Source organism: Pseudomonas sp. NPDC090752 (genome assembly GCF_055584805.1).
The window spans coordinates 1-57,671 of the sequence record NZ_JBVJLI010000014.1; the positions used below are offsets into that span (position 1 = coordinate 1).

Consider the following 57,671-nt stretch of genomic DNA (forward strand, 5'->3'; position numbering starts at 1 on the left):
TGGATGGCACGGGCTTCGCCCGTGTTCGCGGGACAAGCCCGCTCCCACAGGGATCGCGCAGCTTTCTAAGTTTTGTGGAAGACAGTTGCTCCCACCCGCCTCCAGCGCTGTCTTCAACACCGCACTCAAATGCCGACGCTGACTCTTCTCATGCTCCAGCAGCACCACGCGCCGTTTCAGCTGCGGCTCGCCGAATGGCAAACAGGTAGCCGCCGGCAAGCGCTGCAGGTCCTCATCTGACATGGGAATGATCGCGACCCCCAGGCCCGTCACCGCCATGCTCGCTAGCGCTTCCTGGCTGTCCAGTTCCATCTGCTCGCTGACCTGCAGATGCTGGCGGCGCAGTTCCTGTTCGATCTGGCGGCCCGCCCAGGCGCGCTTGTCGAAACGCAGGAAGGGTTGGCTGGCGAGCAGTTGCGGCAGGCTCTTGCCGGCCAGCTCAGGGCTGGCGATAGCCCAGAAGCGGTCCTCGAACAACGGCGTGTAATCCAGGCTCTGCGGGTAGGGGCTGACCGGCTCGGTGGTGATCGCGGCATCCAGGTCGCCGTCTTCGATGCGTCGCGCCAGCTCCGCCGACATGCCGGAGGCCACGCTGATGTGCAGGTCCGGGTGGTGTGCCTTGATCCACACCAGCGCCCGGGGCAGGCGCCGGGCCAGCACCGTATGAATGGCCCCCAGGCGCAGTCGGCCGCGCAGGCTCGGGCCAGTGGACACGGCATCGGCCAGTTCGTCATAGGCAGCGAGGATGGTCCCGGCCCGTGCCACGGCCAGTTGCCCAGCCTCGGTCAGCACCACCTGGCGGCGGCTGCGGTCGAATAGCTCAACCTGAAGTTCGTCTTCCAGCGTCTTGATGTGCAGGCTCACTGCCGAAGGCGTGAGGCTGAGCAGGTCGGCAGCGCGGGCGAAGGTGCCGTGGCGAGCGATGGTGACGAGGGTGCGCAGGGCTTTGAGTGACACGCGGAAGGGCTCCGATGGGAAGTATTTCATTCTGTGGCTGGATGGAATGCCTGGCAACCTACGCAGTCCCACTTGTCATGTGGGTACGACACCCGCCCATCCCAAGCCCTGGAGACACGACATGAAAGCACTGGTACTCACCGCATTGCTGGCTTCGGCCGGCCTTGCACAAGCTGCTGAGACGGTGGAACTCAAACTGGCGGGGCCGGACGGCCCAGGCAAGGTGATCGGCACCGTCAGCATCGAGCAGAACAAGTACGGCACCGTGCTTACCCCAGACCTCAAGGACCTGCCGCCAGGTGTGCATGGCTTCCACCTGCATCAGAATCCCTCGTGCGCACCGGCTGAGGAAAACGGCAAGCCCGTACCGGCAGGTGCAGCGGGTGGCCACTGGGATCCGGACAAGACCAACGCGCACAAAGGCCCCTATGACGACGGTGGCCACCGCGGTGACCTGCCGGCGCTGTATGTCGGCGCGGACGGCAAGGCTACCTATCCGGTATTGGCGCCACGCCTGAAGGCGTCCGACTTCAAAGGGCATGCGCTGATGGTGCATGCCGGCGGCGACAACCACAGCGACCACCCCGAGAAGCTCGGTGGCGGCGGTGCGCGGTTTGCCTGTGGGGTCGTGCAGTAGCACTGGTTAAGGGGCTGGCAGCGCGTCCCGCAGCCAGTCCACCAACCCCAGCACCGTGGGCGTGATATCCCGCCCATGGGGCACCACCAGGTAATACGCTTCTCGCGGCCGTACCACCAAGTCGGTAATCCGCACCAACTCACCCGATGTCAATAGGTGATCGATCATCCGCCCCCAGCCAAGCGCCACACCATGCCCATGCAATGCGGCCTGGATGTTGTCACTGTACAGGTGGCAACGCAGGCTGTAGCGCAATTTCGGCGGGTTGCCGCCCAGCTCGCGGAACCAGGTTGGCCAAGTCATCCAGCCTTCGGTGGTGGCATCGGCGTCGAGCAGGTCGACTTCATAAAGCGCCTCCAGCGAGTCGGGTACGGAATTGTTTGCCAGCCACTTGGGCGAGCACACCGGAAAGATCTCCTCGTCGAACAAGTGCAGCGCGCTGCCATCCAGCCAACGACCGTTGCCATAGCGCACCAGCAGGTCGACATCGTGGTTGCGCAGGTCGCCGGTGAACATTTGCGTGGCCAGGCGCAAGCGCAACTGCGGCATGGCCGCACGCAATTTGCCCAGGCGCGGCATCACCCGCAGCTGGGAAAAGGTGGCGGTCGAGCTGAGTACCAACTCCTGCTCGCCGCTGCCTTCGCTGATGCGGTCGAACACCGCCGCGACTTTTTGCAGCGATTCGGACAGCACCGCGAACAACGCCTGGCCCTCGCTGGTCAGGCGAATGCCTCGGTGCAGGCGCTGGAACAACTGGTTACCCAGGCTCTCTTCGAGCTGGCGGACCTGCTTGCTCACCGCCGCCTGGGTTACCCCCAACTCGCGAGCGGCCAGGGTAAAGCTGCCGTGGCGGGCCACCGCCTCGAAATCGAGAAGCGCGGTCATCGAGGGGATGATGCGTCGGTAGCCCTTGTGCGTATTGCCGTTTTCTTGTGTTTTCATGCGACGTCCTGGCAAGGCACGGCGCGCTGGTCCGCGCCGCGCGCTGACAGTGGCAGAAAAATCGTCGCGGGGGTAGTACGGTGACTAAGCGGTCACCCGCCATACGCCCATAGCGTGTTCCCTGGCTCACGCACTTTCGCGGGCAATGAGCTCACACTCCAGCAAATTCAGGCGCTGAACATCACCATCAGGCCGCAGTGCCCCAAGGTGCTGCAATACCCGCAGCGCCGCCAGTTCGCCAATCTCCCGCGACGGCGGGCGCAGGGTAGTCAGGCTTGGCATCAGCATTTCGGCAAACGCATAGTCGCCAAACCCCACGATCGCCATGTCCTCGGGCAAACGCAGCCCCGCGCGCTGGCCGGCGAGCAGGGCGCCCGCAGCCAAGTTGTCATTGGCGAAGATGATCGCCTCCGGGGGCGGGTTACGGCGGATCAACGCCTCCATGGCCTGCTTGCCCGCTTCGAACGCTGTGCTGTCAGCCGATGGCACGAACACCCACGGCTCAAGCCCCGCTTCGTGCAGAGTTGCGCTATAGCCGTCGCGCCGCTCCAGCGCACTCAGGTCGCCGGCTGCGCTGTTCTGCACGAAGGCAATGCGCCGATGGCCTTTATCCAGCAGATAGCGGCACGCCTGCACGCCGACCTGATGATGCAGAAAGCCCACCTGCATCGGTGTGCGTTCGGGGCAGTAGTCCCAGATTTCGACCACCGGCACGTCGGCTTCGGCCAGCATCTTTTCGGTTGCCGGGCTGTGGAAACGGCTGGTGACCACCAATGCAGCAGGCGACCAGCCGAGGATGGCGCGTACGGCGCTTTCTTCCTGAGCCTCATCGAAGTAACTGGAAGCCAGAAGCAACTGATAGCCGTGCCGGCTGAGGGTGTCGCTGAAGGCCTGGATGGTCTGAGCGAAGATTGGCCCGGAGATGTTCGGGATCACCATGCCGACGATACGCCCGCGTGCCGAAGCAAGGCCACCCGCCACCAGATTTGGCACATAGCCTAAAGCCTGGACGGCGGCTTCGATACGTTCGCGCAATGGCGGCGAAACCTGATGGGGCTGGTTGAAATAACGGGACACGCTGATGGCCGAAACATCGGCTGCCCGCGCCACTTCTGCAAGGGTGACGCGGCCGGCACCACGGCGCTTGCGGGGTGGATCCTTGGCTTGGCTCACGGGTGACATCCTTGAGAAATGCCGTGATGTTAGCGCTAACGGCCACACCTCTGGCAAATAGCTTTATTGCATATAAATCTGCATTTTTAGTATTTGACCTGCTAAGCAACCGCCTCTGATACTTGCTCATGTTAGCGCTAACAAGCGCTGCTGTTGGCAAGCGCCTGCCACTCGCACGAGCGAGACCAGACAACCCCAGCAATACCCGTGTCGGCCCCGGATGGGGCCTGGTCTGGTCTCGATTGGCAGAGTGAGCATCATGCAGAAAAGCCGTAGCACGTTCCCTTTTACCCAGCGCCAACCCCTGGCCGCCGCTGTGTTGCTGGCCGCCGTTGGCCAATGCGCACAGGCTGCCGAGCCGGCCGAGTACCCCCCGCAGGCGACTTCGCTGGGCGCGGTGACGGTAACCGCCACCCGTCGCGAATCGACCTTGCAGGCGGTGCCGGTGGCCGTGTCGGTGGTCGACGGCGAACAGCTTGAACGCGACAACCGCAACAACGTCGCCAGCATCGTCCAGCAAGTACCGGCCCTCAACTACCGTGCCGGCGCCTCGAACAAGGACACCTCACTGTTCATCCGCGGCGTGGGCACCATCTCCACGTCACCTGGCGTCGAGCCGACCGTGGCCACCGTGGTCGACGGTGTGGTGTTCGGCCGCCCTGGCCAATCCACCCTCGATCTGCTCGACCTTGAACGCATCGAAGTGCTGCGCGGCCCGCAAGGCACGCTGTTCGGCAAGAACGCATCGGCCGGTGTGCTGAATGTGGTCAGCAAAGCCATCCCCGAGCAGACCCAGGGCTATGTGGACTACTCACACTTCGGCGGCGGTGACGAAAACCGCCTGCGCTTCGGCATTGGTGGCCGCCTGAACGAGCAGCTCAAGGGCTCGCTCAGCACGCTGTGGGGCGACTATGACGGCAACGTCGAGAACCTCGCCAATGGCCACGACGTCAACGGCTACGAGCGCAAGGGTGTGCGCGGCAAGCTGGAATTCGAGCCCAGCGAAGCCCTGCGCCTGACCCTGATCGCCGATTACATGAAGGGGGAGGACACTTTGCCCAGCGGCGTGATCACACAGGCCAGCAGCGCCTTCGCCAACTCGCTACGACCGGTCACACCCAGCGCCCACAACCGCGATATCAACAGCGACTTCAAGACCCACGTCGAAGACCAGAACCAGGGCCTGTCGGCTCAGCTCGACTGGCAGCTGGGCGACTACACCCTGACCTCGATCAGCGCCTGGCGCGGCTGGGACAATACCCAGTACCAGGACGGCGACCGCCGCGCATTGCTGCCGGTCACCGCATCGCACGACAAAGGCACGGTGGACTACGACCAGTACAGCCAGGAGTTTCGCCTGACCTCGCCCAAGGGCCAGTTCAACGAATACGTGCTGGGTGCCTTCTACATGCACGGCACATCCAACGAAACCTACCAGCGCCTGTCGATCAACACCGGGTTGGCCAATACAGGCCGGGCCGACTACTCGACGACCAACGACAGCGTTGCCCTGTTTGGTGAAAACACCTTCAACTTCACCGACGACTTCCGTGCCATCTTCGGCCTGCGCTGGACCCACGACGACCTCGAATACGACCACCGTCGCGTCTCCACCTCGTCCACCGCCGTCACCGGCATCCAGCCTTCCACCTCCAGCTCCGGCTCGGTGGACGAAGATGGCTGGAGCGGCCGCACGGGCCTGCAATACGACTTCAGCGACAACCTCACCGGTTATGTCACCTACTCGCGCGGCTACAAAGGCCCGGCCTACAACGTGTTCTTCAACATGCAGCCGCGCGACACCGACGCGCTCAAGCCGGAAACCTCCGACGCCTACGAAATCGGCCTCAAGGGCACGGCACTGGACAACCGCCTGATGGCCAACTTGGCGGTGTTCCACACCGACTACGACGACTACCAGGCCAACTTCTACGACACCGTCGCCAACCAGGTGGTGACCCGCCTGGTCAACGCCGGCAAGGTCAAGACCCAGGGCGTGGAACTGGACACCAGCTTCCAGGCCACTCGCCAGCTCAAGCTGTCGGCGGCGCTGGCCTACACCAAGGCGCGGGTCGACCACTTCAACTGCCCGGTGGGCGCTGCGGCCAACTGCAACATCGACGGCGGTCGCCTGCCGTTTACCCCGGATTGGAAAACCTATGTGCGGGCGGACTATTCGATCCCGCTGGACAACGGCCTGGATATCGAACTGTCCAGCGACTACAGCTGGCAGGACGACGTGCAGTTCAGCCTCGACCAGAACCCCGACACCGTGCAAGGCGCCTACGGCATCTGGAACGCCAGCATCGCCCTGGCCGACTACAACGACGGCTGGCGCGTGGCGCTGCTGGGCAAGAACCTCGGTGACAAGTCGTACGCGCAGATGCTGGCCAGCGGCGGGGACTACATCTACCGCTCGGTGCCGCGTGACGACGGGCGTTATTTCGGCGTGCAACTGCGCAAGGACTTTTAACCACGTTACGCAAACCCCGGTAGGAGCGGCTTTAGCCGCGAAACAAGCGACGCGGTGGATGGCACCGGCTGCGCCGGTGTTCGCGGCTCAAGCCGCTCCCACAAAAGCCGCTCCCATAGAAGCCCCCTAAGCGGCCTGAATCAAAGGAGATCGACATGAGTCGTCAAATGAGCCTCGGCGCCTTCCTCATGGCCACCGGGCACCACCTCGCGGCCTGGCGCCACCCGGACGTACCGGCTGATCCGCTGGACTTCGCCAGCTACCGCCGCACCGCGCAGATCGCCGAGGCCGCCTGCTTCGACGCGCTGTTCGTTGCCGACAGCGTCGCCGCACCGACGGACGCCCTGGCCAGCCACAGCGCCCGTTCGGTGTACTTCGAGCCACTGACCCTGTTGTCGGCGCTGAGCGCGGTGACCGAACGCATCGGCCTGATCGCCACGGCCACCACCAGCTACAACGAGCCATACCACGTAGCACGCAAGTACGCTTCGCTGGATCATCTCTCGGGTGGCCGTGCAGGCTGGAACCTGGTCACCTCCGACGCCGCCGCCGAGGCGGGCAATTTCGGTCGCGATGCGCATATCCCGCACGCCGAGCGCTATGCCCGGGCGCGCGAGTTTCAGCAGGTGGTCCAGGGGCTGTGGGACAGCTGGGCGGACGATGCATTCGTGCGTGACAAGGTAAGCGGCCAGTTCCATCGCTCAGACGCGGTACGCAGCCTCGATCATGCCGGGGAGCACTTTCGCGTTCGGGGCCCGTTGAACGTTGCCCGTTCACCCCAGGGCCGGCCGGTGCTGGTGCAGGCCGGTTCATCGGAGGCGGGGCGCGAACTGGCGGCCGAAAGTGCCGAGGTGGTGTTCACCGCTCAACCCAGCCTGGCCCGTGCCCAAGCCTTTTATGCCGACCTGAAGGGCCGCTTGGCGCGCCATGGGCGCAACGAGGACGCGTTGAAGATCATGCCCGGGGTGTTCGTCGTGGTCGGGCGCAGCGCCGCTGAGGCTCAAGAAAAGCACCAGCAATTCCAGGACCTGGTCGACCCTCGCGTTGGCGTCGCATTGCTCGGGCGTATGCTGGGCAACTTCGACCTGTCCGGCTACCCGCTGGACGGCCCGTTGCCAGACCTGCCGCCCACCCAGGACGGCCAGCGCAGCCGCCAGCAACTGCTCACCGAGCTGGCCGGCAATGAACAACTGACCCTGGCCGAACTGGGCCGACGCATTGCCGGCGGGCGAGGGCATTACAGCCTGGTCGGCACGTCAACCCAGATCGCCGACGCGCTGCAGGCGTGGTTCGAAGGCCGGGCCGCCGATGGCTTCAACGTGCTGGTGCCGCACCTGCCACAAGGGCTGGAGGACTTCGCCACCCAGGTGGTCCCCGAGCTGCAACGCCGCGGTTTGTTTCGCCGCCAGTACCAAGGCCGCACCTTGCGCGAGCACCTGGGGCTGGCGCGTCCCGTCAACCCATTCTTCGCCGAACGAGGTCAACCATGAGCTACACCGCACATCCCGAGCGCTATGCGCGCATGCCTTACCGGAAAGTCGGCCGCAGTGGTCTGGTGCTGCCGGCCCTGTCCCTGGGCCTGTGGCACAACTTTGGCGACGCCACGCCCATCGCTATCCAGCGCGCCTTGCTGCACACGGCGTTCGACGCCGGCATCAACCACTTCGACCTGGCCAACAACTACGGCCCGCCCTACGGCAGTGCCGAAACCAACTTCGGCCGCCTGCTGCGCGAAGACCTGCGCAGTTACCGCGATGAGCTGATCATCTCCAGCAAGGCCGGCTGGGACATGTGGCCGGGGCCGTACGGGCAGGGCGGCAGTTCGCGCAAATACCTGATTGCCAGCCTCGACCAGAGCTTGCAGCGTCTGGGCCTGGACTATGTCGATATCTTCTACTCGCACCGGTTCGACGCCGACACGCCGCTTGAAGAGACCGCCATCGCCCTGGCCGATATCGTCCGCCAGGGCAAAGCGCTGTACATCGGTATCTCGTCCTATTCGGCCGGAAAAACACGTGAAATCGCCGCGCTGTTGGCAGAGTTGAAGGTGCCGCTGCTGATCCACCAGCCTTCGTACAACCTGTTCAACCGCTGGATCGAACATGACTTGCTCGATGCCACAGCTGAACTGGGCACCGGCGTAATCGTGTTCACCGCCCTGGCCCAGGGGCTGCTCAGTGACAAGTACCTCGATGGCATCCCGGCCGATGCCCGGGTCAACCGTGCAGGCGGCGGCTCGTTGCTGCCGCAGCATTTGTCCGAAGCCAATGTCTCCCGTGCTCGGGCCTTGAATGAAATCGCCCAGCGCCGGGGCCAGAGCCTGGCGCAACTGGCACTGGCCTGGACCCTGCGCGATCCACGGGTCAGTTCGGCACTGATCGGCGCCAGCCGACCCGAGCAGATCATCGAAAACGTGGCAGCGCTCGATAACCTGGCATTCAGCTCCGAGGAGCTGGCCGAGATCGACCAGTACGCCGTGGAAGGCGGAATCAATCTCTGGGAAAAACCCTCGACCGACTGGAAGGAGTGACCGATGCGCTTAGCACGCTTCGCCTTGATTGCGCTGCTGGCCCTGGCCGGTACGGTGCAGGCGGCTGACCCTGCCACCTTGCGCATCGGTTACCAGAAGGGCTCCATCAGTTTGGTGCTGGCCAAGCAGCACCGCCTGCTGGAGCAGCGCTTTGCCAACACCCAGGTCGAGTGGATCGAGTTTCCCGCCGGCCCGCAGATGCTCGAAGCCCTGAACATCGGCAGCCTGGACATCGGTTCCACCGGCGACATTCCGCCGATCTTCGCCCAGGCAGCGGGTGCCGACCTGCTGTACATCGGCGCCGAGCCGCCCAAGCCGAAAGCCGAGGTGATCCTGGTGCCCAAGGGCAGTCCGATCCAGTCGGTTGCCGAGCTCAAAGGCAAGCGCGTTGCCCTGCAAAAGGGTTCCAGTGCGCACAATTTGCTGTTGCGCAGCTTGGCCAAGGCCGGCTTGAGCATCCGTGACGTGCAACCCGTGTACCTGGCGCCGGCAGATGCGCGCGCGGCCTTCGAACGCGGCAGCGTGGATGCCTGGGCGATCTGGGATCCGTTCTATTCGGCGATTGACCTGGAAGGCAAGGCGCGGTTGCTGGCCGACGGCGAAGGGCTGGGGTTGATCGGGCCGTTCATGCTGGGTGCGCGGGGCTATGTCGAGTCCAATGGTGATTTCGTCAAGCAACTGCTGGACGAAATCACGCGCGCCGAGGCGCTGACGCGCACGGATGAAGCGGGCAGCATCAGGCTGTTGGCGCAGTTCATGGGCTTGCCGGAGGCCGTGGTGCGGCGCAGCTTCAGTCATCGGCCGGCGTCGCCAGTGATTGCGGTGAGTGACGAGATCGTGGCGGCGCAGCAGCGTACGGCGGCGTTGTTTTTCGAGAATCGGGTGTTGCCCAAACGGGTGGATATTGCGAGAGCAGTTTGGCGGCCGAAATGATGTAACAGTTCCGGCCCATTCGCGGACAAGCCCGCTCCCACAGGTTTTGCGGCGACCCGATACTTGTGGGAGCGGACTTGCCCCGCGAAAGGGCCGGTTCAGACTGCCGATCAACCGCGGGCAAACGCTAGTAGCTTGTCCCCATCCAACCGATACCGCACCCACTCATCCTGCGGCTCGGCCCCCAGCGACTTGTAGAAACCGATCGCCGGTTCATTCCAGTCGAGCACACTCCACTCCAATCGCCCGCAACGTTTCTCCACCGCCTCCCGCGCGATATGCCGCAAAAGGTCGCGGCCGGCGCCACCGCCGCGTTGCTCCGGCGTGATATACAGGTCTTCCAGGTAAATCCCGTTACGCCCCAACCAGGTCGAATAACTGTAGAAGTACACGGCAAACCCGATCGCCTTGCCATCGCGCTCGCAAATCAGGCTGTGCACCGTACTGCCCGCGTCGAACAGGCTATGCTCGATATCGGCAACGCTGGCGATCACCTCATGGCGGGCACGTTCGTAATCGGCCAATTCGGTGATGAAGGCAAGGATTTGCGTAGCGTCGGTGCGGACGGCGGGGCGGATGGTCAAGCTCATGCAGGGCTCCCATGTTCTGAAGTGTCGGTAGCGATACAGTAATGTGTATCTGCGTAATTTAATACAACTGTACCGGTCGCAGGGCAGGGCGACTCCAGTAGTGTGACAGCACTTATAACGCTCCTGGAATGCCTGCCATGCTTGCCTCTTTCGACCTGCTCACCGCCTTCGTGCTGTTTGCCTTCGTTTCTTCGATCACCCCGGGACCCAACAACACCATGTTGCTGGCGTCGGGCGTTAACTTCGGTGTGCGCCGTTCGATCCCCCATGCGCTGGGCATCAGTATCGGCTTCATGATCATGGTGCTGGCCGTCGGCCTGGGCCTGGGCGAGGTGTTCAAGGCTTGGCCTGCGTTGTACACCATTCTGCGCTACGTGGGCGCCGCCTACTTACTGTACCTGGCTTGGAAGATCGCCACCTCTGGGCCGCTCAGCGCCGACTCGCCCAACGCTCGCAAGCCGCTGAGCTTTCTCGGCGCAGCGGCATTCCAGTGGGTCAACCCCAAGGCCTGGGTGATGGCAGTGGGGGCGATCACCACTTACACGCCAGCCCAGGGCTATGTGATGAACGTGATCCTCGTTGCAGCGGTGTTCGCCTTGGTCAACCTGCCAAGCGTGGGGGTGTGGGTGATGTGCGGCAGTGCCCTGCGCAACCTGTTGCAGAACCCGCGCTGGCTGATGCTGTTCAATGTCCTGATGGCCCTGTTGCTGGTGATATCGCTGTACCCGCTGCTGTTTGTAGAATCGTCGTTTTCGTAACGCGGCGAGTAGCACGAACCCATGCAGTTGATCCCCTGGTCCCATGAATGCTCCGAAGGTTTCACCCTGCGCGGCTGGCGCTCGCCCGCCAGCGGCAGGCCGTTGCTGCATTTCCTGCATGGCAACGGTTTTTGCTGCCTGGCTTACGAGCCGATGCTGATGCGCCTTGGCGAGCATTTCGACCTTTGGCTGTGTGATGTCCAGGGGCATGGCGACAGTGACCATGGTGGCGTATTCCGCGGTTGGAACCGTACTGCTGCCTTGGCGGTGGAGGCCTTCGAGGCGGGTCGTGGCGAATATGGTGAAGTTGCACGCTTTGCGCTGGGGCACAGCTTCGGCGGCGTGCTCACGGGGTTGATCCTCGCCAGCAAGCCGGGCCTATTTGAACGTGCCGTGCTGCTCGACCCGGTGCTCTTCAGCCGGCGCATGATCGGTGTGATGGGGGCGGCTGCGCTGGTCGGCCTGCACCGCCGGCATGCCCTTGCGCGCAAGGCCGCGAGCCGCCGCAGCCACTGGCCAGACCGCGAGGCGGCACTGGCCTCGCTGCAGGGACGGGGGATTTTCAAGGGTTGGCACGATGCGGCTTTACAGGCTTATATCGAGCACGCGCTTGGCGATTGCGGTGAGGGCGTAGTGCTCAAGTGCCGCCCCAGCCGCGAGGTGGAGATTTTCAGTTCGTTCCCGGCACGGATGTGGGCGCAGCTGGCCGCCATTCAGACCCCTGCACGGGTGTTGTACGGTGAGCAGACCTATCCCTTCGTGCCCCATTCGGTGCAGCGGTTGGCATCCCTCAATGCAAACGTCCAAGCTCGCCAGGTAGCCGGTGGGCACTGTTTCATGCAGGAGGCCCCAGCCATGGCAGCACAGCAGGTGTTGGATTTCCTGCAGGGTTAACGGATTGTTCCATTGATGGAACGATCAATGCCATTTGCACTGGCTACCGACTAATTAGTCTCATTGATAAGGTTAACCCAGCCTTAGAGAGGAGATTTCTCATGAAAAAGATCCTGGGTATTCACCGCAGCCCTCACGCCCACTGGGTAGGCGATGGCTTCCCGGTGCGCAGCCTGTTCACCTACGACAACCTGGCCAGCCAGGTCAGCCCATTCCTGCTGCTGGACTACGCAGGCCCACACGATTTCACTCCGACTACTGAGCGGCGGGGGGTCGGCCAGCATCCTCACCGGGGCTTCGAAACCGTCACCATCGTTTATCAGGGTGAGTTGGAACACCGCGATTCAACCGGTGCCGGTGGCCTGATCGGCCCAGGGGACGTGCAGTGGATGACCGCCGCCAATGGCATCATCCATGAAGAGTTCCATTCCCCGGCGTTCGCGCGCAGTGGCGGCCTGCTTGAAATGGTGCAGCTGTGGGTCAACCTGCCGGCGCGCGACAAGCGTGCGGCTGCCGGATATCAGACGCTGCTTGCGGCGGATATCCCGAACGTGGCGCTTGAGGGTGACGCTGGCAGCCTGCGGGTGATCGCTGGCCAATACCAAGGGAATCAGGGCCCGGCGCGGACATTTACCGCGATGGACGTCTGGGACATGCGCCTGAAGGGTGGTTCGACGCTGCGCTTGCCCATCGCTGCAGGCCGCAATGCCGCGCTGGTGGTACTGCGTGGAACGGTGCGGGTCGATGCCGAGCGTGAGGCTGGGCCAGCCAGCCTGGTGTTGCTTGAGCGCGATGGCGAAGACGTGATGGTCGAGGCGCTCGAAGGCGCCAGTGTGCTGTTACTCAGCGGCGAGCCGATCGATGAACCGATCGTGGGCTATGGCCCGTTTGTGATGAATAGCCAGGCGGAGATTGCCGAGTCGTTCGATGATTTCCATTCCGGGCGGTTTGGGCAGATGGAGGACGAAACTAACTGACAGCCTGCGCCGGCTTCTTCGCGGGCAAGCCCGCTCCCACAGGAAAGCCATTCCCTTTGAATACGGTGTTGTCCCTGTGGGAGCGGGCTTGCCCGCGAAGAGGCCGGCACAGCTGGCGAAAACCCTGGCATCATGACGCAATGACTCACCTGCACGCCGTACGTCGCATCCTCAATCCCAACGGCCACCATTCCCTGTGGCTGCGCTACCGTGCCCCCTATCATTGGCCCTCGACCCTGGCATTCCTGTCGGCCCGCTGCATTACCGGCATCGAAACCTTCAGCAACGGCAGCTACCGTCGTACCCTGGTCATCAACGGCCAACATGCCGTTCTCGAAGCCAGGCCCGCAGCGGGCAACCATCTCCACATCCGCATCAGCGCCATTGGCAGCGCCGCAATTCCCGCCTTGATCGCCCGCATCCGCCGGGTCTTCGACCTGGATGCCGACCCAGCACGCATCGCGACTGCCTTGTCGAGCGATCCACTGATGGCCAAGCTGGTTGCTGCCCGCCCAGGCCTGCGCGTGCCGCAAGGTTGGGACGCCTGCGAGCAAGCCATGCGCACCGTGCTCGGCCAGCAGATCAGCGTGGCCGGTGCCATGACCCTGGCCGCACGCCTGGTGGCGCGTCATGGGCAACCACTGAGCGTGCCGGCCACCGGCCTGACCCACCTGTTCCCGACCCTGCAAGCGCTCGCCGCTGCAGACTTGGCCAATCTCGGCATGCCCCGCTCTCGTGCGGCGACTCTCGCTACCATGGCCTGCGCGCTGCTCGATCAACCCGATTTGCTGAGGGCGGGGCAGGGGCTGCCAACGCTGCTCGGTAATCTTTGCCGCCTGAGGGGTATCGGCCCCTGGAGCGCTCACTACCTGGCGCTGCGCCAAGCAGGCGAGGGCGATGCTTTTCCGTTGTGTGATGTTGCCTTGGTCAAGGCGTTGCGGTTGCTGGAAGGGCCTGGCACTGATTTGGCCGAGCGGTCATTGGCCTGGCAACCTTGGCGCGCCTATGCCGCGCAGCATTTATGGGCGTCCTTGGGCGATTGACCGCCTGTCGTCAAGTGCCATCATTGGATCGAACGGTCATGGCCCTCGGCTGTTCTTCCACTAAGGTGCTAGATGATCTTCTGCATATTCATTGCCCCGGCGCATGGACGGCCGCTTGGGCATGCGCATTATCAATTGGCACCCCGCCTGCCAAGGGCGTACTCACTTAATTACAGGCCATCCATAACAAGAGAGGGTCGTGACATGTCGTTGATTGGAGTTTCGATACTGGAAATGCGCCAAATGATTGAACAGGCCTGCCTGCCTGACCGCTGTGAAGTCAGCTGCACCGATGGGTCCAGCTTGACCATACGCCTGGGCCAGGGGCAAAGCCTGGAGGAGGGCGTTACCCTCACCGGGGTGTCATTGCAGAACCTCAATAGTTGCCGAGATGTGGTCAACCTGGTGGGTCAACTGCACGCGCTACGCGCCAGTCACCCAACGTCGCTGAGGGCGATCGCCTGATTACCCTCGTGTGCCGGTCAGCCGAGGCTGGCCGGCCGCACGTATTCCGGCATCAGGCCGTTGGTCCAGAACAGGATCATCGACACCAGGATGGTTACCAGTAGCAATAATCCCACCCCCCATACACAGGTCGCGAACAGCATCGCCTGTTCCTTGCGCAGCCGCAGGAAGGTTTGCAGCCCGCCGTACAACAGCACGGTCGCATAGGCTGAAGCGGCTACCAGCACCAGCAGCACTAACCAGCGGATGGGTACCAGCCCGATAATCCCAGCGAAGAACCACGGCGAGGCGCAGTAGGCGGCAAAGCCGATGCACTGGCTGAGGCTCGGTTGCACGTCGAAGCCGCGTGACATCCAGCGGATCATTACCCCCATTAATATCACCCCGACTACCGTAGTGGCGTACAACAACCCGGCCAGTTGTGCAGCACTGGCCATGCTCAGGCGCACCCGCTCTTCAGCGGCCAGGCTCCAGCCGAAGGTGGTGGTGCCGACGAACAGGCACAGCGCGGGAATCAATGCCAGGACCAGCAGGCGGGGTAGGTATTGTTGCGGGTGGTCTTCTTCGGCGCGGCGGATTTCCATCCAGGCGTCTGAAGGGTGGGTAAATAGTTTGAGCAAAGGACTGTTCATGGCGTTCTCCTGAAGGCAGAGGCCCTTATTTATGGAGACGCGCGGTTCACAGCAGGTTCAGCTCGCTTCGCCGCCGTTGATCGGCTTATTGCAGTTCAACCAGCAGGTTCAGGCCACCATCGCCGCATTTACCCTGGTCCCGGACCACACCATGATAGCTACGCCCATCCCACACGAACGCCACGCTGTGGGCGCGTTCTACCTTATCTGGCAGCGGTGGGCAGATGTGCAGCCGCAGGGCGGGGCGGCCCTGGAGATTCAATGCGGCGAGCTGACACTGGCACTCCACACTCTGCGCTATCGGTCCGAACAGCGTATCGCGCACATAGTCGAGTTGCAGATTGGCGTTAGGCGAACGGCCGGGCATCTTCATCGCTGCGGGGCTCCAGCAAAGTGACCTGTTATCGGTTTTTTGAAAGCGGGTACGTGCGGTTGTTCAACTTTTTTTGGGGAGGCCAATTGTCGTAAATAGACCCCGATGTGGGGAAAGGCTATGGGGACACCCCCCAGTTTGCTCCGGCCACTCACATAAGTAATTGATTAATAGAGTATTTTACTTGTGGCATGCACCTTGCTGAACCTCTCGCAGAGTTCCTGTGTCCCGGAGGTGCAGCATGTCGACCCCGAATAAAGGCCCCGTCCTGACATCACTTGTTCTGGCCCTAATGGGCTGGGAAGCCACCAGCGAGGCGGCTGTGCAATGCCAGCGCACCCTGGTGGCCAACGTGGTGGCGCTGGATCAGCCGCTGATGTTCAATCGCCTTGGCGCGCAGAACGCCAACGGCATGATGTTCGCGCTGCGCCAGGATGTGGTGGACGAACACCAGGTTCCGCTGAGCCAGGGCGGGGCCGCTGTGCCCGGCAAAGTTACCCTGCGCCCGGACAAACGCCCACGCCCTATCGTGCTGCGGGTTGCCGCCGGTGATTGCCTCACGGTCAACCTGACCAACTTGCTGGCGTATCAAGCCAACCCCAACAAGCACGGCATCGACCACGAAGAGAACGAGGTTGAGGGGGAAGAAGGTGAAGAAGGGGAAGAAACCCCGGAAGTGGAAAATGAAGGCGGCGAAAACTTCGTCGCCGACGAGCAGGTGACCGACCGCCATGTCGGCTTCCAGGTCAACGGCCTGCAGGCCGTCAACGGCATCGGTGACATCGCCGCCAACACCGGCCGCAACGGCAACTTCCTGATCGCCCCAGGCGCGACCCGCAGCTACACCCTCTACGCTGAGCGCGAAGGTGCGTTCGCCGCCACCAGCCTCGGTGCGACCTTTGGTGGCCAGGGCAATGGCGGCAACGTGGCCAACGGCCTGTTTGGCCAAGTGGTGGTGGTCCCCAAAGGTGGGCGCACCTACCGCAACACCCTCACCGAAGAAGAGATGCGCCTGGCCAGCACCGGCCGCACTGCGACCGGCCAACCGGTGGTGAACTACGAAGCGCGCTACCCGCAGTTGCAACCGTGGATCGCTGAAGGCAAGGCCGGCAAGCCGATCATCGCAATGGTCGACGGCAGCGAAATCCTCAGCAGCGAAACCGACGCCATCGTCATGGGCCCCAACCCGGACGGTAGCTTCCCGCGCTCCACTTATCCGTTGGAAAGCATCAACAAGCGTAATCCGGCGTTGCCCAACCGGCTGGAAGCCTTCCGCGACTTCGCCTCACAGTTCGCCGATGAAGTGGCGGCCACCCAAGCCTTCCCCGGCTACTGGGCGGACCCGGTGATGGGGCATGTACTGGAGCCTACGCGTGATTCGTTCATGATCAACTACGGCTCGGGTGGTATGGGCGCCGAAGTGGTGGCCAATCGCCTAGGCGTCGGGCCGATGCACGATTGCCTGTCGTGTGCCTACGAGGAGTTCTTCCTCAGCGCGCACACCGTGGGCGACATCGGTACCCTGGTGGACGTGCCGGCCAACATCGGCCTGGAGCACATTCGCCCCGGCGAAACGCCACCGGCCAGCGCCATTGGCGTCAAGGCCAACATGGCGCTGTACCCGTCGGAACCTGCCAACGTGCACCACAGCTACATTGGCGATTTCACCAAGTTCCGCAACACCCACAACGGCCACGAGCAGCACATCTTCCACTTGCACGGCCACCAATGGCTGTTCAACCCCAATGACGACAATTCCGACTACATCGATGCCCAGGGCATAGGCCCCGGCGTGGGTTACACCTACGAGATCGCCAATGGCGGTTCGGGCAACCGCAACCGGGTAGCGGGCGACGCCATCTACCATTGTCACTTCTACCCGCACTTCGCCCAAGGCATGTGGGCCATGTGGCGGGTGCACGATGTGTTCGAGGAAGGTACCCGGCTGGAGGTCAGTGGCGAGGGTGCCAACGGCTTCCATGGCACGCCGTTCGCCTTGCGCAGCGGCAAGCCGGCGGCTGGCGCGCGGGCGTTGCCGGATGGCGAGATTGTCGCCGGCACCCCAATTCCGGCCATTGTGCCATTGCCAGGCAAGGCCATGGCGCCGATGCCGGGCAAGGTCGTGGTGGTGCCTAAACTTTCCGAGCAGTTGGTCGCCGAGCATGATGACGACGAAGGCGAGGAGGAGGGCGATGACGATCACGGCAACGCACCGATCGCCAAGGCTGTCGGCTCGCTGGCCCTGGTGGATCGCAGCGAGATCAACCGCAACGCCGACGGCAGCCTGAAAAACCCGGGCTATCCCTTCTGGATCGGCGGCATGGAAAGCAGCGTCGGCCAACGCCCACCGACCCCGCCACTGGACATGCTCGACCCGGCCCTGGCGCGCCAGCTCAAGGACAGCGGCAAGGCACTGTGGGCCAATCTCGACGGCAATCAGGTCGACGGCTGGGACGGCGGCCTTGGCCGTCACGCCCTGGACGGAGTGTCCGCTGGCGGCGAAGCTGAAGCCATCACCACCAAGCTGGACTTCTCGAAGGTGGTGCATAAAGCCAAGCCGATCTACCTGCCTGAAGAAGGCACCGACGTCGAACAGGCCGCGATGCAGTTCCACGCCAAGGCAGAGCACCCAAGCTTCGCCTTGATTCCCGGCAGCCAGCCGGTGGCCAAGGCGTTCCGCACCAACGGCGCGCTGCCCACTGCGGGCGCGCCGTTCTTCGAACCGTGCATGGACGACCGCGGCAAACGCCTGACCCAATCTTCGGGCACCGGCGAATTCTTCAGCGGCGAGAGCCTCACTGGCATCAACTTCCGTGGCGCGTCGACGTTCACCGCCGACCGCCCACGCATCTACAAGGGCGCCAACATCCAGTTCGACGCGGTGTACAACAAGGTCGGCTACCACTTCCCGCAGGCCCGTATCATCGCGCTGTGGGAAGACGCCTGGCCGGTGATCACCAAGCAGCGCCCACCGGAGCCGCTGGTGATGCGCATGAACACCTTCGACTGCACCATGTACCAGCACACCAACCTGATCCCGTCGTTCTATGAAATGGACGACTACCAGGTCCGCACCCCAACCGACGTGATCGGCCAGCATATCCACCTGCCCAAGTGGGACCTCACCGCGGCCGATGGTTCAGCCAACGGCTGGAACTACGAGGACGGCATTCTTTCGCCCGGCAGCGTGGTGGAGCGTGTGCATGCCATCCGTGCGTTCAATGAATGCAGCGAAGGCGACAGCCGCGATGGCACCGCCGCCTGCCCGAAAGCCAAGTTGCACCCATATTTCGGTCGCTTCGGCCGGGCTGACTGGGTAGGCGCACGCACGGCCATGCAGCGTTGGTTCGCCGACCCGCTGGTCAACGTGCACAACGTCGACCGTGGCCTGGGCACCATCTTCACCCATGACCACCTGGGCCCATCGACCCACCAGCAACTGGGCCTGTATGCCACCGTGCTGGCAGAACCGGCCGGCTCCACCTGGTACCACGCCGAAACCGGCGAGAAGCTGTACAACCCGGCGCTGCGCCAGGACGGCGGCCCGACCTCGTGGCAGGCGGTGATCCAAACCGGCGACCACGACGGCGATGGCAAGAACGACAGCTACCGCGAATTCTTCCTCGAGTACAGTGACTTCCAGCATGCCTATGAAGCCGGCGTGTATGTGGGCGCCGGCCCCGATGGCATCCCCAACGGCCAGGCGTACCCGGCCACCGGCGACAGCTTCCGCTACGCCATCAACCCACCGGTACGGCAGAAGGCTTCGACCCTGCTGGAATCGGTGGTCGAGTCGCGTGGCGGGCTGAGCCCAGGCTGCCCGTCCCGGCCATGCCCGCAGGCGATTTCGGTGGATGACCCCGGCATGTTCGTCGTCAACTACCGCAACGAGCCGCTGGCCCTGCGCGTGTTCGACCCGAACAAAGTGGCCCCGGATGGCAAGCGCGGCATGCAGGCCGATGGCCTCGGTGGTGACCTCGGCTATGCCCTGCAAAGCCGTACCGACCGCGCCATCCCGGCGATGAACCTGGCACCGTCGGCGATCACCTCGGCCGTGGGCCCCACCGGTGGAACCACATTGTTCCCGCCGAACATCAACACCGCAGGCAGCGAACCGGGCGACCCGTTCACCCCATTGCTGCGCACCTACTCCGGCGACAACGTGCGCCTGCGCATGCATGCCGGTGGCCATGAAGAGGAGCACAACGTCACCCTGCACGGCGTCAAATGGCTGCAGAACGGCACCGGCTTTGGCAACAGCTCCAACTCGGGCTGGAAGTCGTCGCAGATGATCGGTATTTCCGAACAGCTGGGCTTCATGGCGCCGGTGTCGATGATCTCCAGCTCTGCCGCCACCAACGGTGACTATTTGTACTCGCTGGATGCGGCGCTGGAAGGCTACTGGAACGGTATCTGGGGTGTCATGCGCAACTACACCGCGCAACGCGCCGACCTGTTCCCGCTGCCCAACAACCCGCAGCCGGTGGCCATGCGCAACACCGTCAACTTCGACGGCATCTGCCCAAAAACCACCGCCAACCCCAGCGGCGTCGGCAGCCGGGCGACGGTCAAGCGCAACTACGAGATCGTCGCTGCACTGGCCAATGACATCCTCGAAAACCGCCATGGCGTCAGCATCAATGACCCTGCAGGCATCGGCCAACACGTCGGTGGCCCGCTCAAGGCCAACGGCGGCACCCTGGTGTTCAACAGCCGCAAGACCAGCATCCCGCAAGTGACGGTGACCGACGAGGAAGACGGCGCCACCTTCACCGTGGGCGGCCACAGCGCACCCTTGCACGACCCGACCGCCGTGCTGTACGTGCGCAAAGCCGACCTGGACAGCAGCACCGGCAAGCTCAAGGCCGGGGTGCCGGTGGAGCCGCTCGTGCTGCGCGCCAACGCTGGCGACTGCATCAGCATCACCCTGGAAAACCGCCTGCCGCTGGTCATGCCCGACCTGCCCAGCACGGCGGTGATGCAGAACGTGGTCAAGCGCGACCGCAACGGTAGCGAAGGCTCCACCGCCTTCAACAACAACCTGATGCGGCCGTCCAGCCACATCGGCCTGCATGCGCAGTTGCTGGCCTACGACATCACCAAGTCCGATGGTGTCAACGTCGGCCTCAACCCTGTGCAGACCGTACCGCCGCGCAGCGGCAGCAGCGGCGCCTACCCGAGCAAGGTGTACCAGTACTACGCCGGGCACCTGGAGCGCGAAGGCAAACCGACGCTGCAACTGGGCCGCACGGTGGACAACATCAACACCACGGCGATCGAGTTCGGTGGCCTCAACCTGACCCCGGCGGATGTCATCAAGCAGTCGCAGAAGGGCCTGGTCGGTGCCATGAGCATCTTGCCGCAAACCGCGACCTGGACCGAGGACGTTGCCAGTCGTGCCCAGGCCACGGTCAAGGTCAGCGGCCAGCCGGACTACCGCGACTTCGTCACGGTCTGGCAGCGCTCGCTGAACATGCGCTGGGCCGACGGCCGCCCGGTGGAAGGCATCGCCACCGAAGGCAACGGTGTGCCCGGTGACCCGAAAGACAACGGCAACATGGCCATCAACTACAAGACCGAGCCGCTGTGGCTGCGCTTCGGCCTGGCGCCGGACGCCCCGTTCGGCCATGCCGATGGCTTTGGCTTTGCCGACGTACCGAACGCGCACATGGCCTACAGCAATGCCCTGGTCGGCGGCGACCCGCAAACCCCGGTGCTGTATGCCAAGCCCGGGCAGCCGGTGCGCAGCCACGTGGTGATGCCGAGCGGGGGTAGCCGGGGTATTACCTATCAGCTCGACGGGCACCTGTGGCCGCTGCATGCCTACCAGGCTGAAAAGAATGACCTCGATGGGTACCCGATGAACCTCCCGGGGATTGGCTCAGTGCGGTTCGGCTACAACCCGATGTCGATGTATGTGGGGGCGCAGGAGAGCGTGCTGCCGGCGGCGCACTTCAGCTTTATGTTGCCAAGTGCGGGTGGGGCGAATGCGGTGCCGGGGGACTACCTGTTCCGGGACTACGCGGCTTACGGCAACACTTCGGGGCTATGGGGGATCTTGCGGGTGACCAATGATCCGCCACCAGCCTCCGCGCCAGCTCAATAACGCAACACTGTTCAACACAAGAAGTCTGCAGGTCGGCCAAGTCACTGGATGTCCAGTGACTTGGCATTTGCGTTACCAACTCAACCGGGAAATTGCAGACATACGGAGTTACCAACCGACACGAGCCAGCGCGGGTATGGTTGTTGCACCTATACGCAATATGCCGTTGAAGTCGGGCGTTAGGGCGTTCAGGTTGACCGCCCAAGAGCTTCCGCCTCCTGGCCAGTTATCAGCACTCCAGTATTCGGTATTTGGCCAACCCAAGATCTGCGGTACAGATCTGTCGGTATCTTCGTCTTTGTATTGCAACCAGAAATGTTGCATCCATCCCCTACTGATCGCGAAATGTTCTGGGCGGGCTGGATTAGACGCGGGGTTTGGCCAAAAGTTATTATCGCGGCGAGTGACCAGTCGCACGGTACCTGTAAATGTAATGGAATAACTGGCTTGGCTGCCCGCTGTGTCGGTCACAGTGATACGTGCCGTACCAATACCCGTGGCCACCACGCGCCCATCCTCGTAAACAACCGCAATATTCGTATTGCTGGAACTGTAGGTATACGGTTTGAGTCCACCTGTGGCTGGCCGATCTAAGTGGGCATTAGATTGCGCGGCAGGACTTCTGGGCGGGCGGTCGGAAGCGATGATGTAGTTCGGTCCTAAAGCCTGCACGTGGTCGTTACCGATGTTCAGTGGGGCCTGAACCTTGAAAGAGAAGGGCTCGGATATTCTAACTTTCGTTGTAGCGCTTTTTTTTATGAGGGTTGGCATGCTGGCTCCAGTGTGTGATGAAAACACAGTCATGAGTCTCAATGGAATCGATCCTCCACGAAACTGCCAATAATGCTAGGTGCGTTCTTGCGGGTGACCAATGATCCGCCGCCGTCAACGGCCTCGGCATAAGAGTGCAACGTACTGCAGTACAAACAGGCCGCTGGAGCGGTCCGGCGGCCTGTCTTTCAACTCACCAGTTCACCCGAGCAATGGAAGACAATAAAATACCGCCTTCCTGGGAGAAGCCACCGAAGTCGGGGGTAATGTTATTGAAGTTCACCGCATAGGCGTTACTGTTGGTGAGGACGTTATCCCTGGACCAGTAGCGGCCATTCGTCCAGCCCAGAATCTGTGGCACTGAAAGATTGGGATTTTCAGTCCTGTATTGCGACCAAAACTGCCGCATCTCCTCCCGAGTCAATGCATGATTATCGGGGCGTGCGGGCCTATCCCAAGGCGGTGCCCAATTGACGTTATTCCGGAGCGTGACCCGTCTTACCACGCCCGTGAAGGTAATGGAGTAACGGGCCTCCTGCCCACGGCTATCGACCACGGTGATAACTGAAGTACCTGCGCCCGTGGCCACCACCTTTCCGCTCGCGTCCACGACAGCGACCTGTTTATTGCTCGATGCATAGCGGTAGGGGGGATGGCCGCCCCGAGCTTGGCGCTGGTAGGAAGCGTTAGATAAAGGATTAAGGGGAGGGCGTCCATCAGCAATGATGTAACCGTCACCGATGGCCTGCTGGTGATCTGCACCAATGAACACTCCGCTATCGACTTTGAAAGCGAGCGGCGCGGATGTCCGGGCTGTTGTTACCGCAGCGTGTAAGTTGGGAGCTGTCATAGGGGCTTTAGTCCGTGGGTGGTCTGAGCCCTGAGTCTTGCTGAAATCGTAACTGCTCGAAACTAGCAATAATGATAGGTACGGTTGGGGAGCGTCCCTACCGTCGGGGCACAATGAGCAAAGCCCCCGGATTCGGGGATAACGCCGGGTTATCCTCCCCACTGTTCTCCGGTTGTTACGCCAAGCCTTTGTTTCTACGATAGTTCACCAGTGGCACATCACTTGCTTCTGCCCTCCACAGAACAATGATCCGTTGGAGGTGCTGCATGTTCATCCCGCCCGAAACCGCTTCACCTCCTGCACTTGAACCCCGCCCGGGCACGAGGGCGCCAACATGACGTTGAAAATCCGCCCGGTGTATGCCGGCCTGCTGTTGAGCATGGCCCTGATCGGTTTAGGGGTCGTCTACGAAGAGCTCTGGTGCGACCTGCGCGAGCTGCAGCAGGAACCTGCCGACCCGCAGGCCCTTCACCGGCTCAGCCGCGACGGCGTGACTGTGGAATTCGAAGCAAGCCCGCTGGCGGGCGGCGAAGTGCGCGAAGGTGCTTTCGCCAACATCCGCTTCAAAGTCACCGACCAGAGTAGCGGCCAGCCGCTCTCAGGCATGGCGCCAGGTGCGTGGATCGACCCGGCGCAATCGGCGCCGCTGGAAGGCAACCGTGACCAGAGCTGCAAGGCCCGCGTCGCGCTGTTTCTCAAGAGCAGCATCGGCGCCAGGCCGTTGCTGGACTTGAACAGCTACTTCCTGCTGGTGCTGAACAAGGATGCCAGCCTGACGGTGATCGACCCGACGGTATCGGTGGGCGGCGTCACCAGCACCATGGCCCGTATCGACCTGCCAGGCCGGCCCATGGACTGGGTGGCCACCGGTGATGACAGGCTGGTGTTCGTTTCGATCCCCGAGCGCGGCAAGGTCGCGCTGATCGACACCGAAACCTTCACCCGCGTCGCCACTCTTGATGCCGGCGACATGCCGCTGCGCGTGGCCCTGCAGCCCGACCAGCACCGTTTGTGGGTCGGCAACAACAGCGAAGACCCGGCCAAGGGCGGGGTGACGGTGATCGATGTACCGGGCCGCAGCACGCTGAAGACCTTCGCCACCGGCTCCGGGCACCACGAGATCGCCTTCAGCGCCGATTCGCGCTACGCCTTTGTCAGCAATCGCGACGGCGGCACCCTGAGCATCATTGACATTCCCGAGATGCGCTTGCTGAAAACCGTGGAAGTCGGCCCGCACCCGCTGGCGGTCGCGTATTCGGCACTGTCCCAGGCGGTGTATGTGAGCGATGGCTCGGAAGGTACCGTGCGGGTCTACGATGCGCGCAACCACCAGTTGCGCCATACGGTGCAGGCCGAACAGGGCCTGGGGCCGATGCGCTTCAGCAGCGATGGCCGTTACGGCATCGTCCTCAACACGTTGGAAAACCAGGCCCTGGTGATCGACGCCAGCACCGACAAGCTGATCCACCGCATCCCGGTGGCGGCCGAGCCGTACCAGCTGACCTTCACCAAAGGCTACGCTTACGTGCGCGGCCTGGCATCCTCCAAAGTGAGCATGATCAACCTCAGCAGCCTGGGTGAGGGGCGCACGCCGATCGTCCAGGGCTTCGAGGCTGGCCCTGCCGCGCCGCGCCAGGCCGGTGACCTGCCGTTGGCGCAAGGGCTATCGGTGTCGCGCGATGACAATTCGGTGTTCGTGGTCAACCCGGTGGACAACACCACCTACTTCTATGCCGAGGGCATGAACGCACCGATGTCCGGCTACAACAACCGCGGCCACCAGGCCCGCGCTGCCATTGTCATTGACCGCAGCCTGCGCGAGGTGGCACCGGGTGTGTACGGCTCGACGGTGAAAATGCCCGCAGCGGGCAAGTTCGATGTGGCGTTCCTGCTCAACCAGCCACAGATCATCCACTGCTTCAGCACCGATGTCGCCGCAGCACCCGATGCGAGCAAACGCAAGGGCGCCCACGCCGAGTTCATCGGCCTCGACCAGCCCCTGCCACAGCACAGCGCCTTCACCGCCAAGGTTCGTATCGTCGGCGACGATGGCCTGCCACGGCTGGGCCTGGACGACCTGACCCTGCGCTACTTCCTGGCACCCTCGTCGATGCCGCGCAACTTGCGCCTCGAAGAAGTGGGTGAGGGCGTGTACCAGGCCGCGCTGATACTGCCCGAGGCCGGCGCCTGGTACCTGCATGTGCAGTCGCCCTCGCTGGGGCGCAAGTTCACTGAAGAAAACTACACCAGCCTGCGCGTCCTGCCGACCGCAGCGACTGCCGCTTCCCCGACCGAAGTGAGGACTGTGCGATGAACGCCACGCATGCTTGCAAGCTGCTTGCCCTGAGCCTGGCCCTGGCGGGCTTCAGCAACCTCGCCCTGGCGCACGCCGGCCATGACCACAACGGTGCTGCCGAACCGCAGGCGGCGGCGCGCCAGGAAAAAGCCAGCGTGCGCTTTGCCGATGTCTCGCTGCTGGACCAGAATGGCATGCCGGTGCGCCTGGAGAAGGACCTGGTGGGTGAGCACCTGGTGGTGATGGGCTTCATCTACACCAGCTGCACCACAGTATGCCCGGTAGTGTCTTCGATCATGGGCAAGGTTCAGCAGCAATTGGGCGGCCGGGTCGGCGAAGAGATTCAACTGGTGTCGATCAGCGTCGACCCGCAGCGTGACGATTCCAAGCGCCTGCAGAGCTACGCCAAGGCTTTCCAGCACGGCCCCGGCTGGAGCTGGCTGACTGGCTCGCCCTACGCCATCACCGAAACCCTCAAAGGCTTGGGTAGCTTCTCTGCCGACCTCACCCAGCACCCGCCGCTGATCCTGGTGGGCGACGGGCGCAGCGGCCACTGGACGCGCTATTACGGTTTCACCGACCCGGCCGTGCTGATTGCCGAAATCAATCGCCTCAGCGCCCGCCGCGTGCACGCCAAAAGTACCGCCATCGCTGATCACCATGAGGTGCAACCATGAGCGCTCACAGCTCGCAGCATTCGACCATGCGCAGCCTCGACTGGCTGGTGTTGGCCGCTTGCCTGTGGATTTTCGCCTCGGTCGCCATGGCCCACGAAGGCCATGCGCCAAGTGGCCCCAGCCCGCAGCCAGCGCCACCGAGCATGACCAGCGGCGGCGGTACCCGCGATGCGCAGACCTGGTTCACCGATACCGTGCTGCGGGACCAGAACGGCCGTGAGCTGCGCTTCTACAGCGATGTGCTCAAGGACAAGGTGGTGATGCTCAACGTGATCTTCACCCACTGCACCGACGCCTGCCCGCTGATCACCCGCAAGTTGCGCGAGGTACGTGAGGCCATGGGGCCTGAGTTGGCCAGCCAGGTGACCTTCGTCTCGATTAGCAGTGATCCGCTTAACGATACCCCGGCTGCGCTCAAGGCCTTTGCCCAGAAGCAGGGGGTAGACATTGCCAACTGGCTGTTCCTGACTGGCGACAAGGCCAATGTAGACCTGGTGCTCGGGCGCATCGGCCAGTTTCTACCCAGCCCCGAGCAGCATTCTACCCAGTTGATTGCCGGGGATGTGGCCGGCAAGCGCTGGAGCAAGATTCGACCGGATGCCCCACCACAAGCTATCGCCCAGCGGATGCAGTTGCTCACTCAACCTCTGGCTGGGCGCTGAGCTATGAGCATCTGGGGTGTCTGTACCCGCCCTTTCGCGGGTCAAGCCCGCTCCCACAGAGATAGCGCATCTCTCAAGGGCAGTGGGGTCTCTGTGGGAGCGGGCTTGGCCCGCGAAGAGGTCAGCATGTCCACTGCAAAAGTCCTGGTATTGCTCATGACCCTCAGCCTCAGCAGCCCAGCCCTTGCCCTGACCCTCACCCCCCAGGAGCAAGCCGGCAAACGCCTCTACCGCGAAGGTCTCTCCAGCAGCGATGCCCAGGTCACCGCCCGGGTCGGAGCCAGCGGTATGAGCGTCCCCGCCAGCGTCCTGCCCTGTGCCAGTTGCCACGGCAGCGATGGGCGTGGCCGCGCCGAAGGAGGGGTACGCCCCTCGGTCCTCGACTGGCAACGCCTGGCCCTGGGGCAAGGCGCCCGCCAGAGCAACGCCCGCAGCTACCCGGCCTATACCGACGCCAGCCTGGCCCGCGCCATCCAGCACGGCGTCGACCCCGGCGGTAATCGCCTGGACCCGGCCATGCCACGCTTCGAGCTGACCCTGGCTGATCAGCGCAACCTCACCGCTTACTTGAAACGCCTGGGTGAGGAGCGTGATCCCGGCGTGGAGGAGGGCGTGCTGCGCCTGGGTACGCTGTTACCGATCAGCGGTTCATTGGCAGAGGCTGGTCGGGTTGTGCGCGCCGTGCTCGAAGACGGTGTGGCACAGATCAATCAGCAGGGCGGCATCCATGGTCGCCTTTTGGAACTGGCGGTGGCCGATCCTGGCCCCGATCAGGCCAGCGCCGAGCGCGCCTTGCGTGATGTGCTCGATCAGCAGCAGGCATTTGCCCTGATCAGCCCGCTGGCGCCGATGCTCGATCAGCGTCTAGCCACAGTACTCGCACAGCAAGACGTGCCTTTGATCGGCAATACGCCCCGCGGCGGCGGCAGTTTGCAGATTTTCGACCCGCTGCCAGGCATCGCCACGCAGCTGCTGAGCCTGGCTGTGCATGCCCGCGATACCCTGGGCCTGGCGCCGGATGCGCTGCGTGTGGTGTACGCCGGCAACGACCAGGCAGCGCTGGCTGAACAGGTGCGTGAGCGATTGCAGCAGCAAGGCTGGGCACCGCCCCCGAGCGAAGTCTTCACCGGCCAGGCGGTGCAGGGTCAGGGCATTGTTTTTATTGGCCGTGCCCAAGCCTTTGCCGAGCTGGCCGCAACGTTGCAGACAGCAGGTAGTGAGCCCTATCTTTTCGCCAGCTCCAGCCAGGTGGCCGGTGCTGTGGCAAGGTTGCCGGCGCAGTGGTCGAATCGGGTGTTCCTGGCGTATCCGTTCGTGCCTGGCGATTGGACTGAGCAGGGCCTTGCGACCTTGGCCGGGTTGCAGCAGCGCCGAGGCCTCGACCCGCGCCAGGCGTCGCTGCAGGTGAGTACGCTGTGTGCGCTGCAGCTGTTGACCGAGGCACTCAAGCAGGTTGGCCGCGACGCCAGCCGCGAGCGCCTGGTCGCCGCCCTGGAGGGCCTGCACGATGTCGACACTGGCCTTACCCCAGCGCTGGGCTTTGGCCCTGGCCGACGCCAGGGCATGGCTGGGGCCCACGTAGTCGCAGTGGCCCTGCCAGGGCCCCGCTTCACATCTGTCGCCCCGTACCGGCCAATACCGGACGCCCCCTGAGCGGAGGTCGCCATGCGAATGCTATTGCTGTGTCTGTTATTGACCGTTGCGAAGACGAGCTGGGCCGATATACCGGCGGCGCGGGTCAATGGGGTGGACATCGGCGTGCTGCGCCTGGAGCGTTACTTCAGCGAGTACCTCGAGGCCCAAGGGCGCGCAGTGTCCAGCATCCGCAACCCAACGTTGTACAAACGCCTACGTGACCAGGCGCTAGACGAACTGATCGACAAGGAGTTGCTATGGCAAGAGGCTCAGCGCCGAAGCATCGTCATCACCGACGAGCAAGTCTTGGCTCAGGTAGGCGAGGTGGAAGCGGCTTTCGGCAGCCCAGCGCTGTTCGAAAGTCGCTTGGCGGATGCAGGTTTCGACCGGACAGCATACGCTGACTACATACGACACGAGCTGGCCTCGCAGCAAGTCTACGCCCAGCTCAGCGAGGTACAGGCCCCCACCCAGGCCGAGGTGAAGGCGTTCTACCAGGCCAATCGAGAAAGACTGCAAGGAGCGCAGAACCAAAGTGATAACCCTTCGGTCATACCGGAACAGGGCCTGGTCTTGGCCAGGGCCGCGCTCATCAAGCAATTGCAGACGCAGGCACGGCAAAGCGTGCGCCAACGTTTGCGCGAATCCGCTACAGTGGAGTTCGCTGACTGACGCCGCCGATGGCGTTTCCCCAAAGCTGGGGAATAAAGCATTGGCAAAGTGCCACCATGTTCCCCGTATGTGGGGCATCGAGTAGAACCCTGTTCGGGGCACTGACCAAAGCGTATGTAAAATCAATGACTTAAAGTGGTGCAACATGATTCATCACGCCTGGCACGAAGCCTGCTCAAGCCTTACCAAGGCCGCACTTCGCAGACCGGGGAACCGGGCAGTTCTTGGGAGTCGACCTTGGTGAACAGAGTATTGGTAGTCGATGACGAACAGACCCTTGCGCAGAACCTGCAAGCGTACCTGCAGGCGCAAGGCCTGGAAGTCCATGTTGCCCACGACGGTGCCAGTGGTATCGGCCTGGCTGAGAGCCTGGCACCGGGAGTGATTGTGCTGGATTACCGCTTGCCCGATATGGAGGGGTTTCAGGTCCTGGAGACCGTGCGCAAGAACAGGCAATGCCACTTCGTGCTGATCACCGCCCACCCGACCGCCGAGGTCCGTGAGCGGGCCGCCGAACTTGGCGTGACCCATGTCCTGTTCAAGCCGTTCCCGTTGGTGGAACTGGCCCGCGCGATCTTCGACCTGATGGGCATCGAGCGCCGGCGCAGGGCCACGGACAACCCGGCAGAAGGGTTCGTCGAGCGACGCCAGTCGAGGAACGAATCGTTCCCCTTGCAGTTGTTCGATGGTAGCTGGGTCCTGGCCGACCGCCGCCGTAATGGCGCCAGGCCCCCTGGACCTGACGACGACCAACTGCTCACTGGGGAATAGCGGCGCCCGCAGCCCTCACCGAGCCTGCGACGCGCCCCCTGAGCGGAGTCGCAGGCCATGTCCGATGCATTCGATCACAGCGTTTTGGCCTACCCCCGGGACCTGCTCGCCCAGGCCCGCCTGCAAGCCAGCGACGAGCGTTTGCTCAACTGTCTGGAACGGCTGTCCTGCGACACCCCCGACACCTTCATTCGCCGCCTGGGCACCACGCTGCACTATCCGGTGCTGGACAGCCAGGCGCTGCTGGCCAGTACCCCGCGTTTCGATCAGGTCAGCCTGGCCCACTGCCTGAAGCGCGAATTCGTCCTGATCGAGCAGGGCGGTGAACGCCTTGGCGTGTTTGCCGACCCCTTCGACCACGCCCGTCTGGCCTGGATCGACGACGTGTTGCAAGGCGCGCCGCTGTACCTGGCCCACGCCGCAGACCTGGCCACCTTCCTCGCCCGCCACGAAGAAAGCTTTCATGCCGTAGACGCCCTCGACCACGACGCCGAGACCAGCAGCGAAAGTGACCCGCTGCAGCGTCTGTCGCTGACCAGCATCAGCGAAGACCAGAGCAAAGTCGTCAAGCTGGTGAATTCGACCCTCTACGACGCCCTCAAGCAGCATGCCAGCGATATCCATTTAGGAACGACCGGCCAGGGCCTGACGATCAAGTACCGCATCGACGGCGTGCTCAACGCTGCTGGCAAGGCCAGCGGCAGCGCCTTCGCCGACCAGGTGATCTCGCGCATCAAGGTCATGGCCGAGCTGGACATCGGTGAAAAGCGCGTGCCCCAGGACGGCCGCTTCAAGGTCGCCGTTGGCGAGCGCCAGATCGACTTTCGCGTGTCGATCATGCCCAGCATCTTCGGTGAAGACGCCGTGCTTCGGGTGCTCGACAAGCAAGACCTGTCCGACCGGGTCAGCGGCGTGCAGCTGCAGGCTCTGGGTTTTGCCGACGAAACCCTGCGCGCCCTGCGCCGCCTGGCCGCCGAGCCCTACGGCATGATCCTGGTCACCGGCCCCACCGGCAGCGGCAAAACCACCACGCTGTACGCCATGATCAGCGAGATCAACCACGGCGTGGACAAGATCATCACCATCGAAGACCCGGTCGAGTACCAGCTGCCCGGCGTGCTGCAGATCCCGGTCAACGAGAAGAAGGGCCTGACCTTCGCCCGCGGCCTGCGCTCGATCCTGCGCCACGACCCGGACAAGATCCTGGTTGGCGAGATCCGTGACCCCGACACCGCGCAGATCGCCGTGCAGTCGGCGCTCACCGGCCACCTGGTGTTCACCACCATCCACGCCAACAACGTTTTCGATGTGATTGGCCGCTTCAGCCAGATGCAGGTCGACCCCTACAGCTTCGTATCTGCCCTGAACGCGGTGTTGGCCCAGCGCCTGATTCGCCTGGCCTGCCCACACTGCTGCAGCCCCTGCGAAGTCGACGACGACATGCTTGCCGCCTCGGGCCTGACCCGCGATGCCGTACACGGCTGGAAGTTCGTCCGCGCACAGGGCTGTGGCCAGTGCCGCGGCAGTGGCTATCGCGGGCGCAGCGCCATTGCCGAACTGCTGCATCTGGACGACGACCTGCGGCAGATGATCGTCGAACGCCGCCCGCTGGCGCAGATCAAGGCGCTGGCCTGTCAACGCGGCCTGCGCCTGCTGCGCACGTCTGCCCTGGACCTGGTCCGCGAGGGCCGTACCACACTCGAGGAGATCAACCGTGTCACATTCATTGCGTGATCGAACCTCCAATCAATACTGCGCCGTGCTCGGCGCAGAGGGTGTCGGCCTGGGGCGCTGGCACGGCAGCCAGCACCAGTGGTTGGGCAGCCGCGCCTTCACCTGCGATGCCGCACAACCGGCCTGGCAAGCGGCGCTGCAGGCGCTCTGCGCACTGTTGGCCGAGCACGCCGTGCGTGGCGGCCAGTTGCAAGTGCTGCTGTCGGCCCGCTACAGCCGCTTCTGCCTGGTGCCCTGGAGCGATGCCATCAGCCACCCACGCGAACTGGATGCCTACGCCCGAGCCTGCTTCGAAAATCTTTATGCGCAGTCGCTGGACGACTGGCGCATCGTCCTCTCGCCAGAGCCTGCGGGTGCCGCGCGTATCGCCACCGCGCTGCCCGACGCCCTGCTGCAAGGCCTGCAGGCTCTGGGCCAGGAGAACCATCTACGGCTGCGTTCGGTACAGCCGTACCTGATGGCCGCCTACAACCGTTGCTCGGCGCAACTGCAAACGGGCGACTTCCTCTTCGTCCTCGCCGAGCCGCGCCGCAGTGTGCTGTTACTGGCTTGCGGCGGCGCCTGGCAGCAGGTGCTGGCCCAGGGCTGCGCCGACAGTGACCAGGCCCTGCAAGCGCTGATCGAGCGTACCTGCGAGCTGTACGGCGAGCAGATGCCGCAGGTCTACCTGCATGCCCCTGGCCGGGGCGATGTGCCGCAACTGGCGGCGGTGCAGCTGTGCCAGCCGGCCAGCGAAACCGACCCGCTGTGCGCCATGTGGCGGGCGGTGGCCTGACATGCGCCGCCTGAATCTGGAATTCCAGCCCCGGCGCAGCAGCCCACTGGCCTGGACACTGCTCGCCCTCGCGGGTGCCGTGGTGGCCGTGCTGGTCCTGCTGCAACAAAACCTGCAAACCGAGCAGGTAGACCTGGAGGCCCGCGTGCATGGCCTGGAACTGCAACTGGGCCGCCGCCCGGCGACCGCCGCACCGCAGAATAGCGCCGCCAGCCGCGAACAGGCCGAACGCCTGGCGCAGATGCGCAGCGTCTCGCAGCAACTGCAACGGCCGTGGCAACAGCTGTTCGCCATGCTCGAAGCGCTGCCACAGGACGACGTCGCGTTGCTCGGCCTGACCCCCGATGCGCGCAAGGGCCAGGTCCGTATCGCCGCCGAGGCGCGCCACCTGGAAGCGATGCTGCAGTACCACCGCCGCCTGGAGCAGAGCGCTGAGCTCAGCGATGTGTCGCTGCTCAACCACGAGGTGGTGGCGGGCCAGCCCGAACACCCGGTGCGCTTCACCCTCACCGCCACCTGGGAGACTGGCCATGCGCGTCCCTGAGTCGTTAAGCCGCCTGATCATTCAGGAGCAGCTGCGCCGCATCGGGCCGGTCGGCCTGGCTGCAGCTGCAGTGGCCGTGCTCGCGGTGGGTGTAGCCCTGGCGGGGGTGCTGCCGCAGTGGCAGGCACTGCGTGAACTGCGCGCCACCGAAGCCGATGCCAGCGCCCAGGTAGAACGGGTCAAGCGCGGCGAGCTGAAGATCGCCGTCAAGCCTGAACAACAAGCCCTGGACAGCCTGCGTCAGCAGTTGCCTGGGCAACCCGAGGCCAGTGAACTGATCGAGCGTCTGTACCAACTGGCCAGTGCCGAGCGCATCAATCTGGCGCGGGGTGAGTACGCGCTTGGCGTCGATCCCAAGACCCAGCTGGCGCGCTACCAGATCGTCCTGCCTGTGCGCGGCAGCTACCCGCAGATCCGCGGCTTCCTGCGCGGCCTGCTGGGCCAACTGCCGACCCTCGTGCTCGAAGACCTCGAGTTGCAACGCAAACGCATCGGTGACAGCGAGCTCAATGGCCGGCTGCGCATGACCCTTTACCTGTCGAGGTCGTGATGAACACTCAGCGTGCACTGATGTGGGCGGGGTTTCTGGGGTTGGCCGGGGCATTGGCCTGGGCGCCGGGGCATTGGTTTGGCCTGGAAGCTGGTGTCGCCCCTTTCGCGGGCAAGCCCGCTCCCACAGGTTTAGTGGGCGCTGCGGACCCTGTGGGAGCGGGCTTGCCCGCGAAGAGGCCGGAACAGACTTCAAGAGACCTGTTCCCTCGCCAGCAATGGACCCGACCGCAAACCCTGGCCACCGTCACCGAACAACCCCTGGTCGCCGCGCCAGTCGTAGCGGCCACCCCCACAGCCCCCGCGCTGCCGTTCCAGTTCATCGGCCGCATCGGCGACCGCGACGACCTGCAGATCTTCCTGCAGAGCGGCGAAAAGCTCTACGTCGTGCGCCAGGGCGACGTGATCGACGACACCTACCGCCTCGACAGAGTCTCGGCCAACGAGCTGGACCTGGTTTACCTGCCTTTGCACCAATCACAGACCTTGTCTGTAGGGAGCGCACCATGAAGCCATCGAAGTTGTGCAAGCCTGCTCCGTTCATGCTCCTGGCGCTCTGCGTGGCCATTGCCGGCTGCGGGTCGAGCGCGGTGCGCAAGGACAGCCAGGAGCTGATGCAGGAGGGCCAGTACGAGGCCGGCATCGCCCGCCTGGAAGAGGCCTTGCGCGAAGACCCGCGTGACACCGACCTGAACATCGCCCTGGCCCACGGCCGCCAGGCAGCGGTCGAGGCGCTGATCACCCAGGCTGACAGTGACCGCGCCCGCCACGACTTCGCCGCCGCCCGCATCGGCTATGGCCGTGTGCTGACCATCGAGCCGAACAACCGGCGTGCCCAGGAGGGCATACGCCAGCTTGAACTGGTACGTACCCTCGACGACCGCGTGGCGCTGGGCCAGGCGGCCTTGCGCCAGGGCGACCTGTTCGGGGCCGAGCGTTACATGCGCGAGGTGCTGCGCCTGGACCCGCAAAACCAGAAGGGCATCATGCTGCGCAGCGACATCGAGAACGTCCAGGCACGCACCGCGCAGCCGTTCCCGCAACTGCGCAGCAAGCTGGAACGCCCGGTCACCCTCGAGTTTCGCGACGCTGCCGTGAAGACCATCTTCGAGGTGCTGTCGCAGGTAGCAGGTATCAACTTCATCTTCGACAAAGACCTGCGTCCGGACATGAAAGCGACCATCTTCGTGCGCGATGTACGCATCGAGGACGCCATCGCGCTGCTGCTGGAGCAGAACCAGCTGCGCCAGAAGATCGTCAACGACAACACCCTGCTGGTCTACCCCGACTCGCCGCAGAAGACCAAGGACTACCAGGAACTGGTCATGCGCACCTTCTACCTGACCAGCATCGACGCCAACACCGCGCTGAACATGGTCAAGACCATGCTCAAGACCCGCGACGTGTTCGTCGACGAGCGCCTCAACACCCTGACCATGCGCGACACCCCGGACGCCGTGCGCATGGCCGAGAAACTGCTGCAGTCGCAGGATCAGTCCAACCCCGAGGTGGTGCTGGAAGTGGAGGTGATGGAAGTGGCCCGCTCGCGCATCCTCGACCTCGGCCTGCAATGGCCCAACACCTTTGGCGTGCTGAACAATGAAGGCAACCCGGTCAGCGTGCTCGACCAGCTGCGCGGCATCAACTCCGGCCGCATCAGCATCTCCCCCGCGCCGCAGGCCAAGATCAACGCCCAGGACAAGGACATCAACACCCTGGCAAGCCCCGTGATCCGCGTCAGCAACCGCGAGCAGGCGCGCATCCACATCGGCCAGCGCGTGCCAATCATCAGCGCCACGTCAGTGCCGTCCACCCAGGGCCCGGTGATCACCGAAAGCGTCACCTACCTGGACGTCGGTTTGAAGCTCGAAGTGCAGCCCACCGTGCACCTGAACAACGAAGTGGCGATCAAGGTGGCGCTGGAGGTCAGCAACGCCACCCCGCTGGAGCCGACCCGCCAGGGCACCATCCCGGTTCAGGTCGACACCCGCAACGCGCAGACCAGCCTGCGCCTGCACGACGGCGAAACCCAGGTGCTGGCGGGCCTGGTGCGTAACGACAAGACCTCCAGCGGCAACAAGATCCCGGGGCTTGGCGACATCCCTGGCCTGGGCCGGCTGTTCGGCAGCAACCGCGACGACATGAGCAAGTCCGAGCTGGTGTTGGCGATCACCCCGCGCATCGTGCGTAACCTGCCTTACCAGAGCCCGTCGGACATGGAGTTTGGCACCGGCACCGAATCTGCCATGCAGGTGCGGCAGATGGCCCAGCCGCTGCCGGCCAGTGCGCTGCCCGCCGACGACCCGAGCGATGCCCCGGTGGTTGATAGCCAGATGGCAGTGGTGCCGGCTACCCGGAGCCCACGTCCATGAAACGCCCGCAGCAAGGTTTCAGCCTGATCGAAGTGGTGCTGACCCTGGCACTGCTCGGGCTGCTCGCCAGCATGGCCGCGCCACTGACCGAAACCGTGGTGCGCCGTGGCAAGGAGCAGCAACTGCGCCAGGCGCTGTACCAGGTCCGCGATGCCATCGACGCCTACAAGCGCGCCTTCGACGCCGGCTTCATCGAGAAACGCCTGGACGCCAGCGGCTACCCGCCGAACCTGCAGGTGCTGGTCGATGGCGTGCGCGATGTGCGCAGCGCCAAGGGCGCCAAGTTCTACTTCCTGCGGCGCATCCCGCACGACCCGCTGCTGGCGGCCAAGGGCGAGGATGGCGGGGGGTGGGGTCTGCGCGCTTACGACAGCAGCCCCGACAACCCGCGTGAAGGCGAAGACGTCTTCGACGTGTACTCCAAGGCCCGTGGCAAAGGCCTCAACAACATCCCTTACGGGCAATGGTGACGGCCATGAAACGCAGCCGAGGCTTCACCCTGATCGAACTGCTGGTGGTGATGGCGATCATCGCCACGCTGATGACCATCGCCATGCCGCGCTACTTCAACAGCTTGGAGAGCTCTCGCGAAGCGACCCTGCGCCAGAGCCTGGCGGTGTTGCGCGAGTCGCTGGACCACTTCTACGGCGACACCGGGCACTACCCCGATTCGCTGGAGCAACTGGTCGAGTTGCGCTACTTGCGCAACACCCCGGTCGACCCGATCACCGAACGCAGCGATGCCTGGCAGCTGGTGCCTCCGCCGGAAGGCGTGGCCGGCGGCGTGGCCGACATCAAGAGCGGCGCAACAGGGAGGGCACGTGATGGCAGTCTCTTCGCAGAATGGTAAGGCCTGCGCCGGCTTCACTTACCTGGGCGTGCTGCTGCTGATCGCAGTCAGCAGCGTGGCCTTGGCCGCCACCGGTACGGTGTGGTCGAGCGCCGCCCAGCGCGACAACGAACACCAGTTGTTGTGGGTGGGTGGCCAGTATGCCCAGGCACTTCGCAGCTACTACCGCGCCTCGCCGGGCCTGGCCCAGTACCCGCAGGACTTGACCGACCTGCTGGACGACAACCGCTTTCCCGAAGCCCGGCACCACATCCGCCGCTTGTACCCGGACCCGATCACCGGCAGTGACGAATGGGGTCTGTTGCGCTCGATCGATGGCCGTATCACCGGCGTGCACAGCCGCTCCGACGCCACCCCGTTCAAACGCAGCGGTTTCGACACCCAGTGGTCGGGCTTCGAAGGCCTGGAGCACTACAGCGACTGGCAGTTCGTCGCCGAACAGGCCTTCAACGAAAGCGCCAGCGGCGCACAAACCCACAGCGGCCCGGGAGACACGCCATGAAAGGCCTCAACGTGTTCTGCCTGAGCCTTGGCCTACTCCTGGCCGCCGGGGCCTCCGGCGTGGCCCAGGCCGAAGCCGAGGATGAGATGAAGGGCTTCATCGTCGACAACACCATCTCGCACATCGGCCACGACTTTTACTACTACTTCGCCGACCGCCTGCGTGCCACCAGCCGCCTGGATTTCAACCTGGTGGTACGCGAACGCCCGGATGCCCGCTGGGGCAGCCTGGTGACGGTGGAGTTCGAGCGCGACGTGCTGTACCGGCGCTTCCTGCCGCCCAACGTCACCCAATTAAAAGAAGAGGCCGTCGCGGCCGCCGACCTGGTCAAGCAGGAGGTGATCCAGCGCAAGCTGCAGCGCCTGCTTCAGGACACCACTGATCTGGAGAGGGACGAGCTATGAACACTCGCATCGCGCACTGCATCGCCGCCGGCTTGCTGGCCAGCGCCTTCGCCGCCCAGGCCACGGAACTGGTGTACACCCCGGTCAACCCGGCCTTCGGCGGCAACCCCCTCAACGGTACCTGGCTGCTGAACAACGCCCAGGCGCAGAACGACTACGACGACCCCGACCTCAAGGACCGCACCTCCGCCTTCGGCGGCACCTCGGCCCTGGAGCGTTTCAGCAACCAGCTGGAGTCGCGGATGTTGTCGCAGCTGCTGGACAACATCAGCAACGGCCAGACCGGCAGCATGGCCACCGACGCGTTCCTGATCGATGTGCTCGACGACTCCGGTGCCTTGAGCATCAGGGTCACCGACCGCGCCACGGGAGAAATTTCGATCATTGAGGTCAGCGGCCTGAACCCCTGAGAGGGAAGGGCTTTTTGTTGGGGAGAGAAACCATGAAACGTCTGCTGAGCGCTTTGCTGATCCTCGCCACCCTGCAGGGCTGCGGCCTGCGTGAACCGATGCCGGCCGAACAGGACTCGGAAACCCCGACCCTGACCCCGCGGGCCTCGACTTACTATGACCTCATCAACATGCCCCGGCCCAAAGGCCGGCTGATGGCAGTAGTCTACGGCTTCCGTGACCAGACCGGGCAGTACAAGCCGACCCCGGCCAGCTCGTTCTCCACCAGCGTCACCCAGGGTGCGGCGAGCATGCTGATGGACGCCCTGAGCGCCAGCGGCTGGTTCGTGGTACTGGAGCGCGAAGGCCTGCAAAACCTGCTGACCGAACGCAAGATCATCCGCGCCTCGCAGAAAAAACCCGACGTGGCCGAGAATATCGCGGCGGAACTGCCACCTTTGCAGGCGGCCAACCTGATGCTCGAAGGCGGCATCATCGCCTACGACACCAACGTGCGCAGCGGCGGGGAGGGGGCGCGTTACTTAGGGATAGACATCTCCCGTGAGTACCGGGTGGATCAGGTCACGGTCAACCTGCGCGCGGTGGATGTGCGTACCGGGCAGGTGCTGGCCAACGTGATGACCAGCAAGACCATCTACTCAGTGGGGCGCAGTGCCGGGGTATTCAAATTCATCGAGTTCAAGAAACTGCTGGAGGCGGAGGTGGGGTACACCACCAACGAACCGGCGCAGCTGTGCGTGCTGTCGGCGATCGAGGCGGCGGTGGGGCATCTGCTGGCGCAGGGGATCGAGCGGCGGTTGTGGCAGGTGGCAGGCGATGCGGGGGAGGGTAAGGCAGGGGTGGACAAATACCTGAGTCAGTCGCAGCCGCAGTAATGTCGGGAAAATTAGGTGTACAACCATGGCCTCACAGACATAGGCGCATTTGTTGCAACTTACCTATGTCTGTGAGGCCATGGTTGTACGCCTTGCTGCATGTCTTGAGACAAGTGGTGCGGGCGCGAGCGCTACGCTGAGTTGTTTGCCAACGCAGCTCACCCTGCCTTACGCAGCGTCAAATTAATCCGCCGTTCCCCCATCCGCGGATGCACGCCCGGCTTGATCGGCATGACCCCATGAAATCGCAACCGGTCCTCGCCACCCCAGACCAGCACATCGCCATGATTCAACGGGATCCGCTGCGTCCGGTCCGAGCGCTGTAGCCCTCCGAACAGAAACACCGCCGGCAACCCCAGTGAAATCGACACGATCGGCTGCCCAAAATCTGCTTCATCGCGGTCCTGGTGCAGGCTCAGGCGGGTGCCGGGCAGGTACTGGTTGACCAGGCAGGCATCCGGCACAAACCCGTCGAAGCCAGCTGAGGCTGCAGCGCGACCGGCAAGGTCCAGCAGGACCTGGGGAAGGGCAGGCCAGGGGTTGCCGCTGACGGGGTCGGTTGGGCTGTAACGGTAGCCCTTGGTGTCACTCACCCAGCCCAGCGAACCGCAATTGGTCAAGGCCACCGCCATGTTCAAACCGCCCGGCGTTTGCATATGCCGCAATGGAGCAGCGCGCAGGACCGGGCGCAGGGCGTCAAGCAGTGGCTCCATTTCGGCCAGGGCGAAACCGGGCAGCAGCACGGTGTGGCTGGCCAGGCGTTGCGGTTGGGAACCGAACAGGTCGAGGTCGGACTGGATCATGATGGTAGCGCTGGGATGTAGTGCAGCCATTCTAACGCTGCCAGCGCTGTTGGCCTATTCGCGGCCATCTCTGTGGGAGCGGGCTTGCCCCGCGAACACGGGCGAAGCCCATGTCATCCAGCGCGGTGTCTGCTTCGCGGGACAAGCCCGCTCCCACAGGGTACGCGGCGTTCTCAGACTCGCTCTTGGCGCGGCGGCTATAGCAGAAAAAAAGGAACCGCAGCGCCAGGGAGAGTAGACGCCGCGGTTCAAAGGGGGAGCTGCTTACCGCTGGGTAGCCGTGGCCGTGTTGCCATTGCCCATCTGGGTAATGGTGGCGCTCTGGTTGGCGCCGGCCTGGTCGACGATGGCCTTGTTGTTGTTGCCGCCCTGGGTCACGTAGGCGACGTTGGCGGTGTCGGTCTGCTTGATGTTGGCGTCGTTACCGCTGCCGTATAGCTGGGTGGTGTAGCTCTGGTTGGCGTAGCCGGACTGGTCGAGGGTGATGGTGCTGCCGGTGCCGTTGGTGTCACCGGTGGCGTAGTTGTCGGTGCCGCGTTGGTCGGCGACCAGGATGTTGTCGGTGCCGTTCTGCTCGAAGTACAGCTCGTTGTTGCTGTCGGCCTGCTTGGTTTCCATCGAGTTGTTGGTGCCTTTCTGGCCCAGGGTGGCCATCTGCAGGCTGCCGTTCTGAGTCAGGTTGACGGCGTTGCCGGTGCCTTTCTGGTTGATCACGGCAGTCTGGTCACTGCCGAACTGGCCGCCGAGTTTCTCGCCCTTCCAGTTGCTGGCCATCACCTTGTTGCCGGTGCCCTGGGTGGTGATGGTCAGGCTCTGGTTGTCACCGTTCTGGTAGGTGAAGTGCAGGTTGCTGGTGCCTGTCTGGGAGATGTTGGTGTTGGAGTTCGTGGTCTCGAACTGGTCGGACCAGCTGGCGTTGGACTTGCCCTGTTGGTACAGGCTGGCGGTGTTGTCGTTGCCCAGGCTCTGGTCAATGTAGGCTTCGTTGAGCTGGCCATTCTGGTTGACCGTGGCCTGGCTCCCGACCTGGGTGTCCTGCCACACTTCGGCCGAGTTGCCGGTGCCGTTCTGGTCGATGGCGATGATGCCGCCGGTGCCGTCGCGTTGGTCGCCATAAGCCCAGTTCTGCTTGCCTTGCTGGTAGACCTCGATGGTGCCGTCGTTGTGCGTCAGGTGTTCGGCGGCCGCGTAGTTGTCCTGACCGTCCTGGTTCACCAGGCTCTTGTTGTTGCTGCCGCCGAACAGCTGCTCGACGAAGGCTTCGTTGCGCTGGCCGTTCTGCCGGGTGGTGGCCTGGCTGCCCAACTGGGCATCCTGCCACACGGTCGAACGGTTCTCGGCGCCTTGCTGCACTTGCAGGGCCTCGTTGTTTTCACCCACCGATTGGCTGGCGAAGGCGTCGTTGTAGGCGCCCGCGGCCTGCTGGGTGATCTGGCTACCGTTCTCGAACAGCTGTTCGCCGTAGCCGGCGTTGAACGAGCCGCTGGCGCTCTGGTCGATGTAGCTGGTGCTGCTTTCCTGCACGGCCAGGTGGTTGTGGCCCTTGCCGCTCTGGGTTTGGGTGGCGGCGGCGAAGGGGGCGACCGTCTGCTTGACCTCGGCGATGTTCTGGTTGCCAGTCTGCGACTGGGTCGAGGTGCTGTCGGCTGCCATGACCTGGCCGGCAAGGGCCAGGACGATAGCGGCGCTTAAAGGAGCGAGCTTGAACATGGTGGTGCCTCCAGGTCTATCGGTATTGAGTGATCTGCACATGCTGGCCATTGCCGGCTTGGGTCACCGAGCTGTTCAGGCCCGAGCCGGCCTGCACGATGCTGGCGCTGTTGTCGTTGCCGATCTGCTCGATGCTGGCGTTGTTGCTGGTGCCGCTCTGGCGGATCGACGCGCTGTTGCCATTTCCCTGTTGGCTGATGCTGGCCATCAGGTCACTACCTTCTTGCAGGATGTACGCCTCTTGCGCCCCCCCGGCCTGGACGATGCGGCCCAGCAGGGCCTGGCCGTTCTGATCGAGGGCGGCGCGGTTGCCCGAGCCCTGCTGCTCGATCACCGCCACCTGGCCGGCACCAACCGGCAGCAGGCGGATGATCACCGGGTCGCCGAGGTCGCTGCCGGCCGCTAGGTCGGCGTTGTCCATCAGGTCGTCGGCCTGGGCCTGGGCGGCGAGGGCCAGGCACAGCAGCAAAGGGTTCAGGCGCTTCATGGCGTTCTCCCGGCCTCACTGCACGGTCACGTTGACGGTGCGGCTGGTGCCTTGGCTGGTGGTGATGGTCGCCGTCGGTGCTGCGGTTGGGATCACCGTGGTGCTGTTGCTGACTGCCAGTCTCCAGCGACCGGTCACCGGTACCGTGGTGGTGCCCAGCGTCTGCACGCCGGTGCTGGTGGTCACGCGCACGGTGATGGTGTTGCCGGTGGTCACCGAGGACGTACCGCTGATGTCCCAGTTGAAGCGGTTGTTGGAACGGGCCTGGACCGTCGCTGCAGTGACCGCGAAGGTCTCGGCCGCAGGGCGGGGCGACACGTTGACCGTGACGGTGCCGGGGTTGGACAGCGCACCGAGTGAGTCACGCACCCGGAAGGTGAAGGTCGTGCTGAACGCCGTGGTGACTGTGGCCGGTGGGGTGTAGGTCACGGTGCTGCCGTCGGTACTGACCGTGCCGCGACCGGCTGGCGGTTGCGTCACGCTGGCAATTACCAGCGGGCCATTGCCCTCTGGGTCCGCCGCACCCGTCAGGGCGTTGATGGTCAGCGGTACACCCAGTGTCGCTACGGTTTGCGCCGCTACGGTGGGTGGCTGGTTGGGAGCGACGTTGACGGTCACGGTCGCGGGTGTCGACTTCAGACCTTTGGCGTCCACCGCCTGGTAGGTGAATGTGGCCACCAGAGGCTGCGTAGCACCTGCAGGCGGGGTGTAGGTCACCGAGGTGGTGCCGTTGAGTACGACGCCGCCCAAGCCCGTGCCGGGTTGGGTGAGGTCGCTGATGGTCAGCGGCACATCGCCGTCTGGGTCGCTGTCGTTCTGCAGCAGGTTCAGCGTCAGCGGTACACCGACGCTGGTGCTGCCGTTGTCGGCTTGCGCCAATGGCGGCTGGTTGGCAGCTTCGACCGGCGCATTGCCGACCACGATTACCGGCTCCACATCGCTGCCGCCATGGGACGATTTGATGGTGACGGTAGCCGGTGGCTGGGCCAGGTCGTTGATGGTCAGGCTCTGCAGGGTGCCGGACTTGGACATCCGGCCATAGCCCTGGGCGAGCAGGTCGGGAATGACCACCTCATCGCTGGAGCGCGCTTCGATCACCAGGCGTTTGTTGGCCCAGTCGTAGCGCGCAGTGCTGACCTTGACCACGTCGGTCAGCTTGCTCGACAACGCGGTCGGACGGGTGCCGCCGGTAGTCGTGCTGGCAGTGACCACCACCACCGGTGGCGGCGCGGTCTGGCTGAGCTGTTGGCTGAAGAACAACCCGTTGTTATCCGACAGCAGGCTGAACTGGCAAGGCGAGGGCGGCGTACCAATGAGTGCCAGGCCATTGCGCAGGCACACGCTGGCATCGTTGGGTGCCTTGGCAAAGACTTCCACACGGGTGCCTGCACCATTGCGCGAGTAACTGGCGCGCTCGAGGGTGACTGGCGTTTGTGCGCGCTGGTCGAGGGCCTTGCCCGACACCGTGAACACGTTGGTCTGGATGGCCCCGGGCGGGCCTTCGATGCGAACGAAGTTGGTGTTGAACGGGCTGCCGGTCACCGCTTCGGTCAGGTTGGGGTCACCGATGAAGGTTTCGGTAGCACCGGTGTCGGGGTTGACTTCGGTGTACGGGCCGCCGACGCCTCGTAGCCATGGGCCGAGGTTACCGTTGAGCGGGCCGGTAAAGTTGCCCGGGGCGCCGATGCCAATGTCGCGAGTGATGTTGATCGCCCTGCGGCCGGCGGTGGTGACGTTGACCGTCTCTACGCCGTACGGGTGGGTGATGGTATAGGTGCCGGTGCGCGGCACCGAGGCGCGGATGCGGATACGGGCAAAGCTCTGCTGGTCGCCATCCACCGGGTTTTCCGACGCGAATGCAGCTTCCAGCCCCGCCACATAAACTTCCAGCTCGTAGCCGCTGTTACCGACTTGAGGGATCTCGGTTTCGGCCAGGAACCAGAACATCTCTGGCGGCCAGTTATCTGGGAACACCAGCGGCAGCGCGTCGTCATACACGCCCGGTTCCGGCAGCAGGGTGCACATGTAGGCCGGAGCACCGGGTGCGCCAGGCGCCCGGGTGCTGGTGGCGCGTGACTGGCACAACTCCAGAGACAGGTCGTTGGCGTCCTTGTACCACATCGGGTAACCACCGGTGGCAAAGGTGTAGGGCCCAGGGTCGACATCGGACAGAGCGGCCCAGGCCGCGCTGGTGACAGTGAGGGAGAAACCGGCGGCCAACAGCGCGCGGCGTTGCCAAGTGTTCATGCTGCCTCCTTGAAGGCGGAGCCTTTGTCTGTTCATGGCACCAGCACCACGTCTTCGCTGTCGCTACCACCGTTGGCGCTGGTGACCTGCACCTTGGCGGGTGGGATGGGCGACAGAGAGGTGTTGAGGGTTTTCACGGCACCGTTGCCGGCCAGGTTGCCGATGAACGTGCCGTTCCCAGTACGGGCGCTGAGCACGGGCGGGCTGGTTTCGTCACTGGTGCTGGCCACCAGGGTCAGCTGGCCGCTGGCCAGGCTGAATTCGGCGCGGCTGATGGTGACCAGGTCGGTCAGCGGCAGGTTGGCGGTGGTCACACTGCTGGTGGGGATCGCCACACTGTTGTCGGCGCTGAGCACCAACGTGGCCGGTACGATCGGGTTGAGCACCGATTGGGCATACCAGGCGCCGGTACCGTTGGCTTCGGTGAGGCTGAGATTTGGCGTCTGGCTCGTCAGTGTGACGCTGGCCGGTGGTGGCGGGGCCATGACGAACACATCCTGCTGGGCACGCAGGTCGCCGTTCTCGGTGTGCCGTGAGTAGGTGCTGCGCAGCGGCATCAACGGGGTCGGCCGGGCGACATCGGAGAGTTTGCCGGAAATCGAGAACAACTCGGTGCGCAGGTCGATGCCGCCAGGGCCTTCGATACGCACGAAGTTGGTGTTGAATGGGCTACCAGTGACACGCTCTTCCAGGTTGGGGTCGCCGATGAAACGTTCACTGCCCTCGGTGTAAGGGCCATTGACGCTGCGCAGGAACGGCCCGACATCACCCTTGAGCGCGCCGCTGAAGTCACCAGCGCCAGCAATGCCGATGTCACGTGTCATGTTGATTGCCCGGCGCCCGGCGGCGGGCACGTCGAACACGTCGACGCCGTAGGGGTGGGTAACCACGTAGGTGCCGGCGGTCGGCACATCGACGCGAATCCGTACGCGGGCGAAACTCACCTGGTCGCCTTCGACCGGCTCCTCGGCGGCGAACGCCGCTTCGATCGCCGTGCCGTAGCTCAGGTCGATGCCGCGGGCGGCGTCGACGATGGCGGCGTCGGCGGTGAACCAGAACGCTTCGTCGGGGAAGTTGCTGGGGAAGACGATGGGCTGGGTGTCGTCGAACACGCCGGGTGTCGGCAGCAGCGTGCACATATAGGCCGGTGCCCCGGGGGCACCGCCGGCACGTGAGCTAACGGCCTTGGTCAGGCACAGGTCCAGGGTTCGCCCATGCGAGTCCTGGTACCAGGCGGCAAAACCGCCATTGGCGGGGTTGTAGGGACCGGTGTCGACGGCATACAGCGCTGCCTGGGCCGGTAGCTGGAGCATGCTGGCGAGGATCGCCACGGCCAGCGGGGTGGGTTTCGGTCGGTGCATGAGTCAACTCCTCCTGCAAACGGGCCCATGGACTTGGGGCGTCTGGTAGAGGAACGGCAACTGCCGTGCCAAGTGTTGGAAAATGGGCTGGAGGGCGTGTGGGGCTTGGGCTTTAGGTTTTGGCTCGATGGTCTTGCACGTGTGCGGATGGGGGGTGTTCCCCAGGGTTGGGGGGTGGGATTGGTGGTGGAATTGGGGGGGCAAGGCTTAGGATTTGCCACGCGGCGCTAATGACTCCCAGAAAATTCTCCCGCACACTGCGAAAAAATCCCAAGCCCGTGACCCCCACCCGTGAGGGGTTATAGCCGGAGCGAAAAATGGCGCGACAACAACAACCATACGCCCAAGATCCGCTGCACGAATCCCGCCAGGCCCGGCTCAAGCTGGCCAGCGAAGGCGAGCTGCCCATGGGCATGCTGCGCGACGAAATCGACGCGTCCTGGCGCCGCAGCCTGGGCCATGGCCTGGATTGCCTGCAGGGCGAGCAGGTCGGCCTGGGCCTGCAACACGGCCATGACCTGCGTGCATTGCTGGAACACAATCGGCTGCTGGTCGATGCCGTCACCCCCGAACTGGACTACCTGGTCGCACGCCAGGGCAAGGCCGGGATCATCATCCTCGGCGACGCCCAGGCCAACGTGCTGGCCATCGAAGGACAAACCCACGTCCTCGAACGCGAAGGCCTGCGCGACCTGCACCCCGGCAGCTGCTGGAGCGAGTCGCTGCGCGGCACCAACGCCATCGGTACGGCGGTGGTGGAAGGGCGGCCGACGCTGATCAACTGCGGCGAACACTACCTCGACCGGCTCAGTCCCTTTGCCTGTACTTCGGTACCGCTGCGCGACCCGAATGGCGAGGTGATCGGCGTGCTTGACGTCACCCGCGAAGGCAACCTGGCCCAGCCCCAGGACAGCATGACCCTGCTGATGCTGGCGGCCGGCAATATCGAAAGCCGGCTGTTCGGCCTGTGTCATCCCGAGCACCTGGTGCTGGCCTTCCACAGCCGCCCGCAATACCTCAATAGTGCCTGGCACGGCCTGCTGGCGCTGAGCCTGGACGGTGAAGTGCTGGCCGCCAACGACAACGCCTGCCAGCTGTTGCAGGTGCCGCGCCAGGGCCTGATCGGGCGGCGCAGCAGCGACCTGCTGGGTGAGCGTTCGCCGGCCTTTATCGCACGCCTGTGGCAGGGCGGCGTGAGCAGCGTGCAGACCGCCAAGGGCGAGTTTTTCTTCCGTGCTTTGCAGCTGCCGCGCCATGGCCAGTTGAACGGCAACGTGGCACCGAGCAAACCGACGCTGGCCAACAAATCACCGGCCTTGGACGCCCTCGCCGGGGGCGACGCACGCCTGGCTCGCAACTTGCGCATGGCTCGCCAGGGCCTGGGCAATGGCTTGCCGGTATTGCTGCTGGGCGAGACCGGTACCGGCAAGGAAGTGGTGGCGCGGGCCTTGCACCAAGCCAGTCCACGGGCCGACAAACCCTTCGTTGCGGTCAACTGCGCGGCCATTCCCGAAGGGCTGATCGAGTCGGAGCTGTTTGGTTACCGCGAGGGTGCGTTCACCGGCTCGCGCCGGGGCGGCATGGTCGGGCGGTTGATGCAGGCCCACGGTGGCACGCTGTTCCTCGACGAGATTGGCGACATGCCGCTGGCCCTGCAGGCGCGCCTTTTGCGGGTGTTGCAGGAGCGTCGGGTGGCACCGCTGGGCGCGGCCGACGAGCAGGACATCGACGTGGCCCTGATCTGCGCTACTCACCGTGACCTCAAGCGGCTGGTCCACGAGCAGCATTTTCGGGAAGATCTTTTCTATCGGGTCAATGGTGTGTCGTTGCGCTTGCCCCCGCTGCGCGAACGCGATGACCTGGCAATCATTATTCAGGGCCTGTTGGACAAGGCGGGTGCCAAGGGCGTCACGCTCGACCCGGCACTTACCGCGATGCTCGAAGGCTTCGACTGGCCAGGCAACATCCGCCAGCTGGAGATGGTCGTGCGCACGGCGCTAGCCATGCGCGAGGACGGGGAGGATCAGCTGACCCTCGATCACCTGACCGACTGCCTGCTTGATGAACTGGCCAGCGGCACGGCGCCCTCCGGGAGCCTGAAGGACAATGAGTTGGAGCTGATCCGCGAAGCTCTGGCCCGCCATCAGGGCAATGTCTCGGCCGCCGCCGAAGCGCTGGGGATCAGCCGGGCGACGCTGTATCGCAAGCTCAAGCAATTGCGGGGCTGACATGGGCGGCTTGTTCGCAAGGCTGGTCGAGACCAGCGACCCCGTCCTCATGCGCCAGGCGCTGGCCTGGCTGTATGGTTTCGTCCGCCCCCAGCGGCGTGCTATCGGCGTGCTGCTGGGCTTGTCCCTGGGCGCCTCGGTCCTGGCCCTGGCGCAACCTTGGTTGGTCAAGACGCTGATCGACCAAGGCTTGTTGGCCAAAGATTACCAGACGCTTTGGCACATGGCCGCGATCATGATCGTCGCCGGCCTGCTCGGCACTGTGCTGGCGGGCGTCAACCGCTACCTGCACACGCGGCTGTCAGGGCGCATCCTGTTTGCCCTGCGCGATGACCTTTACCGCCATCTGCAGCAGTTGTCGCCGACGTTCTATGGGCGGCGGCGCACCGGCGACATCCTGTCTCGGCTGGATGGCGACGTTGCGGAAATTCAACGCTTTGCCGTGGACTCGCTGTTCTCGGCGGTGTCGGCGGTGATCGGCCTGGTGGGCGCGGTGGCGTTGATGTTGCTGCTGTCGTGGCAGCTGTCGCTGCTGCTGGCGCTGTTGATCCCGATCGAAGTGCTGTGGCTGCGCTGGATGCGGCGCAAGGTCGAGCGCGAAGTGCGCAGCTTGCGCGAGCGTTCGGCGGATGTGTCATCGTTCCTGGTCGAGACGCTGCCGGCGATGAAGTTCATCCAGGCCGCCGGCCAGCAAGACCGCGAGGCCGGGCGCCTGGACCAGCTTGGGCAGGGCTACATGCGCCAGTTGCTCAAGGTGCAGGTCACCGAGTTCTTTACTCAGGCAATTCCGGGCACGCTGACGTCGTGGTGTCGCGCGTGTGCGTTTCTGGTCGGTGGCTGGTGGGTGATCCAGGGCACTTGGCAACTGGGCGCGCTGATCGCGTTCTCCACTTACATGGGCATGGCTGTTGGCCCGGTACAGAGCCTGCTGGGGCTCTATGTAGCGGTGCAGCGCATGGCGGTCAGCCTGGGCCGGGTGATGGAACTGAAACAGGAACCCGTAGCGGTGCGCGAAGCTCAGGCGCCTCGGCCGATGCCACATGGCCCCGGTGAGCTGCGCCTTGAAGGTGTGCACTTTACCCACGACGGCCGTCAAGGGGCGGTGTTGGAGGATGTCCACGCCTGCGTGCCAGGCGGTTTGAAAGTGGCCATCAGCGGGGCCTCCGGTGTCGGTAAATCGACCCTGATCGACCTGTTGCAACGCTTCTATGACCCTGACACCGGGCGCATCCTGCTCGATGGCGTGGACCTGCGCGAACTCGATTTGGCTGCGTTGCGCCAGCGTATTGCCGTCGTTAGCCAGGACATCGTGCTGTTCCGTGGCACCTTGGCGCAGAACCTCGCCTACGGCGCACCCCAGGCCAGCCGTGAGGAGCTTGAGCGGGTGGTGCGCCTGGCGCAGCTCGATACCTTGGTCGACAGCCTGCCGTTGGGCCTGGACGGCTTGCTCGGTGAGCGTGGCCAGCAGCTCTCCGGCGGGCAGAAACAACGTATCGCGATTGCCCGCGCCGTGCTGCAGGCCCCGTCGATCCTGGTGCTGGACGAGGCCACCTCGGCTGTCGACGAAGCCACTGAGCGCGAAGTGATCGCTGCCATCGACCGGTTGTTCGCCGGGCGCACCCGCATTCTGATCAGCCACCGTGCATCGACCCTCGCCGATGCCGACTTGCGTTTGCATCTGCAAGGCGGGCAGTTGCATATACTGCCGCAGGAGGCCACTGAGCATGGCCAATGAACTACGGGTCGGCGTGATTGACAGTGGCTACTCACCCGAACAGGCCCAGAGCGTGGTCGCGTCGCGGCGTTTCTGGCTGGAAGGCGGTGTATTGCGTGAGGGTGAACCTGAGCCGGACCGGCTGGGCCATGGCAGCGCCGTGCTGGCTCGCCTGCAAGAGGAAGCGGGCCAGGTGACACTGTTGGCAGCTCAGGTATTCACTGGGCAGGGCATCACCAGCGCCTTGCAGGTTGCCGCCGCGCTGTTGTGGCTGGCCGAGCAGGGCGCAACGCTGATCAACCTGAGTCTCGGTCTGCAGCAGGATCGGCCGGTGTTACGCCAGGCCTGTGCCGAGGTTCAGGCTGCTGGTGTGCTGCTTTGTGCGTCGAGCCCGGCGCAGGGTAATGCGGTGTACCCTGGCGCTTATCCTGATGTCATCCGCATGACCGGCGATGCCCGCTGCGCCCTGGGGCAATGGTCGTGGCTGAACAGTGCCCAGGCCGATTTCGGCGGTTACGTGGGCGAACGCAGCATGGCGGGAGCCAGCTTGGGTTGCGCTGCGCTGACCGGGAGGATCGCGGCGCTGTTGCAGCAATATCCCGGCCTTGAGCGCGAGCAGGTGCTGGCCTGGCTGCAAACCCATGCGGCCTTCGTTGGCCCTGAACGGCGAGGTGTGGGCAATGCCTGAGCCGCAGATTTTGGTATTGGGGGCCGGGCCTGCCGGCGCAGCCACGGCAATGGGTCTGCGTCGGCTCGGCTATCCGGTGACGGTGGTCTCCGACTGGCGGCGCTTCGCGGCCGTGGAAGGCGTATCGCAACGGGTACTGGAGGGCCTGCGCCATGCAGGCCTGGGTGGCGCCTTGGGTGAAGCGGCGATGCCGGCGACCCGTCAGGTGCGCTGGAACGGCGAACGCCTGCAGATGAACCAGGAATTTCTGCTCGACCGGCAACGCTTCGACTGTGCCTTGCGAGAAGACCTTGCGCGTGCGGGCGTGACGCTGGTCGAGGGGCGTATCCGTGAAGTGGCGAAACAGGTACGCCTGGACGATGGGCAAATTCTGCACGCCGACTTTCTGGTAGAAGCGCGTGGCCGGCAGGCACCGTTGGCGGCTGATCGCCTGCGCGGTCCGGAAACGATCAGCCTGCTCAATCTGTGGCAAGGCGAGCCTGGAATACCGGCTTCGGCGGTGGAAAGCCTGGACGATGGCTGGGCCTGGATGGCCAGGTTGGCCGATGGGCGCTGTTATTGGCAGATCACCCTCAATGCCGAAGGCGTACCGGGTAAAGCCGAACTACCGGAATACTGCGCAGCACGTCGACGTGCGTCAGCGTTGGTGGCTGAGTTGTTCGACGCGCGCGCATTGGAGCCTGCGCAGGTGCATGCCCGCAGCAGTACGGCAATCCTTGCCGGGGATTGCGTGGGAGAAGGCTGGATCCGGGTAGGCGATGCTGCCATGGCAGTTGACCCACTTTCGGGGAACGGCATTTTCCAATCGCTGTCATCGGCGCTGCAGGCGCCCGTGGTGATCAACACCTTGTTGCGTCGGCCCGAGCGAGCCGCTTTGGCGCGGCAATTTCATCAGCAGCGGGTCGAGCAGTTGTTCATGCGCTTTGCGCGGATCGGGCGGGATTTTTATGGTCAGGAGCAGGCTCGCGCAGAGCAACCGTTCTGGGCGAGGCGGCGGGAATGGCCGGATGCGCAGCCATTGCATCTGGCGGCGGACTGGCGGGCGGTACGGGTAGAACGCAGGCCCGTGTTACGGGAAGGCTGGGTGGATGAGGCCGAAGTGGTTGTGACGGCGGATCAACCGCTGGGCGTTTGGCATCTGCAAGGGGTCGAGCTGGCGGCCGTGGTGCGGGCGGTGCAGTCCGGACAGGGGGTGGAATCGACCCTGATCGGCCTTTCTGCTACCGATCAGCTAAGGCTGCGGCGGTGGCTGGCAGAGCAAGGTTGTCCCTGAAAACAGGGGGCCGCAGAGCGGCCCCAGCCTGCCGGATCAGAAGAAAGTCCCGACCACCAGTTGCAGGTAAGCCCCGCTATCCCGGCTCCCCATCTGCGTCCCACCATTGCCCGCACTGCGCTCTGGCTTGTAGAACCCCACCAACGGGCTGATCAGCAGGTGCTCGTTGACCATCCATTCCACATACAGGTCCAGCTCGCGTCCACCGAGGTTGCCCTGGTCGGTGTCGAGCGTATCGAAGTCGAAGTACAACGCCCCCACCGTCAGGTTATCCCGGGGCTTGCCCTTGAGCGCCACGTGATGCACCTGGCTGTTGCTGTTGAACGGCCCGGCATAGTTGGCCGCCACTTCCCCCTGAAACCAGGTGCCGTAGCCTCGGCTCAGGCCATAGAACAGGGGATCGAAGTCCTCTGAAAAACGGCTGTAGCGATACGTGGCGGTGGGCGTCCAGGGCAGTTCCGAGAATGTCCAGTTACCTTCCAGGTACCAGGCGTCCTCGCGCCCGTCAGTGCGGTCCTGGGTAACGTACTCACCGGCCAGTTCCAGGTCTTTCACTCCCAGATTACCGCGCCCACGCAGGCTCACCGTGTCCATGCCATCGCGGTGTTCCAGGCCCATGATCTGCGCGTAACGTTGATCGACGTCCAGGCCGCGGATCCAGCTGAGGCCGACTGTGCCGGCGTCTGCGACATGCTCGATGTTGGTCACCGCCAGCGACGTATCGGCCTGGTAGTGATTATCGGATTTGAGCCATATCACGTCGCCACGCCAGCCGTGCTTACCGCCCAGGCGCAGCACCGCGGTGCGGTCGAAAGCCTTGCGCGCGGCCAGATAATAGGCGCCGCCGCGGTCGAAGTTGGCACCCAGGTCGACATTGCCCAGGTTGACCGGGTCACCCTGGATCAGGAATCCGTCACCCAAAGCCACCACCTGACGGCCACCGGAGATGTCCACGCCATCCTCGCCCAACGCAGGGAACAGATTGGCCGAACGCCAGCCCAGGTACAGGTCTTCGATGGCTGTACGGCGTTCGTCGCCGAGGGTCAGGCCAGCGGCATCGCCATCGCCCCAGGTGGCCGAACTCAGCAGGTTGAAAGCGCCATACAGGGCGCCGCTGTCGGCAAGCGCCTGGCTACCGCTGAGGCCGTACTTGACGTAGCCCTCGCGCCAGTTGCTGCTACCTGGTTGACGGTTGCCGGCCTGGTTGTAGCTCTCGTCGCTGTTGAAGATACCGAACAGCGCTTCGAGGTCGGCGCTCAAGGTAGTGCCGTTGTGATTGTAGAGTTCGTGGGCTTGGCTGAGCGGGGTGGCCAGCAGTAGGGCCAATGTGCAGGCGAGCGAGTGCCTCATGGTGTGCTCCATGTTTTCTTGTTGTTTTTTGAGTTGTCTGTGCTGGCCTCTTCGCGGGGCAAGCCCGCTCCCACAAAGACTGCGCAAACCCTGGTGGGAGCGGGCTTGCCCCGCGAAGAGGCCGAAACAGATTGAGGGTCAGAGCTTGATCAGCACCGATTTGAGTTCGGTGTAATGCTCGATTGCCGCCGCGCCCATCTCGCGGCCAACGCCGGACATCTTGTAGCCCCCGAACGGCAGGGCTGGGTCCAGGGCGCTGTGGCAGTTGACCCACACCGAGCCCGACTTGATGCGCGGGATCATCCGATGGACAGCAGCCAGGTCGTTCGACCAGATGCTGGCGCCCAGGCCGTAGGGGTTGTCGTTGGCCATGCCGATCACCTCGTCGAGATCATCGAACGGCATCGCCACCAGCACCGGCCCGAAGATCTCCTCCTGCACCAAGCGATGACGCTGGTCGACGTCGACGATCACCGTCGGCTTGACGAAATAACCCGGGCCAAAGCCTTCGCCGCCACAGGCAATGGTCGCGCCCAGTTCGCGGCCCAGTTCGATGTAACCGGTGACGCGGTCCTGCTGCTTGGCCGAGATCAGCGGCCCCATGTGCACGGCAGGGTCCAGGCCGCTGCCGAGCTTCATGCCGTCGGCGATACCGGCGATGTCCGCCACTACGTTGTCGAAGTGCTTGCGGTGCACGTACAGCCGGGAGCCGGCGCAGCACACCTGGCCCTGGTTGAAGAAGATCGCCGTGGCAGCACCGGCGGCGGCCTCCTGCAGGTTGGCGTCGGGCAGGACGATGGTCGGCGACTTGCCACCCAGCTCCAGGGTGACGCGGGTCATGTTGTCCATGGCCGCCTTGCCGATCAGCTTGCCGACCTCGGTGGAGCCGGTGAAGGTCAGCTTGTCCACGCCGGCGTGGCAGCTCAGCGCCGCGCCAGCGCCACTGCCGGTGCCAGTGATCACGTTGAATACCCCGGCCGGGTAGCCGGCCTCATCCACCAGTTCGGCAAGTTTGAGCGCAGTCAGCGGGGTTTCGTCAGCGGGCTTGAGCACCACGGTACAGCCGGTGGCCAGCGCCGGGCCGAGCTTCCAGCAGGCCAGCAGCAGTGGGAAGTTCCAGGCAACGATGGCACCCACCACTCCGACGGCCTCGCGGCGCACGAAACCATGGAACTGGTCGTTGGGCATCAACGGCATCGAGGCTTCGACGGTGCTACCCTCGATCTTGGTGGCCCAGCCGGCCATGTAGCGCAAGAAGTCGATGGCCAACTGCACGTCCATGACCTTGGCCACGGCGGCGCTCTTGCCGTTGTTCAGGCATTCCAGCTCGGCCAGCTGCTGCGCGTCGCGCTCCATCAGGTCGGCCAGGCGCCACAGCAAATTCTGCCGCTCGCGTGGGCGCACGCGGCTCCACGGCGAGTCGTCGAAAGCCTGGCGGGCGGCGCGCACGGCGCGGTCGACGTCTTCCAACTCGGCGGCGGGCACTTCGCCTAGCACCTCGCCGGTGGCCGGGTTGCGGAACGACAGGGTACGGCCACTGGCGGCGTCCTGCCAGTCGGCGCCGATGCGCATCTTCAGCTTGCGCTCGAGGAAGGCGCGGGTGGCGGGCAGGATGGGCAGGTCGGAAAGCATGGGGGCTGTGCCTCTTGTCATTGGATGTGGCGGGCACTGGCGCAATGGCCGTGCCAAACTCACCAAATGTGTGCAAGGTCTTGACTGCACTAGGTTTTGCTCTGATGCAAGGATGCAATTGCAGCGCTGCGCTGTTGCACATTGAGACGCTGTGAGACGGTGATTGAAACAGTGCCTGTCGCGGCCTCTTCGCGGGCAAGCCCGCTCCCACAGGGTCACCACATTGCCCTGTGGGAGCGGGCTTGCCCGCGAAGAGGCCTGCGCAGTTGGCGCTGTCTCAAGATGAAACACCCTGTCGCGAAATGGCACGCTCGAACGCGATTTGAGGAGGCGGCCACAGACCTGTTAGATCCACTAAGAAGCTGAAACACAACAACTTTTAAGCATGTGGCACAGTTTCTGTATCGCAACTGTCACATGCACACCTGCTGTACCAAAGCGTGCGAAAACCATAAGAACAACAACCGTGGAGGTCTGACCTTGAAGACGACTCGACTCCGGCGGCAGGCGGGCAAACTGGCGCTGGTCGCCGCCGCACTGCTGGGCACCCAGGCCATGGCGGCCGAGCAGGGCCCGAGCCTGTTGCAGAACAAGTGCATGGGGTGCCATATCCCCGAGGGCAACGATAGCTACAGCCGCATCAGCCATCAGCGCAAGACCCCCGAAGGCTGGCTGATGAGCATTGCTCGCATGCAGATCATGCACGGCCTGCAGATCAGCGACGACGACCGCCGCACCCTGGTCAAGTACCTGGCCGACAAGCAGGGCCTGGCGCCGAGTGAAACCGATGGCGTGCGTTACGCCATGGAGCGTCGGCTGAACACCGTAGAGCACTTCGACCCGCTGATCGGCGAAACCTGTGGCCGCTGCCACTCCGGTGCCCGGGTTGCCCTGCAGCGCCGCCCGGCGCAGGAGTGGGCGCACCTGGTCAATTTCCACCTCAGCCAGTGGCCATCGCTGGAATACCAGGCCCAGGCGCGTGACCGCGACTGGCTGGACATCGCCCTCAAGCAAGTGGTGCCGGAACTGGCCAAGCGCTACCCGCTGGAAGACGCGGCCTGGGCCGACTGGCAGAAGGCCAAACCCAAGGCCGAGACGCTGCCGGGGCAATGGTCGTTCAGCGGCCACATGCTGGCCAAAGGCGATGTGCGCGGGGTGATGACGGTCAGCCCCGACCAGGGCGATACCTTCAAGGTCGAAGTCAAGGGCGCCTACGCCGACGGAACGGCCTTCAATGGCACGGGTTCGGCGATTCTCTACAACGGCTACGAATGGCGTGGCAACGTCAAGGTCGGCGATGCCAACCTGCGTCAGGTGTTCGCCGCCCTGGATGGCGAGATGAAAGGCCGCATGTTCGAGGCTGAGCATGACGAGCGCGGGCTGGACTTCACGGCAGTGAAAGAGGGCAAGCCACGTCTGTTGGCAGTGCAGCCTGGGTTTATCAAGGCAGGCGGCGAAAGTGAGATTACCTTGGTCGGCAGTGACCTCAGCGGCAAGCCGGACCTGGGAGCAGGTGTAGAGGTGATCGAAGTATTGGAGCAGACCCCAACGCTGGTACGGGTCAAGGCACGTGCTGCCTCCGACGCCAAACCTGGCCAGCGTGAAGTCGCGGTCGGTACGTTGAAGGGCGGCAACCTCGCGGTCTACGACAAAGTCGAGGAAGTGAAGGTGGTGCCGGCATTCTCCATCGCCCGTATCGGCGAAAACGGCGCCTCGGTGCCAAAGGTGCAGGGGCGCTTCGAGGCCGAAGCCTGGGGCAAGGACGCCAGCGGCCAACCGCTGCGCATCGGCTACCTGCCGGCCACGTGGCAGGTCGAGCCGTTCAACGAACGGGCGGTCGAGGACGAAGACGTCAAGTTCGCCGGGCAGATGCAGGCAGACGGCGTGTTCGTGCCGGGCGGCGCAGGCCCGAACCCGGCGCGCAAGATGATGACCAACAACGCCGGCAACCTGAAAGTCATCGCCACCCTGGCTGACGGCGGGCAGCGTGGCGAGGGGCACATGATCGTCACCGTACAGCGCTGGAACAATCCGCCCTTGCCATAGGGGCCCGTTAGCAGACGCGTCAACCAACGGATCGATTATCAGGAGTCATCATGGGCGCACTACTGAACCTGGTCGAACGCAACCTGCACGAAGTGCAGGTTGATGCCGATCGCATGCTGTTCCATATCCCCAGCAGCTCGCTGTTCACCGCCGACGCGGTGACCGGGGGCATCATCGACACCCTGCGCCAGCAAGGCTGCTCCGCCGAGGAGCTGATGCAGCGCCTCGGCCAGCAGTTCGCCGGCAACGATATTCAGGAAACCCTGCACGAGCTGATCGCCCTGGAACTGGTCAGCGACGGCTCGCCGCTGACCCCGGAAATCGCCCTCAAGCAGGTCGAACGCACCGCGTTGAACACCGTGGTGCTCAACGTCAACACCGGCTGTAACCTCAGCTGCACCTACTGCTACAAGGAAGACTTGGACAAACCGTCCGCCGGCAAGAAGATGAGCGCTGCCACCGCCGAAGCTTCGGTTGAGATGCTGCTCAAGGAATCGCCCGATGAACAGCGCTACAGCGTGGTGTTCTTTGGTGGCGAGCCGTTGTCCAATCGGCCGTTGATCGAGCACATGGTCGCGTACTGCGAGCGGCGTTTCGCCGAAGCGGGCAAGCAGGTGGAGTTCATCATGACCACCAACGCGACCCTGCTCACCGAGGAGATCATCGACTGGCTCAACACCCACCGCTTCGGCCTGTCGATCAGTATCGACGGGCCCAAGACCGTACACGACCGCAACCGCATTACCGTGGGCGGGCAGGGCACCTATGACGTGGTGCGGCGCAAGGCCGACCTGTTGCTGTCGCGCTATACCAGCCGCCCGGTGGGCGCGCGGGTCACGCTGACCCGTGGCATCACCGACGTCGAAACCATCTGGAATCACCTGTTCAATGAAATGGGCTTCGCCGAAGTCGGCTTTGCTCCGGTCACCTCCGGTGACATGGCCGACTTCAACCTGACGGGTGAAGAGCTGGTGCAGGTATTCGCCAACATGAAGGCGCTTGGCCGCAAATACCTGGAGGCGGCGCTGGAACACCGCAACATCGGCTTCTCCAACCTGCACCAGCTGATTACCGACATCCACGAGGGCCACAAGAAAGCCTTGCCGTGTGGTGCCGGGTTGAAGATGCTGGCAGTGGACCATGAGGGCGAACTGAACCTTTGCCACCGCTTCACCGGCTCCAGCCTGCCGACCTTCGGCAACGTCCACCAGGGCGTGAAGCAGGCGCAGCTCAACGACTTCCTGTCCCAGCGCCTGGACCGCAGCAACACCGGCTGCGACAGCTGCCGCATCCGCAACCT

At 64.0% G+C, this 57,671-nt stretch carries 49 protein-coding genes and 1 pseudogene (1 of these 50 running past the window's edge); 35 read left to right on the forward strand and 15 right to left on the reverse strand.

The annotated features are described in order from the left end of the window. Positions 1–96: 96 nt before the first annotated feature. Positions 97–957 (reverse strand): annotated as a pseudogene (locus ACZ6YA_RS18505) (LysR family transcriptional regulator); the annotation flags it as partial. A 121-nt stretch (positions 958–1,078) separates the two neighbouring features. On the opposite strand from ACZ6YA_RS18505, the gene sodC reads away from it, so the two are divergent. Continuing rightward, positions 1,079–1,594: a superoxide dismutase [Cu-Zn] SodC gene (gene sodC / locus ACZ6YA_RS18510; RefSeq protein WP_465898539.1), complete on the forward strand. Its 516-nt coding sequence runs from the start codon at positions 1,079–1,081 to the stop codon at positions 1,592–1,594. A 6-nt stretch (positions 1,595–1,600) separates the two neighbouring features. Here sodC and ACZ6YA_RS18515 read toward each other — a convergent pair whose 3' ends face one another. Both ACZ6YA_RS18515 and ACZ6YA_RS18520 read right to left on the reverse strand, forming a co-directional pair. Next, positions 1,601–2,536 carry a LysR substrate-binding domain-containing protein gene (locus ACZ6YA_RS18515; protein WP_465898540.1) on the reverse strand — a complete coding sequence of 312 codons (936 nt, stop codon included), beginning with the start codon at positions 2,534–2,536 and terminating at the stop codon, positions 1,601–1,603. A 126-nt stretch (positions 2,537–2,662) separates the two neighbouring features. Further along, entirely contained in the window at positions 2,663–3,709 is a 1,047-nt protein-coding gene (locus ACZ6YA_RS18520; RefSeq protein WP_465898541.1) for a LacI family DNA-binding transcriptional regulator, read from the reverse strand. A 259-nt stretch (positions 3,710–3,968) separates the two neighbouring features. Between ACZ6YA_RS18520 and ACZ6YA_RS18525 the strand changes: the two genes are divergently transcribed. The 4 genes from ACZ6YA_RS18525 to ACZ6YA_RS18540 all read left to right on the forward strand — a co-directional run bounded on the left by ACZ6YA_RS18525 (position 3,969) and on the right by ACZ6YA_RS18540 (position 9,645). After that, complete coding sequence (locus ACZ6YA_RS18525; RefSeq protein ID WP_465898542.1) at positions 3,969–6,182, forward strand: TonB-dependent receptor; 2,214 nt, start codon at positions 3,969–3,971, stop codon at positions 6,180–6,182. A 155-nt stretch (positions 6,183–6,337) separates the two neighbouring features. Then, entirely contained in the window at positions 6,338–7,672 is a 1,335-nt protein-coding gene (locus ACZ6YA_RS18530; RefSeq protein WP_465898543.1) for an LLM class flavin-dependent oxidoreductase, read from the forward strand. Beyond that, positions 7,669–8,712, forward strand: coding sequence for an L-glyceraldehyde 3-phosphate reductase (mgrA, locus tag ACZ6YA_RS18535; RefSeq protein ID WP_465898544.1), 1,044 nt, complete (start codon positions 7,669–7,671; stop codon positions 8,710–8,712). Before ACZ6YA_RS18530 ends, mgrA begins: the two co-directional genes overlap by 4 nt. A 3-nt stretch (positions 8,713–8,715) precedes the next feature. Next, complete coding sequence (locus tag ACZ6YA_RS18540) at positions 8,716–9,645, forward strand: aliphatic sulfonate ABC transporter substrate-binding protein (protein ID WP_465898545.1); 930 nt, start codon at positions 8,716–8,718, stop codon at positions 9,643–9,645. Between the two features lie 110 nt (positions 9,646–9,755). Here the strand turns inward: ACZ6YA_RS18540 and ACZ6YA_RS18545 are convergent, their stop codons facing one another. Then, positions 9,756–10,235, reverse strand: coding sequence for a GNAT family N-acetyltransferase (locus ACZ6YA_RS18545; protein WP_465898546.1), 480 nt, complete (start codon positions 10,233–10,235; stop codon positions 9,756–9,758). A 128-nt stretch (positions 10,236–10,363) separates the two neighbouring features. Here ACZ6YA_RS18545 and ACZ6YA_RS18550 point away from each other — a divergent pair, with 128 nt between their 5' ends. From ACZ6YA_RS18550 to ACZ6YA_RS18570, 5 genes are all read left to right on the forward strand, one after another. Then, positions 10,364–10,993, forward strand: coding sequence for a LysE family translocator (locus tag ACZ6YA_RS18550; protein WP_465898547.1), 630 nt, complete (start codon positions 10,364–10,366; stop codon positions 10,991–10,993). Between the two features lie 21 nt (positions 10,994–11,014). Further along, positions 11,015–11,887, forward strand: a complete 873-nt coding sequence (locus ACZ6YA_RS18555) for an alpha/beta fold hydrolase (protein WP_465898548.1) — start codon at positions 11,015–11,017, stop codon at positions 11,885–11,887. 101 nt (positions 11,888–11,988) lie between these two features. Further along, the gene (locus ACZ6YA_RS18560; RefSeq protein ID WP_465898549.1) at positions 11,989–12,864 is read left to right on the forward strand and encodes a pirin family protein; all 876 of its coding nucleotides are present in this window, start codon (positions 11,989–11,991) and stop codon (positions 12,862–12,864) included. Between the two features lie 140 nt (positions 12,865–13,004). Then, complete coding sequence (locus ACZ6YA_RS18565; protein ID WP_465898550.1) at positions 13,005–13,907, forward strand: DNA-3-methyladenine glycosylase family protein; 903 nt, start codon at positions 13,005–13,007, stop codon at positions 13,905–13,907. Positions 13,908–14,111: 204 nt separating this feature from the next. Next, entirely contained in the window at positions 14,112–14,372 is a 261-nt protein-coding gene (locus ACZ6YA_RS18570; RefSeq protein WP_465898551.1) for a DUF1652 domain-containing protein, read from the forward strand. A 17-nt stretch (positions 14,373–14,389) separates the two neighbouring features. On the opposite strand, the gene ACZ6YA_RS18575 is transcribed toward ACZ6YA_RS18570, so the two are convergent. Next, positions 14,390–15,004 carry a Yip1 family protein gene (locus tag ACZ6YA_RS18575; protein WP_465898552.1) on the reverse strand — a complete coding sequence of 205 codons (615 nt, stop codon included), beginning with the start codon at positions 15,002–15,004 and terminating at the stop codon, positions 14,390–14,392. Positions 15,005–15,089: 85 nt separating this feature from the next. Beyond that, the gene (locus tag ACZ6YA_RS18580) at positions 15,090–15,377 is read right to left on the reverse strand and encodes a hypothetical protein (protein ID WP_346615854.1); all 288 of its coding nucleotides are present in this window, start codon (positions 15,375–15,377) and stop codon (positions 15,090–15,092) included. 241 nt (positions 15,378–15,618) lie between these two features. Between ACZ6YA_RS18580 and mnxG the strand changes: the two genes are divergently transcribed. Further along, on the forward strand, positions 15,619–21,483 hold the full coding sequence (mnxG, locus tag ACZ6YA_RS18585; protein WP_465898553.1) for a manganese-oxidizing multicopper oxidase MnxG: 5,865 nt from the start codon (positions 15,619–15,621) through the stop codon (positions 21,481–21,483). A gap of 108 nt (positions 21,484–21,591) precedes the next feature. On the opposite strand, the gene ACZ6YA_RS18590 is transcribed toward mnxG, so the two are convergent. Further along, positions 21,592–22,254, reverse strand: a complete 663-nt coding sequence (locus tag ACZ6YA_RS18590; protein WP_465898554.1) for an Ig-like domain-containing protein — start codon at positions 22,252–22,254, stop codon at positions 21,592–21,594. A 193-nt stretch (positions 22,255–22,447) separates the two neighbouring features. After that, a complete protein-coding gene (locus ACZ6YA_RS18595; RefSeq protein ID WP_465898555.1) occupies positions 22,448–23,104 on the reverse strand; it encodes an Ig-like domain-containing protein in 657 nt (218 codons plus the stop codon). Positions 23,105–23,438: 334 nt separating this feature from the next. Here ACZ6YA_RS18595 and ACZ6YA_RS18600 point away from each other — a divergent pair, with 334 nt between their 5' ends. The 18 genes from ACZ6YA_RS18600 to ACZ6YA_RS18685 all read left to right on the forward strand — a co-directional run bounded on the left by ACZ6YA_RS18600 (position 23,439) and on the right by ACZ6YA_RS18685 (position 38,832). Further along, positions 23,439–25,418 carry a YncE family protein gene (locus tag ACZ6YA_RS18600; RefSeq protein ID WP_465898556.1) on the forward strand — a complete coding sequence of 660 codons (1,980 nt, stop codon included), beginning with the start codon at positions 23,439–23,441 and terminating at the stop codon, positions 25,416–25,418. Further along, positions 25,415–26,077, forward strand: a complete 663-nt coding sequence (locus ACZ6YA_RS18605) for an SCO family protein (protein WP_465898557.1) — start codon at positions 25,415–25,417, stop codon at positions 26,075–26,077. The genes ACZ6YA_RS18600 and ACZ6YA_RS18605 overlap by 4 nt, the downstream gene beginning before the upstream one ends. A 26-nt stretch (positions 26,078–26,103) precedes the next feature. Then, entirely contained in the window at positions 26,104–26,739 is a 636-nt protein-coding gene (locus ACZ6YA_RS18610) for an SCO family protein (protein WP_465898642.1), read from the forward strand. 126 nt (positions 26,740–26,865) lie between these two features. Continuing rightward, the gene (locus ACZ6YA_RS18615; RefSeq protein ID WP_465898558.1) at positions 26,866–28,392 is read left to right on the forward strand and encodes a cytochrome c/ABC transporter substrate-binding protein; all 1,527 of its coding nucleotides are present in this window, start codon (positions 26,866–26,868) and stop codon (positions 28,390–28,392) included. A 12-nt stretch (positions 28,393–28,404) separates the two neighbouring features. Beyond that, positions 28,405–29,046: a SurA N-terminal domain-containing protein gene (locus ACZ6YA_RS18620; protein WP_465898559.1), complete on the forward strand. Its 642-nt coding sequence runs from the start codon at positions 28,405–28,407 to the stop codon at positions 29,044–29,046. Positions 29,047–29,283: 237 nt separating this feature from the next. Further along, entirely contained in the window at positions 29,284–29,817 is a 534-nt protein-coding gene (locus tag ACZ6YA_RS18625) for a response regulator (RefSeq protein WP_465898643.1), read from the forward strand. Between the two features lie 57 nt (positions 29,818–29,874). Then, positions 29,875–31,551, forward strand: a complete 1,677-nt coding sequence (locus ACZ6YA_RS18630) for a GspE/PulE family protein (RefSeq protein WP_465898560.1) — start codon at positions 29,875–29,877, stop codon at positions 31,549–31,551. Beyond that, on the forward strand, positions 31,532–32,326 hold the full coding sequence (locus tag ACZ6YA_RS18635; protein ID WP_465898561.1) for a hypothetical protein: 795 nt from the start codon (positions 31,532–31,534) through the stop codon (positions 32,324–32,326). Before ACZ6YA_RS18630 ends, ACZ6YA_RS18635 begins: the two co-directional genes overlap by 20 nt. A 1-nt stretch (position 32,327) precedes the next feature. After that, positions 32,328–32,870, forward strand: a complete 543-nt coding sequence (locus tag ACZ6YA_RS18640) for a PilN domain-containing protein (protein WP_465898562.1) — start codon at positions 32,328–32,330, stop codon at positions 32,868–32,870. After that, on the forward strand, positions 32,857–33,420 hold the full coding sequence (pilO, locus tag ACZ6YA_RS18645) for a type 4a pilus biogenesis protein PilO (protein WP_465898563.1): 564 nt from the start codon (positions 32,857–32,859) through the stop codon (positions 33,418–33,420). Before ACZ6YA_RS18640 ends, pilO begins: the two co-directional genes overlap by 14 nt. Further along, positions 33,420–33,929: a hypothetical protein gene (locus ACZ6YA_RS18650; RefSeq protein WP_465898564.1), complete on the forward strand. Its 510-nt coding sequence runs from the start codon at positions 33,420–33,422 to the stop codon at positions 33,927–33,929. Before pilO ends, ACZ6YA_RS18650 begins: the two co-directional genes overlap by 1 nt. Continuing rightward, positions 33,926–35,791, forward strand: a complete 1,866-nt coding sequence (locus tag ACZ6YA_RS18655; protein WP_465898565.1) for a secretin N-terminal domain-containing protein — start codon at positions 33,926–33,928, stop codon at positions 35,789–35,791. Before ACZ6YA_RS18650 ends, ACZ6YA_RS18655 begins: the two co-directional genes overlap by 4 nt. Further along, entirely contained in the window at positions 35,788–36,261 is a 474-nt protein-coding gene (locus ACZ6YA_RS18660; protein WP_465898566.1) for a type II secretion system protein, read from the forward strand. The genes ACZ6YA_RS18655 and ACZ6YA_RS18660 overlap by 4 nt, the downstream gene beginning before the upstream one ends. Before the next feature lie 5 nt (positions 36,262–36,266). Continuing rightward, a complete protein-coding gene (locus ACZ6YA_RS18665) occupies positions 36,267–36,641 on the forward strand; it encodes a type II secretion system protein (RefSeq protein WP_465898567.1) in 375 nt (124 codons plus the stop codon). Then, a complete protein-coding gene (locus ACZ6YA_RS18670; RefSeq protein WP_465898568.1) occupies positions 36,616–37,143 on the forward strand; it encodes a type II secretion system protein in 528 nt (175 codons plus the stop codon). Before ACZ6YA_RS18665 ends, ACZ6YA_RS18670 begins: the two co-directional genes overlap by 26 nt. Then, entirely contained in the window at positions 37,140–37,547 is a 408-nt protein-coding gene (gene csgE / locus ACZ6YA_RS18675) for a curli production assembly/transport protein CsgE (protein ID WP_465898569.1), read from the forward strand. Before ACZ6YA_RS18670 ends, csgE begins: the two co-directional genes overlap by 4 nt. Further along, entirely contained in the window at positions 37,544–37,957 is a 414-nt protein-coding gene (locus tag ACZ6YA_RS18680; RefSeq protein ID WP_465898570.1) for a curli assembly protein CsgF, read from the forward strand. The genes csgE and ACZ6YA_RS18680 overlap by 4 nt, the downstream gene beginning before the upstream one ends. Before the next feature lie 32 nt (positions 37,958–37,989). Next, positions 37,990–38,832, forward strand: a complete 843-nt coding sequence (locus ACZ6YA_RS18685; RefSeq protein ID WP_465898571.1) for a CsgG/HfaB family protein — start codon at positions 37,990–37,992, stop codon at positions 38,830–38,832. Between the two features lie 158 nt (positions 38,833–38,990). On the opposite strand, the gene alkB is transcribed toward ACZ6YA_RS18685, so the two are convergent. The 5 genes from alkB to ACZ6YA_RS18710 form a co-directional block, all read right to left on the reverse strand. Further along, positions 38,991–39,635, reverse strand: a complete 645-nt coding sequence (gene alkB / locus ACZ6YA_RS18690) for a DNA oxidative demethylase AlkB (protein WP_465898644.1) — start codon at positions 39,633–39,635, stop codon at positions 38,991–38,993. A 264-nt stretch (positions 39,636–39,899) separates the two neighbouring features. Continuing rightward, positions 39,900–41,345 carry a curlin gene (locus ACZ6YA_RS18695; protein WP_465898572.1) on the reverse strand — a complete coding sequence of 482 codons (1,446 nt, stop codon included), beginning with the start codon at positions 41,343–41,345 and terminating at the stop codon, positions 39,900–39,902. A 16-nt stretch (positions 41,346–41,361) separates the two neighbouring features. After that, positions 41,362–41,832: a curlin gene (locus ACZ6YA_RS18700; protein WP_465898573.1), complete on the reverse strand. Its 471-nt coding sequence runs from the start codon at positions 41,830–41,832 to the stop codon at positions 41,362–41,364. 15 nt (positions 41,833–41,847) lie between these two features. Continuing rightward, on the reverse strand, positions 41,848–44,079 hold the full coding sequence (locus ACZ6YA_RS18705; RefSeq protein ID WP_465898574.1) for an Ig-like domain-containing protein: 2,232 nt from the start codon (positions 44,077–44,079) through the stop codon (positions 41,848–41,850). Positions 44,080–44,111: 32 nt separating this feature from the next. Beyond that, complete coding sequence (locus ACZ6YA_RS18710) at positions 44,112–45,440, reverse strand: hypothetical protein (protein ID WP_465898575.1); 1,329 nt, start codon at positions 45,438–45,440, stop codon at positions 44,112–44,114. Between the two features lie 317 nt (positions 45,441–45,757). Between ACZ6YA_RS18710 and ACZ6YA_RS18715 the strand changes: the two genes are divergently transcribed. From ACZ6YA_RS18715 to qhpG, 4 genes are read left to right on the forward strand one after another with little or no spacing between them, the layout of a single operon-like run. Then, positions 45,758–47,668, forward strand: coding sequence for a sigma-54-dependent Fis family transcriptional regulator (locus tag ACZ6YA_RS18715; RefSeq protein ID WP_465898576.1), 1,911 nt, complete (start codon positions 45,758–45,760; stop codon positions 47,666–47,668). Position 47,669: 1 nt separating this feature from the next. Further along, positions 47,670–49,403, forward strand: a complete 1,734-nt coding sequence (locus tag ACZ6YA_RS18720; protein ID WP_465898577.1) for an ABC transporter ATP-binding protein — start codon at positions 47,670–47,672, stop codon at positions 49,401–49,403. Beyond that, a complete protein-coding gene (gene qhpE, locus ACZ6YA_RS18725) occupies positions 49,393–50,070 on the forward strand; it encodes a subtilisin-like serine protease QhpE (protein WP_465898578.1) in 678 nt (225 codons plus the stop codon). Before ACZ6YA_RS18720 ends, qhpE begins: the two co-directional genes overlap by 11 nt. Then, on the forward strand, positions 50,063–51,343 hold the full coding sequence (qhpG, locus tag ACZ6YA_RS18730) for a flavin-dependent monooxygenase QhpG (protein ID WP_465898579.1): 1,281 nt from the start codon (positions 50,063–50,065) through the stop codon (positions 51,341–51,343). The genes qhpE and qhpG overlap by 8 nt, the downstream gene beginning before the upstream one ends. 36 nt (positions 51,344–51,379) lie before the next feature. On the opposite strand, the gene ACZ6YA_RS18735 is transcribed toward qhpG, so the two are convergent. Together ACZ6YA_RS18735 and ACZ6YA_RS18740 are read right to left on the reverse strand one after the other, a co-directional pair. Continuing rightward, the gene (locus ACZ6YA_RS18735) at positions 51,380–52,693 is read right to left on the reverse strand and encodes an alginate export family protein (RefSeq protein WP_465898580.1); all 1,314 of its coding nucleotides are present in this window, start codon (positions 52,691–52,693) and stop codon (positions 51,380–51,382) included. Positions 52,694–52,831: 138 nt separating this feature from the next. Next, positions 52,832–54,325, reverse strand: coding sequence for an aldehyde dehydrogenase family protein (locus tag ACZ6YA_RS18740; RefSeq protein ID WP_465898581.1), 1,494 nt, complete (start codon positions 54,323–54,325; stop codon positions 52,832–52,834). Between the two features lie 480 nt (positions 54,326–54,805). Here ACZ6YA_RS18740 and peaA point away from each other — a divergent pair, with 480 nt between their 5' ends. Both peaA and peaB read left to right on the forward strand, forming a co-directional pair. Beyond that, complete coding sequence (gene peaA / locus ACZ6YA_RS18745; protein ID WP_465898582.1) at positions 54,806–56,371, forward strand: quinohemoprotein amine dehydrogenase subunit alpha; 1,566 nt, start codon at positions 54,806–54,808, stop codon at positions 56,369–56,371. 50 nt (positions 56,372–56,421) lie between these two features. Next, positions 56,422–57,671: the 5' portion of a quinohemoprotein amine dehydrogenase maturation protein gene (gene peaB / locus ACZ6YA_RS18750; protein ID WP_465898583.1), read on the forward strand. Its footprint extends 181 nt past the window's final position; 1,250 of the gene's 1,431 nt are visible here — the first part of the coding sequence; the start codon lies at positions 56,422–56,424; the stop codon falls past the right edge of the window.

Coding starts and splice junctions, on each gene's coding strand:
- sodC (WP_465898539.1), top strand. CDS start 1,079: ATGAAAGCACTGGTACTCACCGCATTGCTGGCTTCGGCCGGCCTTGCA.
- ACZ6YA_RS18515 (WP_465898540.1), bottom strand. CDS start 2,536: ATGAAAACACAAGAAAACGGCAATACGCACAAGGGCTACCGACGCATC.
- ACZ6YA_RS18525 (WP_465898542.1), top strand. CDS start 3,969: ATGCAGAAAAGCCGTAGCACGTTCCCTTTTACCCAGCGCCAACCCCTG.
- ACZ6YA_RS18530 (WP_465898543.1), top strand. CDS start 6,338: ATGAGTCGTCAAATGAGCCTCGGCGCCTTCCTCATGGCCACCGGGCAC.
- mgrA (WP_465898544.1), top strand. CDS start 7,669: ATGAGCTACACCGCACATCCCGAGCGCTATGCGCGCATGCCTTACCGG.
- ACZ6YA_RS18540 (WP_465898545.1), top strand. CDS start 8,716: ATGCGCTTAGCACGCTTCGCCTTGATTGCGCTGCTGGCCCTGGCCGGT.
- ACZ6YA_RS18545 (WP_465898546.1), bottom strand. CDS start 10,235: ATGAGCTTGACCATCCGCCCCGCCGTCCGCACCGACGCTACGCAAATC.
- ACZ6YA_RS18550 (WP_465898547.1), top strand. CDS start 10,364: ATGCCTGCCATGCTTGCCTCTTTCGACCTGCTCACCGCCTTCGTGCTG.
- ACZ6YA_RS18555 (WP_465898548.1), top strand. CDS start 11,015: ATGCAGTTGATCCCCTGGTCCCATGAATGCTCCGAAGGTTTCACCCTG.
- ACZ6YA_RS18560 (WP_465898549.1), top strand. CDS start 11,989: ATGAAAAAGATCCTGGGTATTCACCGCAGCCCTCACGCCCACTGGGTA.
- ACZ6YA_RS18565 (WP_465898550.1), top strand. CDS start 13,005: ATGACTCACCTGCACGCCGTACGTCGCATCCTCAATCCCAACGGCCAC.
- ACZ6YA_RS18570 (WP_465898551.1), top strand. CDS start 14,112: ATGTCGTTGATTGGAGTTTCGATACTGGAAATGCGCCAAATGATTGAA.
- ACZ6YA_RS18575 (WP_465898552.1), bottom strand. CDS start 15,004: ATGAACAGTCCTTTGCTCAAACTATTTACCCACCCTTCAGACGCCTGG.
- ACZ6YA_RS18580 (WP_346615854.1), bottom strand. CDS start 15,377: ATGAAGATGCCCGGCCGTTCGCCTAACGCCAATCTGCAACTCGACTAT.
- mnxG (WP_465898553.1), top strand. CDS start 15,619: ATGTCGACCCCGAATAAAGGCCCCGTCCTGACATCACTTGTTCTGGCC.
- ACZ6YA_RS18590 (WP_465898554.1), bottom strand. CDS start 22,254: ATGCCAACCCTCATAAAAAAAAGCGCTACAACGAAAGTTAGAATATCC.
- ACZ6YA_RS18595 (WP_465898555.1), bottom strand. CDS start 23,104: ATGACAGCTCCCAACTTACACGCTGCGGTAACAACAGCCCGGACATCC.
- ACZ6YA_RS18600 (WP_465898556.1), top strand. CDS start 23,439: ATGACGTTGAAAATCCGCCCGGTGTATGCCGGCCTGCTGTTGAGCATG.
- ACZ6YA_RS18605 (WP_465898557.1), top strand. CDS start 25,415: ATGAACGCCACGCATGCTTGCAAGCTGCTTGCCCTGAGCCTGGCCCTG.
- ACZ6YA_RS18610 (WP_465898642.1), top strand. CDS start 26,104: ATGCGCAGCCTCGACTGGCTGGTGTTGGCCGCTTGCCTGTGGATTTTC.
- ACZ6YA_RS18615 (WP_465898558.1), top strand. CDS start 26,866: ATGTCCACTGCAAAAGTCCTGGTATTGCTCATGACCCTCAGCCTCAGC.
- ACZ6YA_RS18620 (WP_465898559.1), top strand. CDS start 28,405: ATGCGAATGCTATTGCTGTGTCTGTTATTGACCGTTGCGAAGACGAGC.
- ACZ6YA_RS18630 (WP_465898560.1), top strand. CDS start 29,875: ATGTCCGATGCATTCGATCACAGCGTTTTGGCCTACCCCCGGGACCTG.
- ACZ6YA_RS18640 (WP_465898562.1), top strand. CDS start 32,328: ATGCGCCGCCTGAATCTGGAATTCCAGCCCCGGCGCAGCAGCCCACTG.
- pilO (WP_465898563.1), top strand. CDS start 32,857: ATGCGCGTCCCTGAGTCGTTAAGCCGCCTGATCATTCAGGAGCAGCTG.
- ACZ6YA_RS18650 (WP_465898564.1), top strand. CDS start 33,420: ATGAACACTCAGCGTGCACTGATGTGGGCGGGGTTTCTGGGGTTGGCC.
- ACZ6YA_RS18655 (WP_465898565.1), top strand. CDS start 33,926: ATGAAGCCATCGAAGTTGTGCAAGCCTGCTCCGTTCATGCTCCTGGCG.
- ACZ6YA_RS18660 (WP_465898566.1), top strand. CDS start 35,788: ATGAAACGCCCGCAGCAAGGTTTCAGCCTGATCGAAGTGGTGCTGACC.
- ACZ6YA_RS18665 (WP_465898567.1), top strand. CDS start 36,267: ATGAAACGCAGCCGAGGCTTCACCCTGATCGAACTGCTGGTGGTGATG.
- ACZ6YA_RS18670 (WP_465898568.1), top strand. CDS start 36,616: ATGGCAGTCTCTTCGCAGAATGGTAAGGCCTGCGCCGGCTTCACTTAC.
- csgE (WP_465898569.1), top strand. CDS start 37,140: ATGAAAGGCCTCAACGTGTTCTGCCTGAGCCTTGGCCTACTCCTGGCC.
- ACZ6YA_RS18680 (WP_465898570.1), top strand. CDS start 37,544: ATGAACACTCGCATCGCGCACTGCATCGCCGCCGGCTTGCTGGCCAGC.
- ACZ6YA_RS18685 (WP_465898571.1), top strand. CDS start 37,990: ATGAAACGTCTGCTGAGCGCTTTGCTGATCCTCGCCACCCTGCAGGGC.
- alkB (WP_465898644.1), bottom strand. CDS start 39,635: ATGATCCAGTCCGACCTCGACCTGTTCGGTTCCCAACCGCAACGCCTG.
- ACZ6YA_RS18695 (WP_465898572.1), bottom strand. CDS start 41,345: ATGTTCAAGCTCGCTCCTTTAAGCGCCGCTATCGTCCTGGCCCTTGCC.
- ACZ6YA_RS18700 (WP_465898573.1), bottom strand. CDS start 41,832: ATGAAGCGCCTGAACCCTTTGCTGCTGTGCCTGGCCCTCGCCGCCCAG.
- ACZ6YA_RS18705 (WP_465898574.1), bottom strand. CDS start 44,079: ATGAACACTTGGCAACGCCGCGCGCTGTTGGCCGCCGGTTTCTCCCTC.
- ACZ6YA_RS18710 (WP_465898575.1), bottom strand. CDS start 45,440: ATGCACCGACCGAAACCCACCCCGCTGGCCGTGGCGATCCTCGCCAGC.
- ACZ6YA_RS18715 (WP_465898576.1), top strand. CDS start 45,758: ATGGCGCGACAACAACAACCATACGCCCAAGATCCGCTGCACGAATCC.
- ACZ6YA_RS18720 (WP_465898577.1), top strand. CDS start 47,670: ATGGGCGGCTTGTTCGCAAGGCTGGTCGAGACCAGCGACCCCGTCCTC.
- qhpE (WP_465898578.1), top strand. CDS start 49,393: ATGGCCAATGAACTACGGGTCGGCGTGATTGACAGTGGCTACTCACCC.
- qhpG (WP_465898579.1), top strand. CDS start 50,063: ATGCCTGAGCCGCAGATTTTGGTATTGGGGGCCGGGCCTGCCGGCGCA.
- ACZ6YA_RS18735 (WP_465898580.1), bottom strand. CDS start 52,693: ATGAGGCACTCGCTCGCCTGCACATTGGCCCTACTGCTGGCCACCCCG.
- ACZ6YA_RS18740 (WP_465898581.1), bottom strand. CDS start 54,325: ATGCTTTCCGACCTGCCCATCCTGCCCGCCACCCGCGCCTTCCTCGAG.